Origin of the sequence: Actinoplanes awajinensis subsp. mycoplanecinus, from assembly GCF_001509495.1 — a bacterium.
GTDB classification, from domain to species: domain Bacteria; phylum Actinomycetota; class Actinomycetes; order Mycobacteriales; family Micromonosporaceae; genus Actinoplanes; species Actinoplanes palleronii.
The window spans coordinates 167,965-209,812 of record NZ_LLZH01000331.1 but is presented as its reverse complement, the minus strand read 5'-3'; the positions used below and the strand labels follow the sequence as shown (position 1 = coordinate 209,812).

The 41,848-nt window shown below is 70.8% G+C and carries 42 protein-coding genes and 1 pseudogene; 27 read left to right on the top strand and 16 right to left on the bottom strand.

The window, feature by feature from the left end; genetic code table 11:
- From ADL15_RS46445 to ADL15_RS46430, 4 genes are all read left to right on the top strand, one after another.
- The coding region (locus ADL15_RS46445) for a hypothetical protein (RefSeq protein ID WP_232344968.1) at positions 1–190 on the top strand (190 nt) is incomplete at its 5' end.
- A gap of 4 nt (positions 191–194) precedes the next feature.
- Positions 195–1,064: a branched-chain amino acid ABC transporter permease gene (locus ADL15_RS46440; protein ID WP_067706342.1), complete on the top strand. Its 870-nt coding sequence runs from the start codon at positions 195–197 to the stop codon at positions 1,062–1,064.
- Positions 1,061–2,905 carry a branched-chain amino acid ABC transporter ATP-binding protein/permease gene (locus ADL15_RS46435; protein WP_067706340.1) on the top strand — a complete coding sequence of 615 codons (1,845 nt, stop codon included), beginning with the start codon at positions 1,061–1,063 and terminating at the stop codon, positions 2,903–2,905. The genes ADL15_RS46440 and ADL15_RS46435 overlap by 4 nt, the downstream gene beginning before the upstream one ends.
- Positions 2,902–3,609 carry an ABC transporter ATP-binding protein gene (locus ADL15_RS46430; protein ID WP_067706337.1) on the top strand — a complete coding sequence of 236 codons (708 nt, stop codon included), beginning with the start codon at positions 2,902–2,904 and terminating at the stop codon, positions 3,607–3,609. The genes ADL15_RS46435 and ADL15_RS46430 overlap by 4 nt, the downstream gene beginning before the upstream one ends.
- Here the strand turns inward: ADL15_RS46430 and ADL15_RS46425 are convergent.
- Complete coding sequence (locus ADL15_RS46425; RefSeq protein WP_067706334.1) at positions 3,594–5,501, bottom strand: sugar phosphate isomerase/epimerase and 4-hydroxyphenylpyruvate domain-containing protein; 1,908 nt, start codon at positions 5,499–5,501, stop codon at positions 3,594–3,596. The genes ADL15_RS46430 and ADL15_RS46425 overlap by 16 nt on opposite strands.
- A gap of 72 nt (positions 5,502–5,573) precedes the next feature.
- Between ADL15_RS46425 and ADL15_RS46420 the strand changes: the two genes are divergently transcribed.
- The 5 genes from ADL15_RS46420 (at position 5,574) to ADL15_RS46400 (ending at position 11,348) form a co-directional block, all read left to right on the top strand.
- Positions 5,574–6,206, top strand: coding sequence for a TetR/AcrR family transcriptional regulator (locus ADL15_RS46420; RefSeq protein ID WP_067706331.1), 633 nt, complete (start codon positions 5,574–5,576; stop codon positions 6,204–6,206).
- A 99-nt stretch (positions 6,207–6,305) separates the two neighbouring features.
- Positions 6,306–7,937, top strand: coding sequence for a methyl-accepting chemotaxis protein (locus tag ADL15_RS46415; RefSeq protein ID WP_067706328.1), 1,632 nt, complete (start codon positions 6,306–6,308; stop codon positions 7,935–7,937).
- Between the two features lie 63 nt (positions 7,938–8,000).
- Complete coding sequence (locus ADL15_RS46410) at positions 8,001–9,131, top strand: glutamate--cysteine ligase (RefSeq protein ID WP_067706325.1); 1,131 nt, start codon at positions 8,001–8,003, stop codon at positions 9,129–9,131.
- A complete protein-coding gene (locus tag ADL15_RS46405; RefSeq protein ID WP_394326997.1) occupies positions 9,128–10,432 on the top strand; it encodes a M20/M25/M40 family metallo-hydrolase in 1,305 nt (434 codons plus the stop codon). The genes ADL15_RS46410 and ADL15_RS46405 overlap by 4 nt, the downstream gene beginning before the upstream one ends.
- Before the next feature lie 121 nt (positions 10,433–10,553).
- A complete protein-coding gene (locus tag ADL15_RS46400; RefSeq protein ID WP_067706319.1) occupies positions 10,554–11,348 on the top strand; it encodes a SigB/SigF/SigG family RNA polymerase sigma factor in 795 nt (264 codons plus the stop codon).
- 74 nt (positions 11,349–11,422) lie between these two features.
- Here the strand turns inward: ADL15_RS46400 and ADL15_RS46395 are convergent, their stop codons facing one another.
- The 4 genes from ADL15_RS46395 to ADL15_RS46380 form a co-directional block, all read right to left on the bottom strand.
- The gene (locus tag ADL15_RS46395) at positions 11,423–11,848 is read right to left on the bottom strand and encodes a DUF3618 domain-containing protein (protein ID WP_067706317.1); all 426 of its coding nucleotides are present in this window, start codon (positions 11,846–11,848) and stop codon (positions 11,423–11,425) included.
- Positions 11,845–12,261, bottom strand: coding sequence for a phage holin family protein (locus ADL15_RS46390; protein WP_067706314.1), 417 nt, complete (start codon positions 12,259–12,261; stop codon positions 11,845–11,847). Before ADL15_RS46390 ends, ADL15_RS46395 begins: the two co-directional genes overlap by 4 nt.
- Before the next feature lie 105 nt (positions 12,262–12,366).
- A complete protein-coding gene (locus tag ADL15_RS46385; RefSeq protein WP_067706312.1) occupies positions 12,367–13,284 on the bottom strand; it encodes a YihY/virulence factor BrkB family protein in 918 nt (305 codons plus the stop codon).
- Positions 13,285–13,469: 185 nt separating this feature from the next.
- Entirely contained in the window at positions 13,470–14,957 is a 1,488-nt protein-coding gene (locus ADL15_RS46380) for a DUF1996 domain-containing protein (RefSeq protein ID WP_067706309.1), read from the bottom strand.
- Between the two features lie 213 nt (positions 14,958–15,170).
- Here ADL15_RS46380 and ADL15_RS46375 point away from each other — a divergent pair, with 213 nt between their 5' ends.
- From ADL15_RS46375 to ADL15_RS52320, 6 genes and pseudogenes are all read left to right on the top strand, one after another.
- Positions 15,171–15,644 (top strand): GNAT family N-acetyltransferase, encoded by a 474-nt coding sequence (locus tag ADL15_RS46375; protein WP_067706305.1) that lies wholly within the window; start codon positions 15,171–15,173, stop codon positions 15,642–15,644.
- A gap of 221 nt (positions 15,645–15,865) precedes the next feature.
- Positions 15,866–16,225 (top strand): recombinase family protein, encoded by a 360-nt coding sequence (locus ADL15_RS46370; protein ID WP_067706302.1) that lies wholly within the window; start codon positions 15,866–15,868, stop codon positions 16,223–16,225.
- A gap of 268 nt (positions 16,226–16,493) precedes the next feature.
- Positions 16,494–16,865: an STAS domain-containing protein gene (locus ADL15_RS46365; RefSeq protein WP_157442025.1), complete on the top strand. Its 372-nt coding sequence runs from the start codon at positions 16,494–16,496 to the stop codon at positions 16,863–16,865.
- Positions 16,866–17,036: 171 nt separating this feature from the next.
- Positions 17,037–19,130 carry a glycosyltransferase gene (locus ADL15_RS46360; protein ID WP_198171302.1) on the top strand — a complete coding sequence of 698 codons (2,094 nt, stop codon included), beginning with the start codon at positions 17,037–17,039 and terminating at the stop codon, positions 19,128–19,130.
- Positions 19,127–20,464 (top strand): nucleotide disphospho-sugar-binding domain-containing protein, encoded by a 1,338-nt coding sequence (locus ADL15_RS46355; protein ID WP_067706293.1) that lies wholly within the window; start codon positions 19,127–19,129, stop codon positions 20,462–20,464. Before ADL15_RS46360 ends, ADL15_RS46355 begins: the two co-directional genes overlap by 4 nt.
- Positions 20,418–20,555: pseudogene (locus ADL15_RS52320) on the top strand (transposase family protein); the annotation flags it as partial. The gene ADL15_RS46355 and the pseudogene ADL15_RS52320, both read left to right, overlap by 47 nt.
- A gap of 338 nt (positions 20,556–20,893) precedes the next feature.
- Here the strand turns inward: ADL15_RS52320 and ADL15_RS46350 are convergent.
- A complete protein-coding gene (locus tag ADL15_RS46350; RefSeq protein ID WP_067706290.1) occupies positions 20,894–23,206 on the bottom strand; it encodes an FtsX-like permease family protein in 2,313 nt (770 codons plus the stop codon).
- Positions 23,203–23,883, bottom strand: a complete 681-nt coding sequence (locus ADL15_RS46345) for an ABC transporter ATP-binding protein (protein ID WP_067706287.1) — start codon at positions 23,881–23,883, stop codon at positions 23,203–23,205. The genes ADL15_RS46350 and ADL15_RS46345 overlap by 4 nt, the downstream gene beginning before the upstream one ends.
- Positions 23,884–24,009: 126 nt before the next feature.
- Here ADL15_RS46345 and ADL15_RS46340 point away from each other — a divergent pair, with 126 nt between their 5' ends.
- Together ADL15_RS46340 and ADL15_RS46335 are read left to right on the top strand one after the other, a co-directional pair.
- A complete protein-coding gene (locus ADL15_RS46340; protein WP_232344966.1) occupies positions 24,010–25,308 on the top strand; it encodes a sensor histidine kinase in 1,299 nt (432 codons plus the stop codon).
- The gene (locus tag ADL15_RS46335; RefSeq protein ID WP_067706284.1) at positions 25,305–26,015 is read left to right on the top strand and encodes a response regulator; all 711 of its coding nucleotides are present in this window, start codon (positions 25,305–25,307) and stop codon (positions 26,013–26,015) included. The genes ADL15_RS46340 and ADL15_RS46335 overlap by 4 nt, the downstream gene beginning before the upstream one ends.
- Here ADL15_RS46335 and ADL15_RS46330 read toward each other — a convergent pair.
- Positions 26,012–26,806 carry a thioesterase family protein gene (locus ADL15_RS46330; RefSeq protein WP_198171301.1) on the bottom strand — a complete coding sequence of 265 codons (795 nt, stop codon included), beginning with the start codon at positions 26,804–26,806 and terminating at the stop codon, positions 26,012–26,014. The two genes, ADL15_RS46335 and ADL15_RS46330, sit on opposite strands and share 4 nt — an antisense overlap.
- 147 nt (positions 26,807–26,953) lie before the next feature.
- Here ADL15_RS46330 and ADL15_RS46325 point away from each other — a divergent pair, with 147 nt between their 5' ends.
- The gene (locus ADL15_RS46325) at positions 26,954–27,472 is read left to right on the top strand and encodes a hypothetical protein (RefSeq protein WP_157442024.1); all 519 of its coding nucleotides are present in this window, start codon (positions 26,954–26,956) and stop codon (positions 27,470–27,472) included.
- Positions 27,473–27,479: 7 nt separating this feature from the next.
- Here ADL15_RS46325 and ADL15_RS46320 read toward each other — a convergent pair whose 3' ends face one another.
- Positions 27,480–27,896, bottom strand: coding sequence for a MarR family winged helix-turn-helix transcriptional regulator (locus ADL15_RS46320; RefSeq protein WP_067706278.1), 417 nt, complete (start codon positions 27,894–27,896; stop codon positions 27,480–27,482).
- 53 nt (positions 27,897–27,949) lie between these two features.
- Here ADL15_RS46320 and ADL15_RS46315 point away from each other — a divergent pair, with 53 nt between their 5' ends.
- From ADL15_RS46315 to ADL15_RS46295, 5 genes are all read left to right on the top strand, one after another.
- Entirely contained in the window at positions 27,950–28,693 is a 744-nt protein-coding gene (locus ADL15_RS46315) for an alpha/beta fold hydrolase (protein WP_067706276.1), read from the top strand.
- 66 nt (positions 28,694–28,759) lie between these two features.
- Positions 28,760–29,155 (top strand): YbaB/EbfC family nucleoid-associated protein, encoded by a 396-nt coding sequence (locus tag ADL15_RS46310; RefSeq protein WP_067706274.1) that lies wholly within the window; start codon positions 28,760–28,762, stop codon positions 29,153–29,155.
- On the top strand, positions 29,152–29,472 hold the full coding sequence (locus ADL15_RS46305) for a hypothetical protein (protein ID WP_067706272.1): 321 nt from the start codon (positions 29,152–29,154) through the stop codon (positions 29,470–29,472). The genes ADL15_RS46310 and ADL15_RS46305 overlap by 4 nt, the downstream gene beginning before the upstream one ends.
- A complete protein-coding gene (locus tag ADL15_RS46300) occupies positions 29,469–30,476 on the top strand; it encodes a WXG100 family type VII secretion target (protein WP_067706270.1) in 1,008 nt (335 codons plus the stop codon). The genes ADL15_RS46305 and ADL15_RS46300 overlap by 4 nt, the downstream gene beginning before the upstream one ends.
- 18 nt (positions 30,477–30,494) lie before the next feature.
- Positions 30,495–31,019, top strand: a complete 525-nt coding sequence (locus ADL15_RS46295; protein WP_067706267.1) for a hypothetical protein — start codon at positions 30,495–30,497, stop codon at positions 31,017–31,019.
- Between the two features lie 10 nt (positions 31,020–31,029).
- Here ADL15_RS46295 and ADL15_RS46290 read toward each other — a convergent pair whose 3' ends face one another.
- The gene (locus ADL15_RS46290) at positions 31,030–31,575 is read right to left on the bottom strand and encodes a CGNR zinc finger domain-containing protein (RefSeq protein WP_083972567.1); all 546 of its coding nucleotides are present in this window, start codon (positions 31,573–31,575) and stop codon (positions 31,030–31,032) included.
- A 78-nt stretch (positions 31,576–31,653) separates the two neighbouring features.
- Here ADL15_RS46290 and ADL15_RS46285 point away from each other — a divergent pair, with 78 nt between their 5' ends.
- On the top strand, positions 31,654–32,619 hold the full coding sequence (locus ADL15_RS46285) for an EamA family transporter (protein ID WP_067706265.1): 966 nt from the start codon (positions 31,654–31,656) through the stop codon (positions 32,617–32,619).
- On the opposite strand, the gene ADL15_RS46280 is transcribed toward ADL15_RS46285, so the two are convergent.
- Both ADL15_RS46280 and ADL15_RS46275 read right to left on the bottom strand, forming a co-directional pair.
- On the bottom strand, positions 32,620–33,195 hold the full coding sequence (locus ADL15_RS46280) for an ADP-ribosyltransferase (RefSeq protein WP_067706263.1): 576 nt from the start codon (positions 33,193–33,195) through the stop codon (positions 32,620–32,622).
- A gap of 135 nt (positions 33,196–33,330) precedes the next feature.
- Complete coding sequence (locus tag ADL15_RS46275) at positions 33,331–34,806, bottom strand: sensor histidine kinase (RefSeq protein ID WP_067706261.1); 1,476 nt, start codon at positions 34,804–34,806, stop codon at positions 33,331–33,333.
- A gap of 113 nt (positions 34,807–34,919) precedes the next feature.
- On the opposite strand from ADL15_RS46275, the gene ADL15_RS46270 reads away from it, so the two are divergent.
- Both ADL15_RS46270 and ADL15_RS46265 read left to right on the top strand, forming a co-directional pair.
- Entirely contained in the window at positions 34,920–35,342 is a 423-nt protein-coding gene (locus ADL15_RS46270) for a hypothetical protein (RefSeq protein ID WP_067706259.1), read from the top strand.
- Positions 35,343–35,567: 225 nt separating this feature from the next.
- Positions 35,568–36,551 (top strand): Acg family FMN-binding oxidoreductase, encoded by a 984-nt coding sequence (locus tag ADL15_RS46265; RefSeq protein ID WP_067706257.1) that lies wholly within the window; start codon positions 35,568–35,570, stop codon positions 36,549–36,551.
- Positions 36,552–36,643: 92 nt separating this feature from the next.
- On the opposite strand, the gene ADL15_RS46260 is transcribed toward ADL15_RS46265, so the two are convergent.
- The 3 genes from ADL15_RS46260 to ADL15_RS46250 form a co-directional block, all read right to left on the bottom strand.
- Positions 36,644–37,129, bottom strand: coding sequence for a nitroreductase/quinone reductase family protein (locus ADL15_RS46260; protein ID WP_067706255.1), 486 nt, complete (start codon positions 37,127–37,129; stop codon positions 36,644–36,646).
- 25 nt (positions 37,130–37,154) lie between these two features.
- Positions 37,155–37,988, bottom strand: a complete 834-nt coding sequence (locus tag ADL15_RS46255; protein WP_067706253.1) for a slipin family protein — start codon at positions 37,986–37,988, stop codon at positions 37,155–37,157.
- Between the two features lie 146 nt (positions 37,989–38,134).
- Positions 38,135–39,589 carry a wax ester/triacylglycerol synthase family O-acyltransferase gene (locus ADL15_RS46250; RefSeq protein WP_067706251.1) on the bottom strand — a complete coding sequence of 485 codons (1,455 nt, stop codon included), beginning with the start codon at positions 39,587–39,589 and terminating at the stop codon, positions 38,135–38,137.
- A gap of 135 nt (positions 39,590–39,724) precedes the next feature.
- Here ADL15_RS46250 and ADL15_RS46245 point away from each other — a divergent pair, with 135 nt between their 5' ends.
- Entirely contained in the window at positions 39,725–40,603 is an 879-nt protein-coding gene (locus ADL15_RS46245; RefSeq protein WP_067706249.1) for an alpha/beta fold hydrolase, read from the top strand.
- A 13-nt stretch (positions 40,604–40,616) separates the two neighbouring features.
- On the opposite strand, the gene ADL15_RS46240 is transcribed toward ADL15_RS46245, so the two are convergent.
- A complete protein-coding gene (locus tag ADL15_RS46240; RefSeq protein ID WP_067706247.1) occupies positions 40,617–41,699 on the bottom strand; it encodes a methyl-accepting chemotaxis protein in 1,083 nt (360 codons plus the stop codon).
- Positions 41,700–41,848: the final 149 nt, after the last annotated feature.

Sequence of the window (41,848 nt, the reverse complement as noted above, 5' to 3'; positions counted from 1 at the left end):
CACGCAGATCATGCTCACCGCCCTGAAGACCAGCAACGTGGCCACCGGCAAGGCACTCGCCGACGCGATCCGGGCCACCAAGTACCAGGGCCTGCTCGGCTCGTTCGCCTTCGACCAGACCGGGGTCGGTATCTTCGCCACCTCGATCGGCACCATCAAGGGCGGCAAACTCGTCGCCGCCGCGGGCTGAGCGCATGCAGGTCTTCCTTCAGACCATCATCGGCGGGGTCAGCCTGGGTGCCGTCTACGCCCTCGTCGCGCTAGGCTTTTCGCTGGTCTACCGGACCATGGGCCTGGTCAACTTCGCCCACGGCAACGTGGTGACCGTCGGCGCCTATCTGGCCTCGACGCTGTATCTCACAAGTGAATTGCCGTTCGCGCTCGCGATGCCGATCGCCATCGTGCTGACCGGGGCGATCGGCCTGGTCATCGAGCGGGTGCTGCGCCCGCTGGAGAACCGCGATTTCGACTTGATGCTGATCGGCACGATCGGCTTCGGCATCGTGCTGGACGCCCTGGTGATCGCGATCTGGGGCGCCACCGGCCGGGCGGTGCCCTCACCGGTGCCGTCGCCGCCGCTGGACGTGTTCGGCCTGCGCATCCGCACCTACGACCTGGTCGTGCTCGCCATCGCGGCGGCCGCGACGATCCTGCTGGTGCTGTTCCTGTCCCGCACCAAACGCGGCGCCGCGATGCAGGCCGTGGCCATGGACCACGAGGCCGCCACCGCGGTCGGCATCCACGTGGGACGCTCCAACGCGATCGCCTTCATGATCGGTGGCGGGCTCGCGGCGCTGGCCGGCGGCCTGGTCGGGCCGCTGCTCTACGTCAGCCCGGCGCTCGGCGGCGCGCTCGGCATCAAGGGGTTCGCCGCGGCGATCCTCGGCGGGTTCGGCAGCATCCCGGGCGCGATCGTCGGCGGGCTGGCGATCGGCATCCTCGACGCGTTCACCGCCGGGCACTTCCAGGGCTATTCCGAGCTGGTCACGTTCGTCGTCTTCACCGTGATCATCATGATCCGCCCCACCGGCGTCTTCGGCGAGCGGACGGTGAACCGGGCATGAGCACTCCACCGGCCGCGGCGCCGCGCACGACCGGCGCACCGCGCATGAGGACCCGCATCGCCATCCTGGCCGCCGCCGCAGTCGCCGCCTGGCTGCTGCCCTACGGCCTGGACTCCTACGCCATCCACGTCGTCGACGTCATCCTGATCTTCGCGATCCTCGCGGTCGGGCTCGGCCTGGCCATGGGCATCGCCGGGCAGGTCAACCTCGCGCAGGTCGCGTTCTTCGGCGTCGGCGCGTATGCCACCGCGATCCTCACCACCCGCGCCGGCCTGGGCTTCTGGGTCTCCGCCGTGCTCGCCGTGCTGGCCACCATGGCGATCGGCCTGGTGGTCGGCACGCCGGCGCTGCGCGTCCAGTCGCACTATCTCGGCATCGTCACGCTCGGGCTGGCGCTCGCGTTCACCAGCTGGGTGACCAACGCCGAGATCAGCGGCGGCGCCGAAGGGTTACCCGGGATTCCGGTTCCGACGCTCCCCGGCATCGACCTGACCAGCGAATACCTCTACTACTACCTGGAGCTGTTCGCGTTTGTCGTCGCACTGGGCTTCGGCGAGTTCATCGTCCGGACCAGCCTCGGCCGCCGGATGCGGGCCATGCGCGACGACGCCCTCGCCGCCGGAGCGCTCGGCGCCGAGGTCCCGATCCTGCGGATGACCGCGTTCCTGCTGGCCAGCGTGTATGGCGGGGTCGCCGGGGTGCTCTACGCGGGGCTGATCCAATATGTGGCGCCGGAGTCGTTCAGCATCGCCACCATGTTCCTGCTGCTCGCCATGGTGATCATCGGGGGCCGGCAGAGCCTGGTCGGCTGCGTGGTCGGCGCGGTCAGCCTGGCCCTGGTCCGCGAAGCACTTGTCGATCACCCGACGATCGCCCAGATCGCGTACGGATCGGTGGTGGTCCTGGTCGTGGTGTTCGCCCCGACCGGCCTGGCCGGCCTGCCCAGCCGGATCAGGGATGCGGTGGCCCGGAGGCGGGGCCGGCGCGGCGTTCCCGCGCGCATGAAACCCTTTGTTCCGTACGAGATGAGCGCCGCCGCGGACCCGGACGCCCCGGCGATCCTGCGCGTGCAGGGGGTGACCAAACAGTTCCGCGGGCTCAAAGCGCTCGACGACGTCTCCCTCGACGTGCCGGCCGGCGAGATCCGTGGCGTGGTCGGCCCGAACGGCTCCGGCAAGACCACGCTGTTCAACGTGATCAGCGGGCTCTACCGGCCGACGAGTGGCCGGGTCGAGTTCCGCGGCCGGGACATGACCGCGCACGCGCCCTACCGGCTGGCGCGGGCCGGGATGTCGCGCACGTTCCAGAATTTGCGGCTGTTCGGCGCGCTCACCGTGCAGGAGAACATCCTGGTCGCCATCGACCGCAGCCACACCGCGGAGAGCTGGCGGTATCTGTTGCGCCCGATCAGCGTGCTGCGCCGGGACCGGGACCTGCATCGGCGGGCCCGGGAGGTGATCGACCGGTTCGGGCTGAGCGAGTTCGCCGGGCTGGCGCCGGGCGCGCTGCCGTACGGCACCCAGCGACGGGTGGAGATCGCCCGGGCGGTGGCCGCCGCACCGGCGTTGCTGCTGCTCGACGAGCCGGCGGCCGGGCTCAACGGCGAGGAGGTCCGCCAGCTCAGCGAGATCGTCCGTTCGATCCGGGACAGCGGCGTCACCGTGATCGTCATCGAGCACAACATGGGCCTGGTGATGTCGCTGTGCGAGCGGGTCACCGTGCTGGCCGGCGGCCGGGTGATCGCCGAGGGCACCCCGGCGCAGGTGGCCCGGACACCGGCGGTGATCGAGGCGTACCTCGGTGACTCGATGGGCGACCTACCGGAGGTGAGCGCGACGTGACGCTGGTGGTGGAGGGGTTGAGTGTCCATTATGGGGGCGTTTCCGCCGTACGAAATCTGGGTTTTGATGTTCCTGGCGGCGAAGCCGTCGGGGTGATCGGCGCGAACGGCGCCGGGAAGACCTCGACCCTCAAGGCGATCATGGGGTTGGTGCCGCGTCAGGTCGCCTCGCTGCGCTTCGGTGACATCGATTTGAGTACGGTCGCGGCGCGGAACATGGTGCGGCACGGTATCGGCTACGTCCCCGAGGGCCGGCACGTCTTCGCCGGACTCCCCGTCGAGAAGAACCTGCTGCTCGGGGCATACGCGCGCGCGTGGAACGCGGCGACGCGCACCACCCTGGCCGAGGTGTACGAGCTGTTCCCGGTGCTCGGCGAGATGCGCGGGCGGCTGGCCGGGGCGCTCTCCGGCGGGCAGCAGCAGATGCTGGCGATCGGCCGGGCGCTGATGTCCCGGCCGAAGCTGCTGCTGCTCGACGAGCCGTCGATGGGGCTGTCGCCGAAACTCGTCGAGGATATTCTCGCGGTGCTGTTGCGGCTGCGCGGCGAAGGAATGAGCCTGCTGCTCGTCGAGCAGAACGCGAAGCTGACCTTCGAGGCCACCAGCCGCTGCCTCGTGGTGGAGAACGGTGAGGTCGCGATGACCGGCACGTCCGCGCAGCTGCGCCACGACCCGCGGGTGCGGAAGATCTATCTCGGACTATGAGCGTGCAGGCGCTGCTCGCGGTGGGCGGCCATCCGGACCGGGTCGTTGACGAAGCCGTAACCGCGGTAACCGCCGACCCGCTGGACGATCTCGAGGAAGATCCGGCCGCCGATCACGGGGGTGAACAGTTGCAGGTAGTGGCCGTGGGCGTCCTCGTCGTACATGGCGCCGAGGTCGCGGATCCGGGTGCGCAAGGGCGGGTCCAGGGTGAGCCGGGCGTCCAGGTCGTCGTAGTAGTTGCCGGGGATGGCGAGCAGCGGCACACCGGCGCTGCGCAGGGCGGACGCGGTCCGGGGCAGGTCGTCGGTGGCCAGGGTGAGGTGCTGCGGGTGGCGGACGGCGGGTGCCCAGTCGCCGCGGCGCAGGACCGGGACGCTCAGGGTGATCCTTACCCGGCGCTCCGGGTCGCGGATCGCGAGGGTGCGGATCAGCCCGAACGGGGCGGCGAACTCGCTCGCCTCGTCGCCGATCAGGCCCAGGACGGTGCGGTAGAAGAGCGCGGCCTCGTCGTAACGGTCGAACGGCTGCGCCAGGGAGAGGTGATCGATCGCGGTCACGCCGGTGGTGGGCGCGGGGGTCTCGCCGGTCGGCAGGAAATCGTCGAGCCAGCCGTGCTGACCGAGCGGTGTGGTGCGGGTTGCGGCGGTCGGCGCGGAATCGCCGAGCGGTGTGGTGCGGGTTTCGGCGGCCGGCAAGGAGGGCGGTGCGGTGCGGCAGAAGAAGATCTCGGTGCCATCCGGGGCGGCGATCGCGGTGAGGTCGGCTTCGCTCTGCCGGCGGCGGCGGGGCAGCGGTGCGGCGAGCAGGTGGGCGGCGCGGCGGGCGGCAGCTTCCGGATCGGTGCTCTCCAAGGCGAACGCGTGGATCGCGGACTCGTGGACGCCGGAGTTCAGCAGGATGCGCGCGGTGTTCTGCTCCCAGAGCTGGACCGGTTTGGAGCGGTGCTGGCCGGTGTGGGTGAAGCCGAGCGCGGTGAGCAGGGTTTCGAGCTGGGGACCGGTGTCGGTGTCGTCACCGACACCGAGCTCGGCGAACGCGATGCCGGTGCTCACTGCGTTTCCGAGGGCGGCCTCTCCAGGGGTGTCGACCGCGTCCTGCAGGGCGATCAGGGAGCGCCGGGCGTCGACCGCGGTCCGGTGCGGGTCGGCCTGGCGGAAGACGTCGTTGAACACCTCCAACGACAGCGGCCCGGCATACCCCGAGGCCAGCACGGTGCGGGTGAACCCGGCCAGGTCGAGCCCGCCCTGCAGCGGGAACAGCCGGTGGTGCCGGCTCCACTGCAGCACGTCCATGTCGAGCCGGGGCGCGTCGGCGAGCTGGACGAAGAAGATCCGGTCGCCGGGCAGGTCGGCGATGCCGGCGAACCGGTCGGTGCGCGACAGCACGTGGAAGCTGTCCAGGCACAGGCCGAGGGCCGGGTGGTCGGCGCGGCGCACCAGGTCCCAGGAGTGTTCCCAGGTGGAGACGTGCCGGCCCCAGGCCAGGGCTTCGTAGGCGATCCGGATGCCGTGCCCGGCGGCCAGCTCGGCGAGCTGGCGCAACTGGTCGGCGGCCAGGTCGTCGTCGGCGATCGTGTCCGGGGCGACCGACGAGCAGATCAGCAGGGTGCCGGCGCCGAGCCGGTCCATCAGCTCCAGCTTGGCCCGCAGGCGGCGGCGGGTCGCGGCGAACCGCTGCGGGGGAGCGCCCTCGGCGTCGCGGAACGGCTGGTAGAGGCTGATGGTCAGGCCGAGCCCGGCGATGTGGTCGCGGATCTGCTCGGGGGAACGGGGCGAGGCGATCAGGTCCGCCTCGAAGATCTCGACGGTGTCGAACCCGGCGGCCGCGGCGGCGTTCAGCCGGTCCTCGAGCGTGCCCGAGAGGCAGACGGTCGCGATGCCGGTCCGGGCCATGGCCCCTCCCATGTCTGTACGAACTAGTACGTACACTGTAGGCCGTCCGGATGCGCGGCGGGGAGGGCGGAAATGAACGATCGCACGCGGGATCCCGAGCGCACCCGCGCCGAGATCATCGAGGTGGCCACCCGCGAGTTCGCCGACCAGGGCTATGCCGGGTCCCGGGTCGACGAGATCGCGTCCAAGACCCGCACCACCAAGCGAATGATCTATTACTACTTCGGTGGCAAGGAAGGGTTGTTCCTGGCGGTGCTGGAGCAGGCGTACCGGCACATCCGCTCGCTCGAGCAGCAGCTCGACGTCGACCACCTGGAACCGGTCGAGGCGCTGCGCCAGCTCGCCGGGCTGACCTTCGACCACCACGAGTCGCACCAGGACTTCGTCCGGCTGGTCGCGATCGAGAACATCCACTACGCCGAGCACCTGCAGCGTTCCGAGTCCCGCGAGGTGCTCGCCGCACCGGCCCTGGACGTGCTCACCCGGATCATGGAACGCGGCCGCGCCGCCGGGCTGTTCCGTGACGACCTGGACGCCCTCGACGTTCACATGATCATCAGCGCGTTCTGCGTCTTCCGCGGCGCCAACCGTTACACGTTCCGCGCCATCTTCGACCGCGACCTGCTCGACCCCGCCCTGCGCGACCACCTCCGCCAGATGATCGGTGACCTGGTCGTCGCCCATGTGACCGCAGGCCGATCCTGAGCTGTTCGCCGCTTGTCGCTAACGAACTGCGCGAAACGACCGAAATTCTCGATGGGGAGGGGTTCGAGTCATCCGCAGTCCGTGATCGAAAGGCTCAGCATGGAGCAATCGCCCGCCACTGCCAAGCAGCTGGGCACTGGCCCGCTCGGCTGGTTCGGCGACCTCGGTGTCGGCCTCAAGATCACCTTGGCGCTGGTGGTCGCGCTGGTGGCCGGCGCTGCCGTCGCTGGGGTCGGGCTGGCCGCGCTGAGCAGTCTGAACACCAGCGCAACCACCATCTACCAGGAGAATCTGCAACCGGCGCAGGCGCTGGCAGTCGCACAGGGTCAGTTCGACGACCAGTTGCTGGCGCTGAGTCAGTCCGCCAATGCGACGAGCGCCGCCGATGCGCAGATCGACCTCAAGAACGCCGCGGCCACGGGCGAGGCCGTCACCCTAGCTGTCGAGTCCTATGCGGCGCTGGGGGTGGACGACGCACAGCGCCCGCCCCTGCAGGCGATCAAGGAGGGTCTCGGTGCGCTGGCCGAGATGCACCAGACTCTCGCCGCTTTCATCACGGCGGCCGACAGCAACGGTTTCAACCAGGCATACGACACCCAGGCCGAACCGATCGTCGACAAGATAAACGCCGGGTTCGACGCGCTCAACGCGTTCGAGAGCGAGCAGGCGGCGCAGGCTGCGGCGGACGGCACCAGCACCTTCCGGAGTGGGCGGGTGACGATGCTGGCCACGCTGGGTACCGGCTTCCTTCTCGCCGGCCTGCTCGGCTGGACCACCGTCCGGCGCATCACCCGGCCGCTGCGCGAGGTCAACCTGACCCTCACCCAGGTCGCCGCCGGCGACTTGACCGGGACCGTCCGGATCCATGCCCGCGACGAGGTCGGCAGCATGGCGATCGCGCTCAACGGGGCCACCGGCACCATGCGCAGCACCGTGCAGGCGCTGGGCGACGCGGCGAACTCGCTGGCCGCGGCCGCCGAACAGCTGTCGGCCACCAACGGTCAGATCGCGGTCAGCGCACAGCAGTCCAGCGCCCGGGCCGGTAGCGTCGCCGCGGCCGCCGAGCAGATCCGGCGCAACATCGACGCGGTGTCGGCCGGGTCCGACGAGATGGGCGCTGCCATCCGGGAGATCTCCAAGAACGCGAACGAAGCGGTCGTGGTCGCCGCCCAGGCGGTGTCCGTCGCCGAGGCCACGAACCGGACCGTCGCGCAGCTCGGCTCCTCCTCGGCCGAGATCGGCAACGTGATCCAGCTGATCACCGCGATCGCGGGCCAGACCAACCTGCTCGCGCTGAACGCCACCATCGAGGCGGCCCGCGCCGGTGAATCCGGAAAGGGCTTCGCCGTGGTGGCCAGCGAGGTCAAGGACCTGGCCCAGGAGACCGCCCGGGCCACCGGCGACATCCAGCTGCGGGTCACCACGATTCAGACCGATACCAGCACCGCGATCACGGCGATCGGCGAGATCGGCGAGATCATCGCTCGGATCAGCGACTACCAGACGACGATCGCCGCCGCCGTGGAGGAGCAGACCGCCACCACCGGGGAGATGAACCGCAGCGTCAGCGAGGCCGCCGGCGGGGTCAGCGAGGTGGCTGACGGGATCGATTCGCTCGCCACCGCGACCAGGATGACCACGGAGAACGTCAGCGATTCACGGCGGGCCTCGGAGGAACTGGCCCGGATGTCCGGCGAATTGCAGACCTTGGTCGGCACCTTCCGGGTGTGACGATCCGGTCGGCGCCGAGCCCGAAGCCGCGGTGTGGAAACGAACTGTTCGTAGAGTTGCCCCATGGGAATCGACTTCGCCCCATCGGACAGATCGCGTCTAGGGATCGAATGGGAAATCGCCTGTGTCGATCGGCGCAGCGGTGAGCTGGCTCCGGCGGCGCCGGGTCTGCTCGCCGCGCTGGGGCCGGTCGACGGTTTTCCGCATGTGACAAACGAGCTGCTCACCAACACCGTGGAGATCGTCAGCGCGCCGCACCATCGGGTGCGGGACGCCGTCGCGGATCTCACCCGGCTGGTCGAGCGGGTGAGCACGATCGCCGAGCCGCGCGGTGTCGATCTGCTGTCGGCGGGGACGCACCCGTTCAGTCAGTGGTTCCAGCAGCAGGTGACTCCGGAGAAGCCGCGGTACGCGACGCTGATCGACCGGACCCGCTGGTGGGGGCGGCAGATGATGATCTGGGGAGTGCACGTGCACGTGGCGGTCGAGGACCGTCGCAAGGTGTTGCCGATCATCGATGGGCTGCTCACCTACCTGCCGCACTTCCAGGCGCTCAGCGCGTCCAGCCCGTTCTGGGCCGGGGAGAACACCGGGTACGCCTCGAACCGGGCGCTGATGTTCCAGCAGCTGCCGACGGCCGGACTGCCGCCGCAGTTCACCGAGTGGTCGCAGTACGAGGCGATGGTCGACGACCTGACGCACACCGGGGTGATCGAGGAGCTCAACGAGCTGCGCTGGGACATCCGGCCCGCGCCGAAGTGGGGGACGATCGAGATCCGGACCTTCGACGGGATCTCCAGCGCGTGGGAGATCGCCGCGCTGGCCGCGTTGAGCCAGTGCCTGGTCGAATACTTCTCCCGCGAGCTGGACGCCGGCCGGGAGGTGCCCCGGCTGCAACCGTGGTTCATCCGGGAGAACAAGTGGCGCACCGCCCGGTACGGGATGGACGCGATCATCATCCAGAACGCGGCCGGCGACGAACGGCTCGTCACCAAGGATCTCGAGGAGCTGCTGCCGACGCTCGAACCGATCGCCGGGGCGCTCGGCTGCACCGTGCAGCTGGAGAGCCTGCTCGACATCGTCGACCGCGGCGCGAGCTACCAGCGGCAGCTACGGGTCGCCGCGGACAACGGCGGCAGCCTCAAAGCCGTGGTGTCCTCGCTGGTCCGCGAGCTGCGCGAGGAATGCGGGTGATCGACCCGGCCGACGAGGTGGTGCGGTTCGCCAGCGAGCTGATCGCGATCGACACCACGAACGCCAGCGACAACGGCGGGCCGGGCACCGAGCGCCCGGCCGCCGAGTACGTGGCGGAGAAGCTCACCGAGGTGGGTTACGACGTCACGTACGTGGAGTCCGGGGCGCGGGGCCGGGGCAACGTGATCGCCCGGTTGCCCGGCGCCGACGCGGGGCGCGGCGCGCTGCTGGTGCACGGCCACCTGGACGTGGTGCCGGCCGACGCCGCCGAATGGTCCGTGCACCCGTTCTCCGGCGAAATTCGTGACGGGTACGTGTGGGGACGCGGTGCGGTCGACATGAAGGGCACGCTCGCGATGACCCTGGCGGTGGCCCGCGGGCTCCGACGCGAGGGCGTGGTGCCACCCCGGGACCTGATTTTCGCGTACGTCGCGGACGAGGAGGCCGGCGGCTTCACCGGCGCGCGCTGGCTCGTCGACCACCGCCCCGAACTGTTCGAGGGCGCGACCGAGGCGATCAGCGAGGTGGGCGGGTTCTCGGTCACGGTCGGCGACGGCGCCCGGGCCTACCTGGTGGAGACGGCCGAGAAGGGGGTGATGTGGCTGCGTCTGAAGGCCCGCGGGGTGGCCGGGCACGGCTCGCTGCTGCACACCGACAACGCCGTCGCGAAGCTGGCCGCCGCGATCACCCGCCTCGACCAGCACCGTTTCCCGCTGGTGCTCACCGGGCCGGTCCGTGACCTGCTCGCGGGGCTCGCCGAGATGACCGGGGTGCCGTTCGACCCGGACGACCCGGAGCCGGCGGTGGCCCGGCTCGGGCACCTGTCCCGGCTGGTCGGCGCGACCCTGCGGGACACCGCGGCGGTCACCATGTTCGAGGCCGGCTACAAGGGCAACGTGGTGCCGTCGACCGCGCGGGCCACCGTGGACGGGCGGATGCTGCCGGGGCGCGAGAAGGCGTTCGAGGCGGAACTCGCCGCGGTGCTCGGGCCGGACATCGAGCGCGAATGGGACAGTCTGCCGCCGGTCGAGACCACGTTCGACGGCGCGCTGGTCGACGCGATGGCGGCGGCGATCGGTGCGGAGGATCCGGGGGCGCGGCTGCTGCCGTACATGCTCTCGGCCGGGACCGATGCCAAGTCGTTCCAGGGGCTCGGGATCCGGCACTTCGGGTTTGCGCCGCTGCGGCTGCCGCCGGAGTTGGATTTCTCTTCACTGTTCCACGGGGTGGACGAACGGGTACCTGTGGAGGGGCTGCGGTTCGGCGTACGCGTCCTCGATCGACTGCTACGAAATTGTTGATCACACATCCACCGTTCCGGTGGTATGTATTGGACGTTCGGGTGGTTTGTGGTACCCGCGCGGGCGGGCATTACACCGCCGCACCACCTGACGTACTGGCAAGCTCGAGGAGTTCACTCATATGACCGCGATGGTTGACACCGCTACCCGCACGGAAGCCGCGACCAGCACCGATCGGGCCAGTGAGCTGATCAACGCGATGGCGGCGCTCCCCACCGAGCACCCGTCGCGCCCGCGCCTGCGGGACCGCGCGATCGAGGCCTGGTTGCCGCTCGCCCGGCACCTGTCCAGCCGGTACGCCAACCGCGGCGAGCCCCGCGACGACCTCTACCAGGTCGCCGTGGTCGGCCTGATCAAGGCGGTCGACCGGTTCGAGGCCGAGCGCGGTGTCGACTTCGCCGGCTTCGCGATCCCGACCATCGTCGGTGAGCTCAAGCGGCACTTCCGCGACAAGACCTGGTCGGTGCGGGTGCCGCGCCGCCTGCAGGAGCTGCGCCTGGCGATCACCGGCGCCAACAACGCGCTCAGCCACACGCTGGGCCGCTCGCCGACCGTCGCGGACATCGCCGAATACCTGAGCATCAGCGAGGACGAGGTCATCGAGGGCCTCGAGGGTGCCCGGGCCTACAACTCGACGAGCCTGTCCACCCCGATCACCGAGGGTGGCACCGAGCTGGGCGAGACGCTCGGCACCACGGACACCGGCTTCGAAGAGGCCGAGATGCGGATCGCGCTCGGCCCGGCGATGGCGTTCCTCGACGAGCGGGAGCAGAAGATCGTCAGCCTGCGGTTCTACGGCAACATGACGCAGTCGCAGATCGCCGACCAGATCGGTGTCTCGCAGATGCACGTGTCCCGGCTGCTGACCAAGGCACTCGGCAAGCTGCGCAACCACCTCGGTTCCGCCGCGATCTGATCACTTCATCAAGCTGGGGGCTGCGGATTTCGTCCGCAGCCCCCGCTTTGCGTGCGGTGACTACCGCGACGGACTCACGCGCGGCGGCGGACGACCCAGACGATCAGCGCGCCCAGCAGGGCCGTCGCGGCGACGGCGGCCGGTGCGACGGCCCGGCGTACCCGAGGGTCCTCGGCGGCCCGGACCCGCAGCGTCCTGGCCCGGCGCTGCATCGGAGCCACCGCGGCCTTGACGTCCTCGGACCGGCCGGCGAGTTTCTCCCGCGCCGTCCCGGCCGCCTCGGCGACCTTGGTAGCGGCCGTGCCGGCGGCTTCGGCGACCTTCGTGGTGGCGGCCGACAGCTGCTCCCGGCCGCGGTCGGTGGCGTCGGTGGCGGCCTGCTTCGCGCGGGCCTTCACGTCGGTCTTGGCGGCCAGGGCTTCGACTGTGGCGCCCAGGTCGGCGCGGGTCTGCTTGATCTCGGCGGTCAGGCGTTCCGGATCAGTCGACGGAGTGCTCACAGGTGGCGTCCTCTCTGGGCGGCGTTCTTGACGGTGCGCACGTCGGCCTGCACGCCGGCGACCGCGTCGGTCGGCATCGGCGGCACCGCGGCCTTCAGCTTGCTGCGGCCCAGCACGGCGGCCACCGCGGCGGCCGCGAAGACCACGACCATCACCACCAGGACGGCCAGCCACAACGGCCAGGCCAGATTCAGCAGTACGACGGCGAGCGTGAGCAGCAGCCCGAGGCCGAACCAGCCCAGCACGGCGGCCGCGCCGAACAGTCCGCCGCCGACCCCGGCGCGCTTGCCCTTTTCGGTCAGCTCGAGCTTGGCCAGGGTCAGCTCGTCCCGGACCAGCGTGGAAATCTGTGCGGCAGCCTGACTGACCAGATCGGCCGTCGATCCGCTGTTATGCGTAGCGTTTGTTGTCATCGGGTGCACCTCCTCGTTCCTGCGCTGCGAGATGCCCCTGCGGGCGATCGCCAAACGCCGGAACGGCCGCAGCGTGTCACCACGGCACGTACCATGTGCCGCCGATCACCCGAACCGGTGACCTGCGTCGTCGGGATCTTCGGCCTGCTCCGCCCGGTCATCGTCCGGCCCGGGGGAGTGCCCGGGGGAGTGGGCCGATTCCGGAACGGGCTCGGGATCCGGGTCCGCCGCGTCCGGCCGGCCGGACAGATCCCTGACCTCGCCGGTCGTGCTGGTCGCGGCCAGCGCCGTCGCGAACAACACCACCTGATTGATGATGTTGAGGGAGAACAGCAGCCCGACCGTCCCGGCCACCACCTGATACGTCGGGTTCGCCTCCACGTGCTGCACGAACACGTGGCCCACGGTCTTGAGCAGCTCCAACCCGCCCGCCACGATCAACGCCGGCACCGCGACCCGGCGCAGCGGCATCCGCAACCGTGGCAGCCCGGTCAGCACCGCCGTCGCGAGCAGCGCGTTCACCCCGATGCTGACCACGAACGCGACCGCGTCCAGCAGCCACCGGCTCTGCGCGGCGTTCACCGAGGTCGGCTCGATCAACTGGCCCGCCACCCAGACGGTCAGAAACGCCGTGCCGAGCGACGCGACCGCCAGTAGACCGAGACCGATCAGCACGAGCAGGTCGATCAGCAGCCGGTGGATCAGGGCGCCGGGGTACTCGGGCAGCTGCCACACCTTGCGGATCGAGGAGCGCATGGCGTCGATCCAGAACCAGCCGGTGATCGGCAGGCCGAGGAACGCGATCACCCCGATCGTGCCGCGGGCCACCCGGACCCGTTCCAGGTCGAGGCCGGGCAGGTTCTGCGCCAGGTAGCTCTGCAGCAGCTCCTGGACCGCCGGCCGGTCGAGGATGAACCCGAACGCGGCGAACGCCAGCAGCGCGCACGCGAACGTCGCGAAGAACGCGTAGTAGGTGACCGCGGCGGCGAGCCGGCCACCGTCGGCCTCGTCGTAGCGCACCACGGCCCGAGCCAGATGATCGAGCCAACTGTGGCGACTCCGGGCGCGCCCCCACGCCGTCGCACCCTGTCGCATCCTGTTTCCGACCGCCATGCCGCTCATCGTGCCTGCTGATCATCGAACGCGCGCGGTGGCCCCGCCACACGGCGAGACCACCCCCTATTTCGTACGAAATAAGCGCCCGGAAATCAGCCGCCGGTGAATGACGGAGTCGTACCGCACTTGGCGTGCGCGGTGATGCACACCTTGACCAGAGCGCTCAGCTTGGCCGGATCCCACGCGTTCATGAAATCGCCGTGGATCGACGACGCCATTCCGGACGAAAGGGCCAGGCCGTCACCGCCGAGCGAGTCGTAGTTGAGCATCAGCGACAGGCTCGGAATGGCGACCGGGTATGTGCCGGTGCACGCCCCGTTCGTCGACGGCCCCATGTGCGACTTGTGGTCGGGTGAGTCGATGTTCTTGCCGTCCCAGCAGTCCTCGAAGGTCAACTGGTAGATCAGGTTGCCGCCGGCCGCGCACTTCGGCCAGTTGCCGTCGGCGCTGCGCCCGATCTCCGCGCTGCCCGCGCACCAGAACTGGCTGTTCGCGCCCTTTGGCGTCGCCACCTGGCGCTTCGCGTCGCCGACGACCATCCGCAGGCCCGGCGGGAACGGCTTGACGGTCGCCGAGTCCTTGATCTTCGCGCCGTAGTACGCCCGGAAGTTCTTCATCTTCACCGGCGTGCCGTTGCGCAGCAGGGTCGGCGCCCAGTACGCGCTGTTGTCCCCGGCCGCGTTGCAGGTGGTCTTGCCGGCGAGCAGCTGCTCGTTCGTGCTGCTCGCGGTCACCTTCGGGCCGAAGAAGGTGTGCAGGTGCGACGCGCCCGGCATGTTCGGGAACACGATCGGGTCGTCGGGCGCCTCACCGGAGACGTCGCAGTCGGTGTGGAACTCGGGAACCATCGTGGTTCCGGCCGGGACCGCCTTCTTCGGCACGGCATCGAACAGCGCGAGCTCGGCCTTCCACGCGGCCGCGTCGACCGGGACGAACCCGCCGGTCGGAGCTGCCGTGGTAGGAGCGGCTGTGGTCGGCTTCGTCGTCGGCGTCTTGGTCGGTGCCGTGCTCGGAGCTTTGGTGGGCGTTGTCGTGGGCGCGGCGCTCGCGGACGGCGCGGTCCCGCCCAGCGTCAGGTAGTTGATGTTGACGAAGTCCGAGCGGGACGCGCTCTTCATGACCAGGACCAGGGTCTGCTTCCCGGCCGGCACGCTCGCCGCCGTGGCACTGACCGTCGTCCACTTCTGCCAGCCGCCGGTCGAGGCGACCGGGAACGTGGCCAGCAGCTTTCCGGCCGGGCTGCCGAGGTGGGCCTCGATCGCGCCGCCGTCGGTGTTCTGCGAGGCGATCCGGGCGGTCAGTGCGGAACCGGTGATGGACACGTCGCGGTACTCGAGCCAGTCGCCGTTCGTCAGCCAGCCGACGTTCTTGCCGCCGTCGGTGTCCGAGGTGCCCTCGGTCTGCGCACCGGACTGCGCGGAGTACTTCTCGGCCTGCAGCCGGCCCGGGACACTCACCTCGCCGGCGTCGGCGGTGGCGATGTAGATGCCGCTGGCACCGAGCGTCGCGACCACGGCCGCACCGAGAACCACCCGCGTCGTGCGGCGACGACGCCGCGGTTCCACCGAGTCAGTAGCCATGCTTATCCTTAATAAAAATGGCGTGAAGAGGTTGCGCGAGGAATTATGCATAACTCGCGGACGCGTTTCAACGCGAGAAGATAAAATTCATTTTCACCGTACGAGGTGACGCAGGTGGCCGCGTTTTCGCCATTCAATAACAGTTTTCCGCGACGAGTTGTCTTAAGTTTCCTTTAATTGGCGCGTCGCGCCGCCCGGGGTCAGAATAGCCCCATGATCTCGCTAACCGCCCGGACCGCCGCCGACGACCTGTACGAGGTGTACGCCAGCAACGCGACCTACTGGCGATACAGCGGCGATCTCGACCCGGACACCCTCGACCGGGCCACGGTCTCGGCGGTGCTGGACGCCCTGGGCCCGGGCGAGGAGTCCCTGGTCGCCCGGGACGACGCGGGCCGGCTCGTCGGCTACACGGAGATCCTGCGCCGGCACCCCACCGACGGCCTGCCCTGGATCGGCCTGCTGCTGATCGACGGCCGGTGGCACCGCCAGGGCCACGGCCGCGCGATCGCGCTGGCCGTCGAGGACCGGCTGCGCGCGGCCGGCCACCCCGCGGTCCGCCTCGGCGTCCTGACCAACAACCCGGAAGCGCAGTCCTTCTGGACCGCCCTCGGCTACCAGCAGATCGACCTACGCCCCGACCTGGCCAAAGGCCGCCCAACGCTGGTCCTGGAGAAGCCCCTCTGACCGATCCGCAACCCCCCACACGATCGTGGTGCGGACGTCGGGTGGGGTTTCGGATGCGGAGATTGACGCAAATCAATGTATATGCGACTTTATCCACATCGATTCTACTACTGTAGACGGTCAGAAGCGCTGTCGGAGCGAGCTAAATCAGCCGGTGTGCCGGAGTGGTCGGCGGGCGGGGTAGGCAGCAGTGTTCATCGCGGGTTTTGGCTGGTGGCGCGATGTCTGCCGGCCAGGGCGACGAATCAGTCGTCTTCAGTGCCATCGACCCGCGCTTCGACGACCGACTGATCACGATGCTCACCGAGGCGCAGGACTCAGGCCGAGTCCTGGTCACCTCAGCGCTGAGCCGCTACTCCCGCAACAGCGAGAAGCTGCACCGGATCCTGGAATTCCTCCTCGCGCACGGCGCGACCATCCTCACGACCAACTACCTGATCCGTACGACCGACGTCTGGGTGCGGCGAGGGACGCTCATCAAGCCCGACAGTCGGAAACCGTACGAAGGGATCGCCCAGACCCGCGGCCTCACCGGTACGCACCGGAAGATCGCGGAGACCCTCGCGCGCCGGCTGGCCTAGCCGGCCGCGAGCGAGGCTGCACTCAGCCGGCTGCGGTAGCTCGGGCGGGATCTGCCCGGCCTGTTGCGTACCGGCGGTCGCCTTGGCCGGCCCCGTCGATCGGGTGGGTGAGGTGTCCTTGGATTTCTGTGGTGCGTTACCGAGCGTGCATGTCCCGGCAGGTCTCGTCCCGCCACGACCGGGCGACCCCGCCTCGCCAAATGTTGCGTCGATTTCTGCGTCGATTTAGGTTGGGCGCTCGTCCCCAGCGAACCTCGAGGTGATCACGATGCGTCTTTCCGTCAAGAAACGTGCCGTATCCGCCCGCCGGCGCCGGATCGTCCGGATGACCGGCCCGCTTGCCGCCGGCACGTCGGCGGATCTCGAGCGTGTGCTGATTCCGGAGTCCCCCGGCGGTGAGGCCGAGGTCGAACTCGATCTCACTGGGGTCACCTTCATCAGCGCGGCGGTCGTAGCGGTGGTGTTCCACGCGCACTTCGTGTTGCGGCGCCGTGGCACGGCTCTGCGCGTCACCGGCTGCACCGGCCAGCCCCGGCGCCAGATGCTGGCCTGTGGGGCGTTCGAGCTGCTCGAGTCGAGTGACCGCGGTGACCGGCCCGGGGCCGAATCCCGGCCGGCCGCGTCGAGGTCCGCCGCATGACGTCGGCCGGTCGGCGGACGGAGACCGGCATGTCCGCCTCCACGGGCGCCGGACTGGTTCGAGAAGTGCGCCCGGCTCCGCGGATTGGTGTGCGGTGAAGCACTGTTCTGGTGGCGACTTCCTGCATCCATCGCGCGCCGCGAAGTCGAAAGCATGGTTATGCCGCCAACCGTGAGCTCTGTTCTGCACGAGGTACGCCACAGCGCGTCCCTGCTCGATGTCCTTCGTGACGAGCACAGTCTTGCCCACGAGGCCGCGCGCGGGCAGGCGCCGCCGGTGATGCGAGAGTTGGTCGCGGCGCTCGACGGAGCAGACGAACTGGCGGCTCTGTCCGCCGTGCACGGCATCGGGGTGGTCGTCGACGACGAGGCCGACGCCGTGCTCTCGCGGTTGTTGTCGCATCCGCGGGCTTTCCTGCGCGAACACGCGGCCTGGGTCCTGCGGTCCCGGCTGCCCCGGCTCGACGCCATCGACCGTCTGGTCCAGGTGGTCGCCGCGGGCGGGTTCTCCGGCATGCTCGCCCAGCGAACCCTGGAGAGCTGGGGCGGTCCGGCGGGCGACCACATCGCCGCCGACGTGCTGCGGGGCCTGGCCGAGGTGCGTGACCCGCAGGCCCGGGCCCGCCTCGTCGAGACCCTCGGCCTGACCGGCGCCGAGGCCGCCGACCAGGCTCTCAGCCGGATCGCTCTCGACCCGGCCGAGAGCCCGGCGGCTCGGGCCCGAGCCGTCGCCGCCCTCGGCGACCGGCGCGGTGAGGCCGGGATCAGGGTGGTCGAGTCCCTCTGGGCTGCTGACGGGGAGCTCGGGGCGGTGGTCCGGCTGGCCGCCACCGATCTGGGGATGCCGGCTGCGGACGCCCCGGACGACGATGAGCCCGGCCTGCGGATCGCCCAGCTGTTCCTGCATGCGGACATCGACCGGAAGCTGAGCCGGGCCGGGGCGGGCGACAACGGCGGGATCGCGACCCTGCTCGTTCGCCTCGGTGACGCGCTCGCGGCCCGGACCGGCGTGGGCAGGGTGTTGACCGTCTCCCGGGGCGCCCCGGAGCGAGCGTTGGCCGCGCTCACCGACCGGGAGCGGCACGTGCTGGCGACCGTGCCCATGCCGGGACCGGCCGTGAACGCGGTCGACGCCTGGCCGGCCCGGGTCGCCGTCCGGCGTGGCCTGCGTCGTCTGCTGCGCGCCCACCGGGTGGAGGTCCTCCACTTGCGGATGGCCGAGGTCGGCAGCCTGGCCGCCGCCGAGGTGGCCGCGGAGATGGGCATCCGGGTCGTGTTTACGCTGGCTCCCGACCCGCACGCGACCATCGCCGCCCTGGAACGCACGGGCGGGCTGCGCCGCGACAACTTCGGCGTGATCGACGAACGCGAGCACTACTGGTTCAGGGCCCGGCTGGTGCAACGGCTGGCGGCCGAGGCCGACCACGTCGTCCTCTTCCCCCGTCCGGATCTGGCCGATGACCTTCGGGCGCTTGTCGGCATCGAGATCGGCGACCCGGCCGGCCGGTACAGCGTCGTCGCGGAAGGCATCGACCTGAAGGTCAGCGCGGCGGCTGCCGCCGAGCTGTCGGATCCGGCCGGCTCGCTCGCCCTGACCGAACTGAACGCGCTGGTGGCAACGCTGCCGGCGGAACGCCACGGTCTGCCCCTGGCGATGAGCGTCGGCCGGCTGCACCGGGTCAAAGGCATGGCCACCCTGGTCCAGGCGTGGGCCGGGGAGCCCGCGTTGCGCGAGCGGTGCAACCTGCTGATCGTCGGCGGAGATCTGGCGGATCCGTCGCCGGACGAACGCGAGCAACTCGATCTCATCGCCGGGGTGCTGCGCGAGCACCCGGAGGCCGCGGCCGGGCTGCTGATGCCCGGCCACCGGCCCAACGACACGGTCGCCCGCTGGCTCGCCGCGGCTCACACCGGCATCGAACCACCGATCGCCTCCGGTGGCGTCTATGTGTGCGCCAGCCTGAAGGAGGAGTTCGGCCTCGCCCTGCTGGAGGCGATGGCCGCCGGTCTGGTGGTGGTCGGGCCGGACGCCGGTGGTCCGGCCACCTACATCGAGCACGGCGTCACCGGCATACTCGCCCGGACCGGTTACCCGGACGACCTGGCCGCCGCCTTCGTGGCCGCCCTCGACCTGGCCTCCCGGCCCGCGTCGTCGCGGGTCGGCCGGGCCCGCGACCGGATCAGCGACGGCCTGACCGTGGAATCCATGGCGGGTAACCTGGTCGGCGTCTACACGTCCGTGACTGACCCGGAGTCCCGCTCATGACCCTGCTGGTAATCAGTCCGGACTACGCCTCCCACCTGCTGCCGCTGGCCACCCTCGCGACCGCGTGGCAGTCGGCCGGCGAACGGGTGGTGGTGGCGACCGGCCCGGCGACCGCGGGGCTGGTCGAGTCGTTCGGCTTCGAGCGCAGCGACCTTCCGCTCGGCCGAGGGTCCAACCCGGGCGTGATCCGGGCCGAGCAGCAGCCGGCCGGCGAGGACGACGCGCTGCGGGGGTTCTTCGCCGCGACCTACCGCGGGATGGTCGAGACGTTGCGCTTCCAGGCTGAGGCGCGCCGTAACGACCTGCTCTGGGAGCCGGTCGACCGGGCACGAGCGGTGCTGAAGGTGATCGAACAGGTCCAGCCGGACCAGATCGTCGTCGACCATCTCGCTTTCAGTGCCCGGCTCGCCCTGGCCGCGGCGGCCATCCCGTACGTGGACGTCGTGCTCGGCCATCCGTCCGCCCTGCCGGTCGGTGACGAGGTCTACGGCTACCCGACGGCCTGGCCCGCCGCGTTCCGTCCCGCCGGCGACGAGCTCGCCGCGCTGCACCGGATGTGCCGCACCGTACGGGACGAGTTCACCGCGGAGTGGAACACCGCGCTGCACGCCCTCGCCCCGTCCGCCGCACCTACGACCGACGCGTTCACCGAGCACGGTGACCTGGTGCTCTACAACTATCCCGCCGCCCTGCACAACCCGGGCCGCGCGGATCTGCCGGTGCCGCATGCCTTTCTCGGCTCGGCCGTCCGCGACGAAACAGCCTCGGCGGACCTCCGGACGTGGCTGGACTCCAGCGATCAACCGTTCGCCTACGTCAGTTTCGGCAGCTTCCTGTCCGCCCGGGCGGACGTGCTGAGCACGGTCATCACGGCTCTGCGGAGTACCGGCCTGCGGGTGGCACTGGCAAGCGGTTCGGCCCAAGGCCTGCCACCGGTCCCGGACGACTGGCTCGTGCGTCCCTACCTGCCGCAGGCGGCGCTGCTGGCCCGCGCGTCGCTCGCGGTGACGCACGCGGGCAACAACAGCGTCACCGAGGCCCTCACCGCCGGTGTGCCGATGCTTGCGCTCCCGTTCTCCACCGACCAGTTCGCGGGTGCCGCGGCGATCGAGAGCGCCGGGGTCGGCGTCGTGCTGGACCCGAACGCGGCGACGGCGCGCGACCTCGCCTCCGCAGTACGGGAGGCACTCGACTGCGCCCCGGCCGCGCGCGCGATCGGGACGCAGCTGCGGCGTACCCCGGGCCGTGAGCGTGCCTATGCCCTGGCCCATGACCACCTGCCCAGACTCGGGCAAACACAAGCGGCACGGCGTGAACGTGCAGCTCATAGCTGACGCGGCCGGCCGGCTGATCTGGGCTTCGGCCGCGTTGCCCGGCCGCACCCATGATCTGAGTGCCGCCCGCCAGCTCGGCATCATCGACGCACCTCGAAACGGCGACCACCCAAGCCGGATGCTTTTGCCCTGTGCAGCAGCAGCCGGAGTGGCCGGACTATCCGCACGGCATTAGTACGTGCCGTGCTCTTCGGGGCTGGATGCGATCGAGGCGGCTGGACCTCGGCCTCGTTGAATACGGGGCTGAGGTCGCCGGGCGGTGGCTATATGTCGAACTCGCCGTCGCGGGCGCCGCCGAGGGAAGCTTGCCACTCGGCGGCGCTCTAGGCGATCACTTCGGCGTTGGGCGTTGGCTGTGTCGGACCGCGACGTAGCCAGGGGTGTCGGGTAGCTGGATGGCGTCCGAAAGCCCCACGCCCGGGGACCGGGCTACTCGGTGCGTAGGGCGGTGGCTGTTCGGGTTCGGGCGGCCCAGCCGGCCGGTAGCAGCGCGCCGAGCAGGGCCACGGCCGGGCCGCCCAGGGCCAGGGCGGCCAGCAAGGCCGGGCCGTAGACGTCGAGCAGGGACGCAGGTAGGTGCAGGCCGCCGCTGGCCGCCATGGACGGGACCACCAGGCGTTGCATCGTGATTCCCAGGGGCACTCCTAGCAGGCCGCCGACCAGGCCGACGCCGGCTACCGAGGCGATGACCATGGCGATGGTCTGTTTCGGGGTCATGCCGAGGGCTTTGTGGATGCCGAGGTCGTGTACCCGGTCGCGGAGGTCCAGGACGAGCATGTTGAGGACGCCCAGCGCGGCTACCGCGAGCAGCAGCAGTGTCAGGGTGGCGGTCAGGCCCTGTATGAGCAGGAGCATCGGGTCGACGTCGGCGCCGGTGGGCCGGGCGGTCAGGGCCTGTGCGGTGAGTGCGGCGGTCAGCTTCTCGGCGTAGGCGCCGGCGTCGGTGCCGTCGGTCAGCGCGATCGGGAACTCGGCAGGCTGCAGGCTGGGGACCGTGGCGGTGCTGGTGAACACGCTGGGACTGGACTCGAAGACTTCGCCGACGATGTGCAGGCTGATTGTCGTACCGTCGTCGGATCTGACCGTGAGGGAATCGCCGACCCGGATGCCGGCCGCCTTCAGCAACGGTGCGCTCGCCACCGTCTCGCCGGGCGCGGTGAACCAGCGGCCGGAGACCATCTCGAAGCCGGCCCAGGACGCGTCGCCGGTGAACGCGGTGAGCCGGACCGGATCCGCGATGCCGACCACCGTGACCGGCGCCTCGGCGACACCGTAGGCAGCCCGGGTGCCCTCCTGCGCCGCGATCGCCGCGAGTACAGCCGCGCTGTCAAAAGCCGGCGCAGAGCCGCCCGGTGCGCCGCCACCCGGCGGGCCGCCGGCCGAACGAGACACCGTCACATCCGCGGTGTTCTGATCCAGAGCGGTCTCGATCCGCACCAACGACGTCCCGAGCCCACTCGCGAACGTCACCGCCGCGGCGCCGGCCGCCACGGCGAGCAGGATCGCGGCGGTGCGTACCGGGCGGGCGAGCGGACGGGCCAGCCCGAGCCCGATCGGCCGCGGCACCGGCAGCCGTGCCGCCAGCCGGGACGCCCAGCGCCCCCGCACCGGACCGGAGGCGCGGCCGACCGCGATCGCGTCCACGGTGCGCAGCCGACCGGCCCGCAGCGCCGCCGCCCACCCGGTCGCCGCCACCACGGCGAGCACCCCGCCGGCCGCCAGCAGCGTCACCCACCAGTCGATCGTGGTGTTCGCCGAGCCGTAGAGCTCCTCGGTTTCGGCCAGCACCGGCAGCGCGATCAGGTTGCCGACCACCGCACCGGCCAGGGCGCCGATGGACGCCGGGATCAGCGCCTGCGCGACGTAGGCCCGGACGATCCCGCCCGGCGTGCAGCCGAGCGCCTTGAGGATGCCGATCCGGCGGGTCGCCGCACCGACCGTCCCGGCGATCACGGTGCCCACCACCAGGACCGCCATCACGATGCCGAGCAGCGCGAACGCGACGAGGAACGGTACGAACACGGCCGCGTCCTCGACGGCGTCCTGCCGGACGTCGAGCCAGGAGCGGGCACTGACCACCGCGCCGGCCGGCAGCGTCGCGGCAACAGCGTCACGGCCCGCGGAGACCTGGGCCGGATCGGTCAAGCGGTAGAGCATCTGCAGCCCGTGCGTGACACCCGGCTCGTCGAGAGTGGCGACCGCGGACGGCGCGATCCAGCCGCCGGCCGTGTCGCTGACCGAGCGGGCCGTGCCGACCACGGTCAGTTTCGTGCCGCCGGCCGTGGTGACCGTGTGGCCGGGCGGCAGCCTGACCATCCCGCCGCCCATCACCAGCTCGCCCGGCCCGGTCGCCCAGCGGCCGCCGATCAGCTCGACCCGGTCGACGGCACCGCCCGGATCGGCCCGGGCCACCAGGGTCAGCGGCGGCAACCGCAACCCCTGCGACCCGGTGCCCATCGGGACCACCAGCAGCGGATACGGACCGGCCGCGTCGGACACGCCGGAGGCCGACGCCGACGCGGTGAGCTGCGCGGCCGTCACGTGCGCCGGGTCGGCCTGCACGGTCAGGTGCGGGCCGCGCTGGGCGGCGAAGGCGTCGTCGAACGGTGCCTCGGACGCCACCAGCAGCCCGGCGCCGAGCACCGACGCGGTCACCGCGGCCGCCGCGACCAGCGCGATCACCACGGTCTGCACCCGGCGGCGGCGCACCCCCGACCGGATCACCCGGTTCAGCCCGCTCATGCCGGCACTCCGGCCTCGACGCGGCCGTCGCGCACGCTGATCGTCCGGGTCGCGCACGCCTCGGCCAGCCGCAGGTCGTGGGTGACCAGCACGATCGTCTGCCCGCCGGCGTGCAGGTCGTTGAGCAGGTAGCGGACGTCCTCGCCGGACGCGGTGTCCAGCGCGCCGGTCGGTTCGTCGGCCAGCAGCAGCGCCGGGCGGTTGACCAGGGCGCGGGCCACCGCGACCCGCTGCCGCTCACCGCCGGAGAGCCGGCCCGGGTAGGCGCCGGCGTGCCGGGCGATGCCGAGCGTGTCCAGCAGCCGGGCCGCGTGCTCGCGCGACGCCTTGTCCCGGGCACCGGCCAGCTGGGCCGGCAGCAGCACGTTCTCCAGCACGGTCAGATCATCGAGCAGGTTGAAGAACTGAAAGATCAAGCCCACATGGGTACGACGGAAGCGCGCCGACGCCGCCTCGCCGAGCGTATCCACCCGGGTGCCGGCCACCGTGACCGTCCCGGAGTCCGGCCGGTCCAGCCCGGCGATCAGGTTGAGTAGTGTCGACTTGCCACTGCCGGACGGGCCGAGCACGGCCACGCACTCGCCCGGAGCCACCGACAGTGACACGTCGTCCAGGGCGGGCGGCCCCTCGTCGTAGCGGCGGGAAACTCCACGCAGGTCGATCACGGAATCGGTCATGGCCGGGACGCTATGGCCGTTCCCGGGTGGGGCGCGTCGGCCGGGCGGGGCATTGGTCGTACCGTGAGAAGTGGAACTTGAAACGACGTCATCCTTGCGATGTACGCGGTCTGCACACCACGGCCGATGCTGGTTCTCGCCGCCGGAGGCGAGAATGTGGCGATGTGGAGCTTCCGGCCGGAAGGGCCGCTGCCGAGACCGGGGTGGCGGGCGCTGCTGCTCGACGGCGCGCTGGCGCTGGTGCTCGGGTTCGTCTGTTTCCAGAGTGCGATCGACGACGCCGGGCTGCCGCGGCCGACCATGCCGTTGCCGCGGCCGGGGGTCAGGCCGCCGGTTCCGGTGCCGCTGCATGACCTCACGCCGGTGCAACCGGGCTCCGCGCTCGGGGCGTTGCTGCTGGTCTTCGTGATGTGCGCGCCGCTGGTGCTGCGGCGCAGGTATCCGCTCGCGGTGCTCTGGGCGACGATGGGCGCGGCGTCGCTGGTGCTGGTCACCAGCGGGGCCGAGCAGCCGAACCTGTATCCGTGCGTGGTGCTGGCCTGCCTGGTCGCGGTGTACAGCGCGTTCGCGCACAGCCCCTACCGGCTGCCGGTGCTGGTCACCGTCCCGGTGGCCGCGCTGCTGGTCACGGTCCTGCGCGGGTGGATGCTGATCTCGGTGCCCGCGGCTTACCTGCCGTTCGTGCTGCTGTCGCCGGTGGTCGCGGCGGCGGGTGGCTACCACGTGTGGCGGCGCCGGATCGGTGAGGACCGCCAGCGGCTCGACCTGGAAGCCCGCGCCCAGCAGCAGGCGCTGCACGACGCGGTCGCCGCCGAACGGGCCCGGATCGCCCGGGAACTGCACGACGTGGTCACCCACCACGTGAGCGTCATGGTGATCCAGGCCGGTGCGGCGCGCTCGGTGCTCGCCGCCGAACCGGACCTGGCCCGCGAGGCGCTGCTCAGCGTGGAGTCGACCGGGCGGGCCGCGCTGACCGAGCTGCGGCACGTGATGGGCCTGCTGTCCGAACCGGAACCGGACAGTCCGGAGGCGCCGCAGCCGGGCCTGGACGGGCTGCCCGAGCTGGTCGGCCGGATGCACGAGGCCGGCGTGCCGGTGCGGCTGACCGTGGCCGGCGAGCACCGTTCGGTGGCCTCCGGGATCGGGCTGACCGCGTACCGGGTGGTGCAGGAGGCGCTGACCAATATGGTGCGGCACGCGCCGGGGGCGGCCGCCACGGTGGTGGTCGAGTACGGCGCGGAGACGTTGCGGATCGAGATCCGGAACACCGAGGCCGGGGAGCCGGCGGTCAGCGCGCCGACCGGCGGGCGGGGGCTGATCGGGTTGCGGGAGCGGCTGGCCGTCTACGGTGGAACCCTGCACGCCGGGGCGCGTCCCGGCGCCGGCTACCGGGTCGAGGCCCGGATCCCCCTGGAGGCGGTGTGACGGTACGGGTGGTGGTCGCCGACGATCAGGCGCTGGTCCGTACCGGGTTCCGGATGATCCTCACCGCCGGGGGAGTGGACGTGGTGGCCGAGGCCGCGAACGGCGCCGAGGCGGTCGACGCGGTACGCCGGACCCGCCCCGATGTGGTGCTGATGGACGTACGCATGCCGGAACTTGACGGTCTTGAGGCCACCCGCCGCATCCTGACCGGCGGACCTGGCGCCCCGCGGATCATCATCCTGACTACTTTTGATCTGGACCGGTACGTCTACGCCGCGCTCGCCGCCGGCGCCAGCGGCTTCCTGCTCAAGGACGTCACCCCGGAGCACCTGGTCGCCGCGGTCGGCATCGTGCGCGACGGCGACGCGCTGCTCGCCCCGTCGATCACCCGGCGGCTGGTGCAGCGGTTCGCGAACCGGGACCCGGAGACCGCGTCGATGCACCGGGACCTGGCGGCGCTGACCCCGCGGGAGCTGGAAGTGTTGCGGCTGCTGGCCCGGGGGTTGAGCAACGCGGAGCTGGCCGCGACGCTGCAGCTCGCCGAGGCGACGGTGAAGACGCACGTGGCCCGGATCCTGGGCAAGCTCGGGCTGCGGGATCGGGTGCAGGCGGTGGTGGTCGCCTATGAGACCGGCCTGGTCAGCCCGGGGTCCTCCTCTTCGTCCTCTTCGTCCTCTTCGTCGTCTTCGTCGTTGGAGGAGTTTTAGCCGCGCGGCGCCACCAGCAGGGGTTGGGCGATCCGGCACAGCAGACCCTTGTCGTCCGAAATTGATCCCTGCGCGATGCCGGTGCCGTCCGGGCCGATCGTGCTGGCGGCCTCCAGGAACAGCCACTCGGCGTCCGGCTCGCGCTGCACGGTGACGGTCAGCGTCGGCGGGATGAACAGCCACTCGCTCATCGGCATCTCGCCGGACAGCCCGTTGGCGGAGTCCGCGATGAGCATCAGCCGCTGGGTGCCACTGGTCGGCTCGGCCTCGACCAGCGGGATCTTCGCCCGGGCCCAGACCTTGGCCGGGCCGAGCGTGTCGAAGTCACCCGTCGTGAACCGCCAGTCGATCGCGTGCCCGTATCCCCAGTCCTCGTCGACGCCGTCGAAGAACCTGGCCGGAGTCGGTGCCGGCACCGGCGGCGGGAGCACCGCCGGCGTCGCCACGTGCGCGGTGGTGCCGGGCTGCCGGCGGATGCGCCAGGCGCTCGCCCGGACCGCGAGCTTGTCGTTGGCCCAGAGCTCGGCCTCGACCAGCTCGACCCGCTTGCCGGGACGCACGATCCGAGCCTCGGTGCGGATCCGGCCCTGCGGGATGCCGCCGAGGAAGTCCACGGTCATCCGGGCGATCGGCATGGCGTCGACCGGCTCGCAGTATTCGATGGCGCGGGCCAGCAGCGCGGCCGGTGGTCCGCCGTGCTGCAGCGCGGAGTCCCAGGGGCTGGCGGTCGCCGGGGTCGAGGTGAACTCGGTGTCGCTCACCGGCAGGTAGAACGCGGGATGGTCGGACACGGAACTCCGATCGTGGTCGTCGGTACGCGGACAGCGTGGCATGCCGGGGCGGCCGGGCTGGCGGCGGTCACGTTGAATGGGCGCTTCACGGTCATCGCCTGGGTCTCGCTCAGGTGCTCGGCGACCACGGGGGAGAGGTGACCGGCGATGGGCAGGCGGACTCAAGCGGGGAAGGTGGCCAAGGCTCATCAGCGTCGCGTCGACAAGTGGAGCTGGAGCATTACCGCGATCCTCGTGGTGCTCGTGGTGCTGCCGGGGTATGCCCTGATGTTCACCGAATTCGAGCGCTTCGGTGCCCGCTCCGGCGACGTGTTCAACTCCGGCGCCGCAACGGTGCGCAGCTGTTCGCACCGCGTTCTCGGCGCACCCTACCGATGCGATGTGTCCGTGAGCTGGCGCCAGCCGGGAGAATCGCCGGTCAGTGTCTCCGTCCGCTCGCTGCGTCCGCTCGCCGGCACGGCGGAGGTGGTGCATCGCGAGTGCGGCCGGCCTTCCACGCCGGGCATGAGATGTCCGGTGTACACCGCCGATTACCCCGACCCGCCCGGCCTGCTGTACCTGGTGCTGGCCCTCCTGGTCTTCGGCCTGTTCTTCGTCGTCATGTATGCGGCGAACCGTCTCGCGCACCGGATCGTCGGCCCGCTGAAACCGGCGGTCACCAGCTGAGTGCCGGTCAGTGCCGGTCGCTCACCAGGCGGGCCAGCAGGTCGCCGAGTGTCTGCAGTTCCTCGGCGTCGAGCGGGGCGAACGACTCGATCAGCACGCCTTCGAGGATCTCGCCGGCCTCGACCCGCAGCGCCTCACCCTTGGCGGTCAGCCGGTGCCGGATGGCGCGCCCCGGGCCGGGCCGGCGCTCGATCAGCTCCCGGTCGATCATCCGGGTGGCCAGGGTGCCGAACGACTGATCCGTCTGGAACGTGAGCTGCGCCAGGTCGTGCAGCGACGCCTCCGGGTTCTCGTGCAGGTGGCGCAGCGCGTCCCACTGGACCAGCGAGATGCCCAGCGGGGCGAGGCGCTCGTTGGCGGTGCGGTGGTGGCGATGCTGCAGGCGTTTGACGGACAGGCCGATCTCACGGACGTCTCTGGGCACGTCACGACATTACCAGGTTGCTTATATCAACATACTGATCTAAGGTTCCTTACATGACGACGATCGAGATCTCCGGTGTTCTGCTGTCCTTCACCGAGCGCGGCGCGGGCCGCCCGGTCCTGCTGCTGCACGGCGGTGGCGGCCCGCTGACCGTGGCCGGCTTCGCCGACCTGCTCGCCGCCGAGCGCCCGGCCCGCGTGATCACCCCGGTCCACCCGGGGTTCGGCGGCACCCCGCGGCCGGACGGTCTTGCCACGATCGGCGGCCTCGCGGCGCTCTACGTCGCGCTGCTCGACGAGCTGGGCCTCGACGACGTGACAGTGGTCGGCAACTCGATCGGTGGCTGGATCGCCGCCGAGATGGCCCTGCTCGGCTCCGGCCGGGTCCGGGACATCGTGCTCGTCGACGCGGTCGGCATCGAGGTGCCCGAGCACCCGGTGGTGGACTTCTTCGGGCTGAGCTTCCCGGAGATCGCCCAGCTCAGCTACTTCGCGCCGGAGAAGTTCCGGATCGACCCGGCCGCCATGACGCCGGAGCAGCAGGCGGTGCTGGCCGGCAACCGCGCGGCGCTGGGCACCTACGCGGCCGCGATGACCGACCCCACCCTGCGCGACCGCCTGGCCGCCGTCACCACGCCGACCCGGGTGATCTGGGGCGACCACGACCGCATCGTCACCCCGGAGTACGGCCGCGCGCTGGCCGCCGCGATCCCCGGCGCCGAGTTCGTCCTGATGACCGAGACCGGTCACCTGCCCCAGTTGGAGTCCCCGAAGCGCCTGCTCGCACTGCTCGACTGATCACCGGGGTGAGCGGCCCGAGCGCCGGTCGCGTTGAATGGACCCTTCATGGGGAGGGGTGCCGCGATGGTGTTCGGACGTGATGGGGACCTGGCCGATCCAGAACGGTGGATCCGGGAGCAGGAGGAGCGCACCGCGCGGCTGACGGCCGAGTCGAGCCGCGCGCAGGCGGAGCTGGCCGCGACGCAGGTCGACGCGAGCAGCCGGGACCAGAGCGTGTCGGTGACGGTCAACCCGTCCGGCGTGCTGCTGGCGGTGCGGTTCACGCCGCGGTCGGAGGGGCTGACCCCGGTGCAGCTGTCGGCGCGGGTGATGGAGGCGTACCGGCTGGCGTGCGCCGAGGCGTCCCGGCAGATGCTGCAGATCATGTCCGGGCTGGTCGGCGAGGACTCGTCGGCGATGGCGTTCCTGAAGAGCACGATGCCACCGGTCGAGGACGAACCGGAAGGTGGTTCGCGATGACCGGGTTCTCCGTTTCGCACGAGCAGCTGGCTGAGCACGCCGCGCAGGTCCAGAGCGTTGCCGCAGCGGTCGCCGAGTGCCGGGCCGCCGGCGATGCGGTCGGGTTCGGTGGTACCGAGGCCTACGGGTTGTTCCTGCAGGGTCTTCTCCCGCCGGTGTTGGAGTTCGCCCTCGGTGACACCTGCGGGCTGCTCGGCAAGGCGGATGAGCTGGCACAGGCCATCTCCACCGGTGTCCAGGCCAACAACGAGTCTTATCTCCGCAACGAAGCGGAGCTTGCCGATCTGCTGCGCTCCATCGCCAAAGAGGGTTGGTGACCGGCGTGTCGGATCTTCCGCTGATTGCGGCGCCGGTGAGCGTGTGGGACAAGTCCCAGAAGTGGTCCGGCGCCGGCGTGTTCGACAGCGGCAACAGCGCGTGGGACGACCTGGTCGATGACGGTGACTTCAGCGCGCTGACCGTCGGGGTCGACGTCCTCTCGGTCGGCCTCGATCTGTTGTCGATCGCGCTCAATCCGTTCGGCGAGCTGGTCAAGGCCGGTGTCGGTTGGGTGCTGGAGCACGTGGCCTTCCTCCGGGAGCCGCTGGAGTTGCTGACCGGCGATCACCGGGCGATCCAGGCTGTCGCGCAGACGTGGGACAACGTCGGTAAGCGCCTGGTGAGTACTGCGGACAAATATGAGCAGGCGATGTCCACGGTTGCCGGTTGGACCGGCGACGCGGCGCAGAGTTACCGCGCCGCGGCCTCGGAATACATTCAGGGCTTGCGAGCGCTGGCCGGGCACGCCGACAACACCTCGCAGGGCGTTGCGATCGCCGGTGTCGTGGTCGCCACCGAACGGGCGATCGTCTTTGACATGATCTCGTCGTTCGTCAGCCGGGTGATCACCGAGGCGTTGATCGCCGCGGCCTCCTCGGTGGTCACCCTGGGCGGCTCGGTCGCTGCGTTCCTGACCAGTGTCTCGGTCGACGCGACTCTGCTGGCCACCCGGCTGGCCAAGCGGCTCGCCAAGCTCCTCACCGTCATCAAGCGGTTCGCGAAGAAGTTCGACGAGCTGGGTGCGGCCAGCAAGAAGGTGTCCAAGGCGCTGGAGGGCAAGTCCCAGTCGATCCACAACTGGGCCGACAAGCTGCAGCGGTCGAACTTGCGCACGAAACGGGACCTGCTGCCAGAAGGCAGCGGAGCCTTGCGGTACACCCGCTACGTCGACCGGGCCGCCACCGGTATCGGCGGCACCATCGCCGACAACCGGGGGATCTTCACCGGCAAGGAGGGTGCCAAGGCCACCAAGGACAATGCTGATGAGCTGGCCGATGGATAGACGACGAGGACGCGACTGATGGGTAGGAAGACTCGGGCGAGCAAGGCGGCCGGGAAACAGCAAAACCGGGCTTTCCGGTGGAATTTCGGGCTTTTCCTGGCTTTCCTACTGCTCATAGCCCTGCCGGTCATCGGTGTGCTGTGGTCCGTTTCGGAGCGGTTCGGCACCATGGCCGGCCCGGGGGTGCTGACCGCCGGCACGGCCACGGTGAGCCACTGTGACAAGCACGTCCTCGGCGCGCCCTACACCTGTGAGGCGACGGTGAGCTGGCACCCGGACCAGGTGTTCGGCGAACCTGCCGCCCGGGTCACCATCAGGTCGGTGCGGTTCCTGGCCGGCGAGGTGGAGGTTCAGGAACGGAAGTGCGGCCGGCCCAACCGGGTGAGTAGCCATACCTGCGCTGTGTTCGCCGCCGACTATCCGACGCTTCCCGGGGTGCTGTACGCACCGCCGATCGTCGTCTTCATCGGTCTGGTCCTCGGCGGCTGGCTCGTAGCGAACCGGATCGCCCGCCGCATCGCCGCGCCCGCCCCGCCCGCCTGACCCGGATCGGTCAGGCGCGGCGGGCGCGGAAGGCGACCATGTTCATCCGGTTGCCGCAGCGGACCGTGCAGAACCGTTTCGAGCCGTTGCGGGACAGATCCACGAACAGCCCGGTGCAGTCGTCGGCCGCGCAGACCCGCAGCCGGTCCATCTCGTTCATCCGGATCACGTCGATCAGGGCGAGGGCGGCCTCCACCCGGATCCGCTCGGCCAGCGGCGCGGTCGGCTCGGTCGCGTGCATGTGCCAGTCCGAGCCGTCGTGCCTCGTCAGGTACGGCAGCGCCCGCGCCTCCCGCAGCATCCGGTTGACCACCGCCACCGCGTCGTCGCGGCCGAGCGTCCACACCTCCCGGATCTGTGCGCGGGCCAGCGCCACCTCGCGCCGCTCGGCCTCGTCGTGGTCGATGCGTCCCGAGTACGGCGCGTCCGCCAGGAGTTCGCCCAGCTGAGCGACGGTGGCGATCTCGTCGGTGCCGGAGCGGGAGGCGCCCGCGTCGGTGTTGGCGAGCACCACCGCGAACGCCAGAGCCTCCTCGGTGTCAGGGGCAAAATGCAATTTGACTCCTCACTGAGCCGAGCCTAGCGTCAGGGGTCTAGATGAGTTAGCCCATGACATCTTAGTAGGGGAGGCGCCGTGAAGCTCACTCCGCAAACCACCGGGCTCGCGGTCGCGGTGCTCTCGGCCGCGTCGTTCGGCACGTCCGGCGCGTTCATCAAGCCGCTGCTCGAGGCGGGCTGGTCGCCGGCCGCCGCGGTCACCGCGCGGACCCTCACGGCGGGCTTCCTGCTGCTGCCGTTCGTGCTGTTCTCGCTGCGCGGCGAGTGGCACGCGCTGTGGCGGGCGCGCTGGCGGGTGGTCGGCATGGGTGTGGTGGCTGTCGCGTTCACCCAGGTCGCCTACTTCGCGGCGATCAGCCGGGTGCCGGTCTCGACCGCCCTGCTGGTGGAGTACCTGGCACCGCTGCTGCTGGTGCTCTGGGCCTGGGTGAGCACCCGGCGGCTGCCGCGCCCGGCCGTACTCCTGGGGTCGCTCCTGGCGATCGGCGGTCTGATCCTGGTGATCGGTCCGGGCGCGCTGCAGGCCGTCGACCCGGTCGGGCTGGCCCTGGCCTTCGCGGCTGCGGTCGGTTGCGCGGTCTACTTCGTGGTCGCTGCCCGGCCCGCCGACGGGTTGCCGCCGGTCGCGCTGGCCGGTGCCGGGCTCACGCTCGGCGGTGTGATGCTCGGGCTCGCCGGGTTGGCCGGGGTGGTGCCGATGCGGGCCACGTTCGGCGACGTGGCGCTGTTCGGGTCGATGGCGCCGTGGTGGGTGCCGCTCGCGGTGGTCGCGGTTTTCGGGACTGCCATCGCGTACGCAACGGGGATTTTCGGGTCGAGCCGTCTCGGGTCGCGCTTGGCGTCGTTCGTCGGACTGCTCGAGGTGGTGTTCGCCTCGATCCTGGCCTGGCTGGTGGTGGGGGAGGCGCTGTCCCCGCTGCAGATGGCCGGTGGCGCGCTGATCCTGGCCGGCATCGCCGCGATCCCGGCCGAGCCGGTGCCCGCCGCCGTCCCGGACGCGCCGGCCGAGTCGCCGGCCCGTCCGGAACTGATCACCGGCTGATCAGTGCCAAGGGTGGTAGTGAGGATTGCTGGTGCAGTCGCTCATCACCTCGGTCTTGGTGGCCTTGTCGACCGGGCAGACGCCGATCACGTACTCCCGCCGGATGCCGCCGGGGAAGGCGACCTCGAGCTGGTCGGCCCACTTGTGGGTGTCGCCGATCGTCTTGTTGACGTCGACCCCGCCCGGAGCGTCGATGTAGTAGTTGAACCCGGACTTGTACCAGGTTTTGTACAGATCGTGGTCGTAGCTGGTGGAGACGTACGGCGAGGGCTGGTTGACCAGGACGTACTTGGCGATGTCGTACTGGCCGCCGGCCACGTCCTTGGCGGTGAAACCCTGCGCGAAGACGATCTCCGGGCCTCGGCTGTCGCTGCGGTAGAGCGTGCCGCAGCCCTTGCGCCACACCGGTTTCGGGGTGATCCGGTCGAGGTGCACGCCGCGGTCGGTCGCCGCCTGGACCTTGTCGGTGACCAGGGGGCACGACGGCGCCGCGGCGGCGGCCGGCACGGACGGGACGACGGTGGTCAAGCAGAGCGCGACGGCGGCGCGCCGCCACCGGGCACGGAAGTTGATCATTGATCGTACGATGCCGGAGCGCGGCCGACACGCGACGGATCGTCACCCGATCGTCGGCGTGTCCACGTTCCGGTCCGGGGCTGGTCCTCAGGGGTGCCTCCCGTTCCCGGAGACACCCCTGAGGACCAGCCGGGATCAGCTCTCGGGGACGGCCGGCATGGTGAACCAGATCGAGGAGCCCTGCGCGACGTCGAGATCGAGCCAGATCCGCCCGCCGTGGTACTCGACGATCTTCTTGACGATCGCCAGGCCGATGCCGGTGCCCTCGTACGCGTCGCGCGGGTGCAGCCGCTGGAAGATCACGAACACCTTGTCGGCGAACTCCCGCTCGATGCCGATCCCGTTGTCCCGTACGTTGATCTTCCAGAAGTCGCCGTCGCGTTCCGCGCTCACCGTGATCACCGGGGGCACGTCCGGGCGGCGGAACTTCAGCGAGTTGCCGATCAGGTTGGCGAACAGCGTGGTGAGCAGTGGCTCCTCGCCCTCGACCACCGGCAGGTCGGCCAGGGTGATCGTGCCGTCCACCTCCGCGGTGCGGGCCTCCAGCTGTGAGGTCACCTCGGGCAGCACCGTCGCGAGGTCGACCTGCTTGAACCCGGCGGTGATCCGGCCGATCCGGGAGAACGCCAGCAGGTCGTTCATCTGCCCGGCGTAGCGGCGCTGCAGCAGCTGGCAGAAGCTGGCCACCTTGCGCAGCGGCTCCTGCAGGTCGTGCGAGGCGACGTAGGCGAACTGCTCCAGGTCCCGGTTGGACCGGGTCAGCTCCTCGGCCTTCGCCTGGAGCTCCTCGTTGATCGCCACCACCTCGGCCCGGGCCTCGCGGACCTCGGTCAGCTCGGCAGCGATCTGCCGGCGCATGCCGTCCACGTCGGTCGCCAGGCGGCGCAGCTCGGGGGAGCCGGTGCTGGTGATCGGCCGTTCGAAGTCGCCGCCGGCGACCTGACGGACCTGCGCGGCCAGTTCGGTGACCGGCCGGTTGACCAGCCGGTCGAGCAGCACCAGCAGCGCCGTGCCGACCAGCAGGATGATGACCGCCGCGGTGATCACCAGGGTGACCAGCACCGAGGAGGACTGCTGAGCCGCGTCGACGGCCTTGTTGCGCAGCGCAAGGATGCTGCCCTGCAGCTGGTTGACCGCGGTCCGCAGCGCGTCGAACTGGGCGGTGCCGGTGGTGCCGGCCGGATCGCCGGCCCTGGTGGCGGCGATGGCCGGCTCGGCCACGTTCTGCCGCCAGTCGGCGGCCCGCTGCCGGACCAGCGCCAGGTCGGCCCGGATCGCCGCGGTGCCGGCGGCGTCGTTCAGCGTCTCGATCTGGGCGAGCAGGTCGCGCTCGGTGGTCAGACCCTTCTGGTACGGCTGCAGGTTCTGGTCCGACCGGCTGAGCGCGTAACCGCGTATCCCGGTCTCCTGGTCCAGATAGGCCGAGTACAGCTCCTGCCCGGCGATCCGCATCGGCCCGGTCTTGTTCAGGATCACGTCGAGGTTGTCGTTGCTGTCGACCGCGGTCACCGCGGCCGTCGTGCCGATCCCGCCGAGCAGGATCCCGGCGATCACGAACAGCACCGCGACCCGGCGCCGCAGCGTCCAGGAGCTCAGGGATACGCGGCTCAACGGGACTCCTCAGACAGCGGCGGTGGGGGCACCGCAGTATGCCGCACCGACCGGCCGGATCGCCGCTGGACCGTGGGGTGTCACAGACCGGGCCGCTGTTTCGTCCTTGCGGCATGACATCGCGAACGTGGCTGCGAGCCGGGATCATCCTCTTGATCGCGCTCGACGGGCTGGTCGGCATCTGGCAGTACTTCTTCCCGCGCTCCTTCTACGAGGACTTCCCGACGGTGCGGCTCGACCCGCCGTACAACGAGCACCTGGTGTCCGACGTCGGCGGCCTCAACATCGCCCTGGTCGGTGTCCTGATCATCGCGGCGGTGTACCTCGAGCAGCGGCTGGTGACCGCGGCACTGACCGGTTTCGCCCTTTACTCGCTGACGCACTTCGCCTTCCACGTCCGGCACTTCGACCACTTCTCGCTGCGCGACGCCGTGGGCGTCGGCACCGGCCTCGGCTTCGAGCTGGTCCTGACCGTCGCCCTGCTGGTCCTCAACCTGCGGATGGGCCGGCGGGTGGCCCCGGTGGCCGCCCGGTGACCCGGCTCCGGCGAGCCCGGTCGGCTGACTGGGCTCGCCGGGGACGGTGGTCGTGACGTTTCGGGCGTTGCGGATCGCCGCGAGCCGCACTCAACCACAGCACATTTCGGGACGTTCGGCCCTGTTCGAGCCGTCGACAGTGACGGAGTGTCAATCCAGCAGTACTTTCCGCATTGTTTGTGAGCCTTTCGGCGGCACGCAGCGTTTTGCCAGCAAAGAGGAGCCATGTCTCAGCTACGCACGCACGTCACCGACCACCTGATGCGGGCGGCCACCTTCGCCTGTCAGGCGCCGTCGCTGCACAACAGTCAGCCCTGGCGCTGGCGGGTCGACTCGGACAACCTCGACCTGCGGCTCGAAACCGGCCGGGTGCTCGGCACCACCGACCCGGATGCCCGTCTTGCCGTCCTGAGCTGCGGCGCGGCCCTGCACCACGCGCGGATCGACCTCGCCGCGGCCGGGTGGCGAACCGGCGTCCGCCGCATGCCGGATTCGATGGACGCCGACGTGCTCGCCAGCCTGTGGATCAGAGGTCGTTCACCGATCGACTCGTCCGACGCCAGGCTCTGCCAGGCCGTGGCGCACCGTCGCACCGACCGGCGCAGCACACCGGGTGCACCCCTTGACCACGACAAGCTCCGGACCATTCAAGCCGCCGTACGTCGCGAGGGTGCCGACCTCAGGCTGCTGCGTCCGGGTCAGGTCTTCGCTCTGGCGCAAGCCTCCGACCGGGCGCGCGGCGTCGAGGCCGACGATCCCGAGTGGCAGGTCGAACTCGCCGGCTGGATCGGTGATGCCCCGACGCCCGGCACGGGGGTGCCCCGGGCGGCCCTTCCGGCCGGTTCGCTGGTCGACCGTGCGCCGGGCCGGGCGTTCCGGCAGCCCGGATCCACTCTCATCGAGGAGTCGCACCACCATGCCGCGGTCTTTGCGATCCTCCACGGTGCCGGCGACGAGCGTCTGAACTGGTTGATCGCCGGCGAGGCGCTGTCCGCCGGCTGGCTGACCGCCACCGGATTGGGGGTCTCGGTCCTGCCGCTGAGCATCTTTGTCGAGGTGGCCGGCAGCCGCGACATGATCCGGCGGTTGCTGGGCGGGTACGAACTGCCGTATCTGGTGCTCCGGTTCGCCGCTGCGGAGCCCGGCGGAGACGACGAGCCGCGCACGCCGCGGCTGGCACCGGAGAGGACCATTCGGGTCGCCGGTTAGCGCATCCGCCCGTGGGTGTCCCGTAGTCGAAGCGGTGCTCGGCGACCCGTTGCAGGGCGATGACGGCGGCCGCCGCGGGTCAGCGGCGAGGACTAGATGGTGGGGCGAGGGCCGGCGCCCGGGTCGACGGCGAGCCACATCATCGGGATCCGGCGCTCGGTGCGACGCAGATATCGGGCGTAGTCCGGAGCCGTGTCGAGGACGCGGGGCCAGAACGCGACGGTCTCCTCGGGGGTCAGCGGTGCGGCCCGGACCGCGAGGGTGCGGCCGGCCACCTCGACGCTCGCGTGCGGTTCGGCCATCAGGTTGAGGAACCAGGCCGGAGCGACGTCCAGGCCGCTGTTCGCGGCGACGACGACCAGGTCGTCGCCGTCCGGGAAGAACTGCAACGGCACCGTACGGGGCCGGCCGGACCGCCGGCCCCGGGTGGTCAGCACGAGTACCCGCCGGTGCCAGAGGTTGCCGATCCGGCCCCGGGTGCGGCGCAACAGCCACGCGGCCAGACCGGCCGACCTGGTGTCCACCTCGTGCTCGAGGCGGGTCAGGAACGCTTCCCGGCGGGTGCTCGGGGTGGGCATGGTCGTCTCCGATCGGCGGTCCGGGTCACGGGACGGCGTTCATCCGGCTGGGCGGAGTGGTGCCGTTGACCGGCGGGCTGCCGGCCGTGGCGGCCGCGGACTCGTGGGTCAGGAAGTTGCCGAGCTCGCCGATGGTGCTCATCAGCGGTGCCGGGAACACCACCGTGGTGTTCTTGTCGACCCCGATCTCGACCAGGGACTGCAGGTTGCGCAGCTGCAGCGCGAGGGGGTGGGCCATCATCGTGTCGGAGGCCTCGCCGAGCGCCGCGGCCGCGAGCGACTCGCCCTCGGCGTTGATGATCTTGGCGCGCTTCTCCCTCTCGGCCTCGGCCTGCTTGGCCATGGCCCGTTTCATCGCATCGGGCAGCTGGATGTCCTTGAGCTCGACCAGGGTGACCTCGACGCCCCAGTCGACCGTGGTGACGTCGAGGATCGTCCGGATGTCGACGTTGATCCGGTCTGTCTCGGCGAGCGTCTCGTCGAGGGTGTGCCGGCCGACGACCAGCCGCAGCGTGGTCTGGGCGATCTGGTTGATGGCGGCGTTGACGTTCTCGATGGCCACCACCGACTTGATCGCGTCGACGACGCGGAAGTAGGCGACGGCGGAGACGTCGACGCTGACGTTGTCGCGGGTGATGATGCCCTGCGACTGGATCGGCATGGTGACGACCCGCATCGACACCCGATGCATGACGTCGACGATCGGGATGATCAGTCGCAGCCCCGGCTCCCGGGCGCCGATGACGCGGCCGAGCCGGAACAGCACGCCGCGCTCGTACTGCTTGACGATGCGCACCGACAGGATGAGCAGCAGCAGTACGGCGGCGGCGACTATGAGGACGACAGTCCAAGTGTTCATCGCAGACTCCTTCGGCACTCCCCGTGGTCGCGGGCGTGCGCTCGCGTCCGGAGCGTGCGCCTTCACCGTCCCGCCGGTCACGGACGCGCGGAAGGGCCGACCGACCCGGTGCGCCGGGCGATCGTCACGACCGCCCGGCGCGGCCCTCAGGCGGACCGGGCCGACCCGGGGACCGGTGCCGGCCGGACCGGCCGGGCGGCCCGGAGGGAACGTCGCGCCGCCGGTCCCCGGGCCATGGCCAGCTCCCGGATCTCGGTCGCCACCGTCGCGGCGAAGTCGCCGGCCTCCGGCACCGTGGCGAAGTCGCTGGTGACGCCGATGGCAGCCTGATCGCGATAGGTCAGCGCGGCGACGCCGACCCGCATGTGCTCGGCGATCGGGACGTACGGCAGGATCTCGCGGATCGGGCGGCCCAGCAGGTAGAGCGGCACCGGCGGGCCGGGCACGTTGGTGGTCACGGTGGCCAGCCCGCGTTGCGGCATCCGGAACGCGGCGCGGATCAGGAACGAGACCATTGCGTACGGTTCCTGGTCGGCCAGGGTGAGCAGTTCGGCGCCGGCCTCGACCTCGTGCCGTTCGCGCAGCCCGGCGATGCGGTCGTGGACGGCGCGCAGCCGGCCGGGGGCGTCACCGATCTCCACCGGCAGATCCAGCAGCATCGAGGACAACCGGTTGTCGAAGACGTGCCGGGCATCGGTGGTGCGCACGTTCACCGGTACCAGGGTCCGGATGGCGCCGGGCACCGGTTGCTCGGCGCGGAACAGCAGCAGATGACGGAACGCGCCGGCCACGGCCGCGAGGTACACGTCGTTGATCGTGACCCGGTGGGCCCGTGCCGCCGCGGCGATCTCGGCCATCGGCACCCGGGCCAGGGCGTAGCGCCGGGCCCGGCCGAGCGGGCCGGACAGCGAGGTGGGCGGGGCGGGCAGCAGCGCCTCGGTGAGCGCGGTGGCGCCGCGGACCAGGTCGGTGAGGCGGCGGACGGCCCCGGCCGGGTCGGCGGCGGCGCGCAGCAGGGCGCGCGCCTGGTCGAACGGGAGCGCGGCGAGCCGGCCGAGCGCGTCCAGGGTGAGCGCGGTGCCACCGGTGGGCTCGGGCTGCCAGTCGTCGGGTTCGCCCGGCCGGGGTTCCGGACCCGGATCGCAGATCAGCCGGTACAACTCGTTGCCGGTGACGCCGTCCAGCATGCTGTGGTGCACCTTGGAGAGCAGGGCCCAGCGGCCCTCCGGCAGGCCCTCGATCACCCAGTCCTCCCACATCGGGCGTTCCCGGTCGAGGCGCTGGGACATGATCCGGCCGATCAGGTGCTGCAGCGCGTCGTCGTCGCCGGGCGCGGGCAGCGCCGTGCGGCGCAGGTGGAAGTCGAGGTCGAAGCCGGGATCGTCGTCCCACACCGGCCGGCCGAGGTTGAACGGCACCCGGCGGACCTTCTGCCGGTAGCGCGGGACCAGGGCGAGCCGGCCGCGCAACGCCTCGGCGAAAGCCGCCTGATCGGGGGCGGGGCCGTCGATGACGGCGACGGAGGCGATGGCCAGGGAAGCGTGCGGATCCTCGTCCTCCAGGTCGAGAAAGGACGCGTCCAGCGGGCTGAGGTACTCCATCGGACCCTCCTCGGTCGGTACCGGTCACCTGCCGTCACCGTCCCGCCGGGCCGGGTCGTCCCGCCAGTGCCGACCGGCCCGAGGAGGTGACGTCCGGCCCGTGCCGGTGCCGGTGATCCGCACCAGGCTGGAGGTATGGCTGCGGGTATCGCGCGGCACGGCCGCATCACGATTGCGTACGAGGTGGAAGGCCCGGACGACGGCGTCCCCCTTCTGCTGATCATGGGACTGGGGCTGTCGATGTCGTTCTGGCCGGACGGCCTGCGCCGGCTGCTGGTGGAGCGGGGCTTCCGGGTGGCCCGGTACGACAATCGCGACGTCGGCGCCTCGACCCACCTGACCGAGCTGGGGATGCCCTCCCCGCTGGTCCTGCTCACCCGGCGCTGGGACGGTTACACGCTGGCGGACATGGCCGACGACGCGGTGGCCGTGCTGGACGACCTGGGCTGGCCGAGCGCCCACGTGGCCGGGGTGTCGCTGGGCGGCATGATCGCGCAGACCCTGGCCTGCCGGCATCCGGCGCGGGTGCGCACGCTGACCTCGATCTCGTCCACCCCGGCGTCGCACATCGGGCGGCCCCATCCGCGTGCGCTGACCGCGCTGGCGACGCTGCCGGTCCGCGACCGGGACTCGGCGGCCCGTCAGGTGGTCCACGTGTTCCGGGTGATCGGCTCGACCGGCTACCCGCGCGACGAGGACTGGATCCGGGAGGCCGCGCGCCGCGGCTACGACCGCGGCTACGATCCGCACGGTGTCCGGCGGCAACTCGCGGCGATCATCTGCGCCGAGGACCGGCGTCCGCAGTTGCGCGAGCTCCGGGTGCCCACGCTGGTGGTGCACGGCGCCGACGACATCCTGGTCGGCCCGTCGGGCGGCCGGGCCACCGCGCAGGCCGTTCCCGGCGCCGAGCTGGTCGTGTTCCCCGGCATGGGCCACGACCTGCCCGCCCTGGTGCAACCCGCCATCGCCGAGGAGATCGCCGCGCTGGCCCGGCGGTGGGTGCCGGCGGGCTGAGTGATCCGCGAGATCACTTGCGGGCGGCGGCGTTCAGGAAGGTGCCGAGATCGTCGGTGACCGCGTGCACCTTGTTGGCCGCCTCGGTCAGGTTCCGGGTGATCTCGCCGTTGGTGGCGGTCTGCTCCTCCACGGCGGCGGCGACCGAGTTCTGGTTGTCCCGGACCGCGTCCACGATCCCGGCGATCTTGGTGATCTCCTCGCCGGCCAGGCTGCTCAGCGCCTGCACGTTCGCGATCAGCTCACCGATCCGCCGGGTGGCGGTCTGGGTGGCGCTGGACAGGTCCTTCACCTCGCCGGCGACCACCGCGAACCCCTTGCCGGCCGAGCCCGCCCGGGCCGCTTCGATCGTCGCGTTCAGGGCCAGCAGGTTCGTCTGCCGGGCGATCTGCGAGATGGTGCTGACCACCTCGTCGATCCGGCCGGACGCCTCGGTGAGACGTTCCATCGTGCTGGTCGCCGAGTCGATCGCGGCCACCGCGTCGACGACGACCTCCGCGGCCTCGCCCTCGCTGCGGGCGATCTCGGTCACCGACGCGGTCAGCTGTTCCATGGCGCTCGCGACCGAGTGCAACGAGGCGCTGGCGTCCCCGGTCTTGGTCAGGGTGTCGCCGAGCTGGTCGGTCAGCGCGCGGGAGGTCTCCTGGGCTGCCGTCCGGGCGGTGACGTCCTCCCAGGCCACCACGTAGCCGATCACCGCGCCCCGGTCGTCCTTGACCTGGTTGATGTGCGTGTCGAGGGTGATGGTGCCGAACGTGAAGGCGGCGTCGCGGGGCTGGAAGGCCGGGTCCTTCAGGATGCGGTCGATCCGGCCCGGGTCCTTGTGGAACCGGTGGATGCTGCCGTTGAGGATGTCGGCGATCCGCACCCCGAAGACCCTTTCGATCTCCGGCCCGACCTGCCGCAGCGTCTGCAACGCCTTCGGGTTGGCGTAGACGATGGTCAGCGCGAGGTCCGCGACGAAGATGTTCCCCTGTGCCGAGTCGAGGATGTGGCGCGCGCCGATGCCGGCGAGGCTTTCCGCGGCGGCCGGGTCCGTCGCCGCGCGTGCGTTCTTGCGGCCGTTGTCCGAGGTCCGGGACAGCAGAGTGATCATTCGGCAACCCTCGATCTCTGGTGGGAACATGAGGTTCTGCGCACCGATGTCGGGCCGCCTGACAGGCCCGCGGCTCCTCGCCCGAATAGCAGCTTTTGTAAATTTCATCCGGAAATAGCCACTCGGCCTAGGGCCTAAAGTCCCGTGCC

Excerpts from the sequence above, each read along its gene's own strand:
- ADL15_RS46370 (WP_067706302.1), top strand. The coding sequence starts at position 15,866 with ATGTCTGCCGGCCAGGGCGACGAATCAGTCGTCTTCAGTGCCATCGAC.
- ADL15_RS46315 (WP_067706276.1), top strand. The coding sequence starts at position 27,950 with ATGACGACGATCGAGATCTCCGGTGTTCTGCTGTCCTTCACCGAGCGC.
- ADL15_RS46255 (WP_067706253.1), bottom strand. The coding sequence starts at position 37,988 with ATGAACACTTGGACTGTCGTCCTCATAGTCGCCGCCGCCGTACTGCTG.
- ADL15_RS46355 (WP_067706293.1), top strand. The coding sequence starts at position 19,127 with ATGACCCTGCTGGTAATCAGTCCGGACTACGCCTCCCACCTGCTGCCG.
- ADL15_RS46280 (WP_067706263.1), bottom strand. The coding sequence starts at position 33,195 with ATGATCAACTTCCGTGCCCGGTGGCGGCGCGCCGCCGTCGCGCTCTGC.
- ADL15_RS46400 (WP_067706319.1), top strand. The coding sequence starts at position 10,554 with ATGACCGCGATGGTTGACACCGCTACCCGCACGGAAGCCGCGACCAGC.
- ADL15_RS46365 (WP_157442025.1), top strand. The coding sequence starts at position 16,494 with ATGCGTCTTTCCGTCAAGAAACGTGCCGTATCCGCCCGCCGGCGCCGG.
- ADL15_RS46375 (WP_067706305.1), top strand. The coding sequence starts at position 15,171 with ATGATCTCGCTAACCGCCCGGACCGCCGCCGACGACCTGTACGAGGTG.
- ADL15_RS46240 (WP_067706247.1), bottom strand. The coding sequence starts at position 41,699 with ATGATCACTCTGCTGTCCCGGACCTCGGACAACGGCCGCAAGAACGCA.
- ADL15_RS46270 (WP_067706259.1), top strand. The coding sequence starts at position 34,920 with ATGACATCGCGAACGTGGCTGCGAGCCGGGATCATCCTCTTGATCGCG.
- ADL15_RS46245 (WP_067706249.1), top strand. The coding sequence starts at position 39,725 with ATGGCTGCGGGTATCGCGCGGCACGGCCGCATCACGATTGCGTACGAG.
- ADL15_RS46265 (WP_067706257.1), top strand. The coding sequence starts at position 35,568 with ATGTCTCAGCTACGCACGCACGTCACCGACCACCTGATGCGGGCGGCC.
- ADL15_RS46310 (WP_067706274.1), top strand. The coding sequence starts at position 28,760 with ATGGTGTTCGGACGTGATGGGGACCTGGCCGATCCAGAACGGTGGATC.
- ADL15_RS46435 (WP_067706340.1), top strand. The coding sequence starts at position 1,061 with ATGAGCACTCCACCGGCCGCGGCGCCGCGCACGACCGGCGCACCGCGC.
- ADL15_RS46410 (WP_067706325.1), top strand. The coding sequence starts at position 8,001 with ATGGGAATCGACTTCGCCCCATCGGACAGATCGCGTCTAGGGATCGAA.
- ADL15_RS46305 (WP_067706272.1), top strand. The coding sequence starts at position 29,152 with ATGACCGGGTTCTCCGTTTCGCACGAGCAGCTGGCTGAGCACGCCGCG.
- ADL15_RS46440 (WP_067706342.1), top strand. The coding sequence starts at position 195 with ATGCAGGTCTTCCTTCAGACCATCATCGGCGGGGTCAGCCTGGGTGCC.
- ADL15_RS46425 (WP_067706334.1), bottom strand. The coding sequence starts at position 5,501 with ATGGCCCGGACCGGCATCGCGACCGTCTGCCTCTCGGGCACGCTCGAG.
- ADL15_RS46260 (WP_067706255.1), bottom strand. The coding sequence starts at position 37,129 with ATGCCCACCCCGAGCACCCGCCGGGAAGCGTTCCTGACCCGCCTCGAG.
- ADL15_RS46390 (WP_067706314.1), bottom strand. The coding sequence starts at position 12,261 with ATGACAACAAACGCTACGCATAACAGCGGATCGACGGCCGATCTGGTC.
- ADL15_RS46420 (WP_067706331.1), top strand. The coding sequence starts at position 5,574 with ATGAACGATCGCACGCGGGATCCCGAGCGCACCCGCGCCGAGATCATC.
- ADL15_RS46250 (WP_067706251.1), bottom strand. The coding sequence starts at position 39,589 with ATGGAGTACCTCAGCCCGCTGGACGCGTCCTTTCTCGACCTGGAGGAC.
- ADL15_RS46415 (WP_067706328.1), top strand. The coding sequence starts at position 6,306 with ATGGAGCAATCGCCCGCCACTGCCAAGCAGCTGGGCACTGGCCCGCTC.
- ADL15_RS46350 (WP_067706290.1), bottom strand. The coding sequence starts at position 23,206 with ATGAGCGGGCTGAACCGGGTGATCCGGTCGGGGGTGCGCCGCCGCCGG.
- ADL15_RS46380 (WP_067706309.1), bottom strand. The coding sequence starts at position 14,957 with ATGGCTACTGACTCGGTGGAACCGCGGCGTCGTCGCCGCACGACGCGG.
- ADL15_RS46295 (WP_067706267.1), top strand. The coding sequence starts at position 30,495 with ATGGGTAGGAAGACTCGGGCGAGCAAGGCGGCCGGGAAACAGCAAAAC.
- ADL15_RS46325 (WP_157442024.1), top strand. The coding sequence starts at position 26,954 with ATGGGCAGGCGGACTCAAGCGGGGAAGGTGGCCAAGGCTCATCAGCGT.
- ADL15_RS46345 (WP_067706287.1), bottom strand. The coding sequence starts at position 23,883 with ATGACCGATTCCGTGATCGACCTGCGTGGAGTTTCCCGCCGCTACGAC.
- ADL15_RS46340 (WP_232344966.1), top strand. The coding sequence starts at position 24,010 with ATGCTGGTTCTCGCCGCCGGAGGCGAGAATGTGGCGATGTGGAGCTTC.